The organism is Mesorhizobium sp. B2-5-13, assembly GCF_006440535.1.
GTDB lineage: Bacteria > Pseudomonadota > Alphaproteobacteria > Rhizobiales > Rhizobiaceae > Mesorhizobium > Mesorhizobium salmacidum.
In genome coordinates, this window is the sequence record NZ_VFUI01000018.1 from 1 (window position 1) to 56227 (window position 56227).

The 56227-nt window shown below is 61.8% G+C and carries 54 protein-coding genes, 1 tRNA gene and 2 pseudogenes (1 of these 57 cut by a window edge); 30 read left to right on the forward strand and 27 right to left on the reverse strand.

Annotation, left to right across the window (positions count from 1 at the left end; translation table 11 throughout):
- Positions 1 to 58 precede the first annotated feature (58 nt).
- Positions 59 to 541 carry a hypothetical protein gene (locus FJ434_RS23360; protein WP_140510998.1) on the forward strand — a complete coding sequence of 161 codons (483 nt, stop codon included), beginning with the start codon at positions 59 to 61 and terminating at the stop codon, positions 539 to 541.
- Positions 542 to 869: 328 nt separating this feature from the next.
- Here the strand turns inward: FJ434_RS23360 and FJ434_RS23365 are convergent, their stop codons facing one another.
- Positions 870 to 1118, reverse strand: coding sequence for a conjugal transfer protein TraD (locus tag FJ434_RS23365; protein ID WP_140510996.1), 249 nt, complete (start codon positions 1116 to 1118; stop codon positions 870 to 872).
- 1 nt (position 1119) lies between these two features.
- On the reverse strand, positions 1120 to 1446 hold the full coding sequence (locus tag FJ434_RS23370; protein WP_140511000.1) for a conjugal transfer protein TraD: 327 nt from the start codon (positions 1444 to 1446) through the stop codon (positions 1120 to 1122).
- Positions 1447 to 1618: 172 nt separating this feature from the next.
- Here FJ434_RS23370 and traA point away from each other — a divergent pair, with 172 nt between their 5' ends.
- Together traA and FJ434_RS23380 are read left to right on the forward strand one after the other, a co-directional pair.
- On the forward strand, positions 1619 to 4657 hold the full coding sequence (gene traA, locus FJ434_RS23375) for a Ti-type conjugative transfer relaxase TraA (protein ID WP_140751397.1): 3039 nt from the start codon (positions 1619 to 1621) through the stop codon (positions 4655 to 4657).
- A 127-nt stretch (positions 4658 to 4784) separates the two neighbouring features.
- Complete coding sequence (locus tag FJ434_RS23380) at positions 4785 to 5000, forward strand: AlpA family phage regulatory protein (protein ID WP_140751395.1); 216 nt, start codon at positions 4785 to 4787, stop codon at positions 4998 to 5000.
- Positions 5001 to 5359: 359 nt separating this feature from the next.
- Here the strand turns inward: FJ434_RS23380 and FJ434_RS23385 are convergent, their stop codons facing one another.
- A complete protein-coding gene (locus tag FJ434_RS23385; protein ID WP_140751393.1) occupies positions 5360 to 6019 on the reverse strand; it encodes a TetR/AcrR family transcriptional regulator in 660 nt (219 codons plus the stop codon).
- Between the two features lie 241 nt (positions 6020 to 6260).
- Between FJ434_RS23385 and FJ434_RS23390 the strand changes: the two genes are divergently transcribed.
- The 7 genes from FJ434_RS23390 to FJ434_RS23420 all read left to right on the forward strand — a co-directional run bounded on the left by FJ434_RS23390 (position 6261) and on the right by FJ434_RS23420 (position 15079).
- Positions 6261 to 7370 carry a sugar ABC transporter substrate-binding protein gene (locus tag FJ434_RS23390; protein ID WP_140751391.1) on the forward strand — a complete coding sequence of 370 codons (1110 nt, stop codon included), beginning with the start codon at positions 6261 to 6263 and terminating at the stop codon, positions 7368 to 7370.
- Between the two features lie 73 nt (positions 7371 to 7443).
- Positions 7444 to 8409 carry an ABC transporter permease gene (locus tag FJ434_RS23395; protein WP_140751389.1) on the forward strand — a complete coding sequence of 322 codons (966 nt, stop codon included), beginning with the start codon at positions 7444 to 7446 and terminating at the stop codon, positions 8407 to 8409.
- A gap of 7 nt (positions 8410 to 8416) precedes the next feature.
- Positions 8417 to 9922 (forward strand): sugar ABC transporter ATP-binding protein, encoded by a 1506-nt coding sequence (locus FJ434_RS23400; protein ID WP_140751387.1) that lies wholly within the window; start codon positions 8417 to 8419, stop codon positions 9920 to 9922.
- A gap of 8 nt (positions 9923 to 9930) precedes the next feature.
- Complete coding sequence (locus FJ434_RS23405) at positions 9931 to 10872, forward strand: ABC transporter permease (RefSeq protein ID WP_140751385.1); 942 nt, start codon at positions 9931 to 9933, stop codon at positions 10870 to 10872.
- Between the two features lie 8 nt (positions 10873 to 10880).
- Positions 10881 to 11912 carry an alcohol dehydrogenase catalytic domain-containing protein gene (locus FJ434_RS23410; protein WP_140751383.1) on the forward strand — a complete coding sequence of 344 codons (1032 nt, stop codon included), beginning with the start codon at positions 10881 to 10883 and terminating at the stop codon, positions 11910 to 11912.
- Between the two features lie 66 nt (positions 11913 to 11978).
- Positions 11979 to 13475, forward strand: a complete 1497-nt coding sequence (locus FJ434_RS23415; RefSeq protein WP_140751381.1) for an aldehyde dehydrogenase family protein — start codon at positions 11979 to 11981, stop codon at positions 13473 to 13475.
- Positions 13475 to 15079 (forward strand): GMC family oxidoreductase N-terminal domain-containing protein, encoded by a 1605-nt coding sequence (locus tag FJ434_RS23420; protein WP_140751379.1) that lies wholly within the window; start codon positions 13475 to 13477, stop codon positions 15077 to 15079. Before FJ434_RS23415 ends, FJ434_RS23420 begins: the two co-directional genes overlap by 1 nt.
- Positions 15080 to 15123: 44 nt before the next feature.
- Here the strand turns inward: FJ434_RS23420 and FJ434_RS23425 are convergent, their stop codons facing one another.
- Positions 15124 to 15945 carry an aldo/keto reductase gene (locus tag FJ434_RS23425; RefSeq protein WP_140751377.1) on the reverse strand — a complete coding sequence of 274 codons (822 nt, stop codon included), beginning with the start codon at positions 15943 to 15945 and terminating at the stop codon, positions 15124 to 15126.
- 114 nt (positions 15946 to 16059) lie between these two features.
- On the opposite strand from FJ434_RS23425, the gene FJ434_RS23430 reads away from it, so the two are divergent.
- Together FJ434_RS23430 and FJ434_RS23435 are read left to right on the forward strand one after the other, a co-directional pair.
- The gene (locus tag FJ434_RS23430; protein ID WP_140751375.1) at positions 16060 to 17631 is read left to right on the forward strand and encodes an acyl CoA:acetate/3-ketoacid CoA transferase; all 1572 of its coding nucleotides are present in this window, start codon (positions 16060 to 16062) and stop codon (positions 17629 to 17631) included.
- Positions 17628 to 18398: an enoyl-CoA hydratase/isomerase family protein gene (locus FJ434_RS23435; protein ID WP_140751373.1), complete on the forward strand. Its 771-nt coding sequence runs from the start codon at positions 17628 to 17630 to the stop codon at positions 18396 to 18398. Before FJ434_RS23430 ends, FJ434_RS23435 begins: the two co-directional genes overlap by 4 nt.
- Before the next feature lie 109 nt (positions 18399 to 18507).
- On the opposite strand, the gene FJ434_RS23440 is transcribed toward FJ434_RS23435, so the two are convergent.
- From FJ434_RS23440 to FJ434_RS23455, 4 genes are read right to left on the reverse strand one after another with little or no spacing between them, the layout of a single operon-like run.
- Positions 18508 to 19368, reverse strand: a complete 861-nt coding sequence (locus FJ434_RS23440) for a sugar phosphate isomerase/epimerase family protein (protein WP_140751371.1) — start codon at positions 19366 to 19368, stop codon at positions 18508 to 18510.
- 8 nt (positions 19369 to 19376) lie between these two features.
- A complete protein-coding gene (locus FJ434_RS23445) occupies positions 19377 to 20525 on the reverse strand; it encodes a dihydrodipicolinate synthase family protein (RefSeq protein WP_140751369.1) in 1149 nt (382 codons plus the stop codon).
- A 27-nt stretch (positions 20526 to 20552) separates the two neighbouring features.
- A complete protein-coding gene (locus tag FJ434_RS23450) occupies positions 20553 to 21335 on the reverse strand; it encodes a 3-ketoacyl-ACP reductase (RefSeq protein ID WP_140751367.1) in 783 nt (260 codons plus the stop codon).
- Positions 21332 to 22477, reverse strand: a complete 1146-nt coding sequence (locus FJ434_RS23455) for an acyl-CoA dehydrogenase family protein (RefSeq protein ID WP_140751407.1) — start codon at positions 22475 to 22477, stop codon at positions 21332 to 21334. Before FJ434_RS23455 ends, FJ434_RS23450 begins: the two co-directional genes overlap by 4 nt.
- A gap of 161 nt (positions 22478 to 22638) precedes the next feature.
- Here FJ434_RS23455 and FJ434_RS23460 point away from each other — a divergent pair, with 161 nt between their 5' ends.
- Positions 22639 to 23655 (forward strand): aldo/keto reductase, encoded by a 1017-nt coding sequence (locus tag FJ434_RS23460; protein ID WP_140751365.1) that lies wholly within the window; start codon positions 22639 to 22641, stop codon positions 23653 to 23655.
- A complete protein-coding gene (locus FJ434_RS23465) occupies positions 23652 to 24149 on the forward strand; it encodes a MaoC family dehydratase (protein WP_140751363.1) in 498 nt (165 codons plus the stop codon). The genes FJ434_RS23460 and FJ434_RS23465 overlap by 4 nt, the downstream gene beginning before the upstream one ends.
- 507 nt (positions 24150 to 24656) lie before the next feature.
- On the opposite strand, the gene FJ434_RS23470 is transcribed toward FJ434_RS23465, so the two are convergent.
- Positions 24657 to 25358, reverse strand: coding sequence for a GNAT family protein (locus FJ434_RS23470; protein WP_140751361.1), 702 nt, complete (start codon positions 25356 to 25358; stop codon positions 24657 to 24659).
- 92 nt (positions 25359 to 25450) lie between these two features.
- A complete protein-coding gene (locus tag FJ434_RS23475; protein WP_140751359.1) occupies positions 25451 to 26293 on the reverse strand; it encodes a helix-turn-helix transcriptional regulator in 843 nt (280 codons plus the stop codon).
- 37 nt (positions 26294 to 26330) lie between these two features.
- Between FJ434_RS23475 and FJ434_RS23480 the strand changes: the two genes are divergently transcribed.
- On the forward strand, positions 26331 to 26786 hold the full coding sequence (locus tag FJ434_RS23480) for a cupin domain-containing protein (protein ID WP_140751357.1): 456 nt from the start codon (positions 26331 to 26333) through the stop codon (positions 26784 to 26786).
- 143 nt (positions 26787 to 26929) lie between these two features.
- A pseudogene (locus FJ434_RS23485) lies at positions 26930 to 27954 on the forward strand (aliphatic amidase).
- A 50-nt stretch (positions 27955 to 28004) separates the two neighbouring features.
- Here FJ434_RS23485 and FJ434_RS23490 read toward each other — a convergent pair.
- Entirely contained in the window at positions 28005 to 28940 is a 936-nt protein-coding gene (locus FJ434_RS23490) for a LysR substrate-binding domain-containing protein (protein ID WP_140751355.1), read from the reverse strand.
- Positions 28941 to 29037: 97 nt separating this feature from the next.
- Between FJ434_RS23490 and FJ434_RS23495 the strand changes: the two are divergent.
- From FJ434_RS23495 to FJ434_RS23530, 6 genes and pseudogenes are all read left to right on the forward strand, one after another.
- Positions 29038 to 29828: pseudogene (locus FJ434_RS23495) on the forward strand (SDR family oxidoreductase).
- A gap of 13 nt (positions 29829 to 29841) precedes the next feature.
- Positions 29842 to 30144: a putative quinol monooxygenase gene (locus tag FJ434_RS23500; protein ID WP_140751351.1), complete on the forward strand. Its 303-nt coding sequence runs from the start codon at positions 29842 to 29844 to the stop codon at positions 30142 to 30144.
- Positions 30145 to 30471: 327 nt separating this feature from the next.
- Positions 30472 to 31443: an L-dopachrome tautomerase-related protein gene (locus tag FJ434_RS23505; protein ID WP_140751349.1), complete on the forward strand. Its 972-nt coding sequence runs from the start codon at positions 30472 to 30474 to the stop codon at positions 31441 to 31443.
- Between the two features lie 1167 nt (positions 31444 to 32610).
- Positions 32611 to 33213, forward strand: a complete 603-nt coding sequence (locus tag FJ434_RS23520) for a hypothetical protein (protein ID WP_246678366.1) — start codon at positions 32611 to 32613, stop codon at positions 33211 to 33213.
- A gap of 215 nt (positions 33214 to 33428) precedes the next feature.
- The gene (locus FJ434_RS23525; RefSeq protein WP_140751347.1) at positions 33429 to 33671 is read left to right on the forward strand and encodes a hypothetical protein; all 243 of its coding nucleotides are present in this window, start codon (positions 33429 to 33431) and stop codon (positions 33669 to 33671) included.
- Positions 33671 to 35350, forward strand: coding sequence for a recombinase family protein (locus tag FJ434_RS23530; protein WP_348640983.1), 1680 nt, complete (start codon positions 33671 to 33673; stop codon positions 35348 to 35350). The genes FJ434_RS23525 and FJ434_RS23530 overlap by 1 nt, the downstream gene beginning before the upstream one ends.
- On the opposite strand, the gene FJ434_RS23535 is transcribed toward FJ434_RS23530, so the two are convergent.
- Positions 35307 to 35383, reverse strand: a tRNA-Met gene (locus tag FJ434_RS23535). The genes FJ434_RS23530 and FJ434_RS23535 overlap by 44 nt on opposite strands.
- A 239-nt stretch (positions 35384 to 35622) precedes the next feature.
- On the opposite strand from FJ434_RS23535, the gene FJ434_RS23540 reads away from it, so the two are divergent.
- Entirely contained in the window at positions 35623 to 36588 is a 966-nt protein-coding gene (locus FJ434_RS23540) for a Gfo/Idh/MocA family oxidoreductase (RefSeq protein WP_140751345.1), read from the forward strand.
- A gap of 42 nt (positions 36589 to 36630) precedes the next feature.
- On the opposite strand, the gene mnmA is transcribed toward FJ434_RS23540, so the two are convergent.
- Complete coding sequence (gene mnmA, locus FJ434_RS23545) at positions 36631 to 37821, reverse strand: tRNA 2-thiouridine(34) synthase MnmA (RefSeq protein ID WP_140504790.1); 1191 nt, start codon at positions 37819 to 37821, stop codon at positions 36631 to 36633.
- A 286-nt stretch (positions 37822 to 38107) separates the two neighbouring features.
- On the opposite strand from mnmA, the gene FJ434_RS23550 reads away from it, so the two are divergent.
- Positions 38108 to 38383 carry a DUF1153 domain-containing protein gene (locus FJ434_RS23550; protein WP_006203587.1) on the forward strand — a complete coding sequence of 92 codons (276 nt, stop codon included), beginning with the start codon at positions 38108 to 38110 and terminating at the stop codon, positions 38381 to 38383.
- A gap of 62 nt (positions 38384 to 38445) precedes the next feature.
- On the opposite strand, the gene FJ434_RS23555 is transcribed toward FJ434_RS23550, so the two are convergent.
- Positions 38446 to 39102: an NADP-dependent oxidoreductase gene (locus tag FJ434_RS23555; protein WP_246678365.1), complete on the reverse strand. Its 657-nt coding sequence runs from the start codon at positions 39100 to 39102 to the stop codon at positions 38446 to 38448.
- A gap of 47 nt (positions 39103 to 39149) precedes the next feature.
- Here FJ434_RS23555 and FJ434_RS30355 point away from each other — a divergent pair, with 47 nt between their 5' ends.
- The gene (locus FJ434_RS30355; protein ID WP_246679072.1) at positions 39150 to 39242 is read left to right on the forward strand and encodes a winged helix-turn-helix transcriptional regulator; all 93 of its coding nucleotides are present in this window, start codon (positions 39150 to 39152) and stop codon (positions 39240 to 39242) included.
- A gap of 201 nt (positions 39243 to 39443) precedes the next feature.
- Here FJ434_RS30355 and FJ434_RS23565 read toward each other — a convergent pair whose 3' ends face one another.
- On the reverse strand, positions 39444 to 39821 hold the full coding sequence (locus FJ434_RS23565; protein WP_140751343.1) for a flagellar export protein FliJ: 378 nt from the start codon (positions 39819 to 39821) through the stop codon (positions 39444 to 39446).
- Positions 39822 to 40272: 451 nt separating this feature from the next.
- On the opposite strand from FJ434_RS23565, the gene ctrA reads away from it, so the two are divergent.
- Positions 40273 to 40968: a cell cycle two-component system response regulator CtrA gene (gene ctrA, locus FJ434_RS23570; protein WP_006203583.1), complete on the forward strand. Its 696-nt coding sequence runs from the start codon at positions 40273 to 40275 to the stop codon at positions 40966 to 40968.
- 160 nt (positions 40969 to 41128) lie between these two features.
- Here ctrA and FJ434_RS23575 read toward each other — a convergent pair whose 3' ends face one another.
- Positions 41129 to 41497, reverse strand: coding sequence for a response regulator (locus FJ434_RS23575; RefSeq protein ID WP_140504796.1), 369 nt, complete (start codon positions 41495 to 41497; stop codon positions 41129 to 41131).
- Between the two features lie 244 nt (positions 41498 to 41741).
- Complete coding sequence (locus FJ434_RS23580; protein WP_027146387.1) at positions 41742 to 42371, reverse strand: histidine phosphotransferase family protein; 630 nt, start codon at positions 42369 to 42371, stop codon at positions 41742 to 41744.
- A 385-nt stretch (positions 42372 to 42756) separates the two neighbouring features.
- Between FJ434_RS23580 and FJ434_RS23585 the strand changes: the two genes are divergently transcribed.
- Both FJ434_RS23585 and FJ434_RS23590 read left to right on the forward strand, forming a co-directional pair.
- A complete protein-coding gene (locus FJ434_RS23585) occupies positions 42757 to 43293 on the forward strand; it encodes an EipA family protein (protein WP_245262388.1) in 537 nt (178 codons plus the stop codon).
- 153 nt (positions 43294 to 43446) lie between these two features.
- Positions 43447 to 44601 carry a hypothetical protein gene (locus FJ434_RS23590; protein ID WP_140712570.1) on the forward strand — a complete coding sequence of 385 codons (1155 nt, stop codon included), beginning with the start codon at positions 43447 to 43449 and terminating at the stop codon, positions 44599 to 44601.
- Positions 44602 to 44642: 41 nt separating this feature from the next.
- Here FJ434_RS23590 and FJ434_RS23595 read toward each other — a convergent pair whose 3' ends face one another.
- From FJ434_RS23595 to FJ434_RS23615, 5 genes are all read right to left on the reverse strand, one after another.
- On the reverse strand, positions 44643 to 45437 hold the full coding sequence (locus FJ434_RS23595; protein ID WP_140712568.1) for an RNA methyltransferase: 795 nt from the start codon (positions 45435 to 45437) through the stop codon (positions 44643 to 44645).
- 119 nt (positions 45438 to 45556) lie between these two features.
- A complete protein-coding gene (locus FJ434_RS23600; protein WP_027146391.1) occupies positions 45557 to 45901 on the reverse strand; it encodes a metalloregulator ArsR/SmtB family transcription factor in 345 nt (114 codons plus the stop codon).
- A 164-nt stretch (positions 45902 to 46065) separates the two neighbouring features.
- Positions 46066 to 46833 carry a HugZ family protein gene (locus FJ434_RS23605; protein ID WP_140751341.1) on the reverse strand — a complete coding sequence of 256 codons (768 nt, stop codon included), beginning with the start codon at positions 46831 to 46833 and terminating at the stop codon, positions 46066 to 46068.
- 105 nt (positions 46834 to 46938) lie between these two features.
- On the reverse strand, positions 46939 to 47700 hold the full coding sequence (locus tag FJ434_RS23610; protein WP_140751339.1) for a 3-hydroxyacyl-CoA dehydrogenase: 762 nt from the start codon (positions 47698 to 47700) through the stop codon (positions 46939 to 46941).
- Between the two features lie 145 nt (positions 47701 to 47845).
- Positions 47846 to 48370 (reverse strand): N-acetyltransferase, encoded by a 525-nt coding sequence (locus FJ434_RS23615; protein WP_140504806.1) that lies wholly within the window; start codon positions 48368 to 48370, stop codon positions 47846 to 47848.
- A gap of 267 nt (positions 48371 to 48637) precedes the next feature.
- Here FJ434_RS23615 and FJ434_RS23620 point away from each other — a divergent pair, with 267 nt between their 5' ends.
- Positions 48638 to 49630, forward strand: coding sequence for a glutathione S-transferase family protein (locus FJ434_RS23620; RefSeq protein WP_140751337.1), 993 nt, complete (start codon positions 48638 to 48640; stop codon positions 49628 to 49630).
- 1 nt (position 49631) lies between these two features.
- Here FJ434_RS23620 and FJ434_RS23625 read toward each other — a convergent pair whose 3' ends face one another.
- Positions 49632 to 50129: an NUDIX domain-containing protein gene (locus FJ434_RS23625; protein WP_140712560.1), complete on the reverse strand. Its 498-nt coding sequence runs from the start codon at positions 50127 to 50129 to the stop codon at positions 49632 to 49634.
- 53 nt (positions 50130 to 50182) lie between these two features.
- Between FJ434_RS23625 and FJ434_RS23630 the strand changes: the two genes are divergently transcribed.
- Positions 50183 to 51112, forward strand: coding sequence for a metallophosphoesterase (locus FJ434_RS23630; RefSeq protein WP_140504812.1), 930 nt, complete (start codon positions 50183 to 50185; stop codon positions 51110 to 51112).
- On the opposite strand, the gene FJ434_RS23635 is transcribed toward FJ434_RS23630, so the two are convergent.
- The 4 genes from FJ434_RS23635 to leuA all read right to left on the reverse strand — a co-directional run.
- On the reverse strand, positions 51096 to 51710 hold the full coding sequence (locus FJ434_RS23635; RefSeq protein ID WP_140712556.1) for a hypothetical protein: 615 nt from the start codon (positions 51708 to 51710) through the stop codon (positions 51096 to 51098). The genes FJ434_RS23630 and FJ434_RS23635 overlap by 17 nt on opposite strands.
- Positions 51711 to 51819: 109 nt before the next feature.
- Positions 51820 to 52620: an alpha/beta fold hydrolase gene (locus FJ434_RS23640; RefSeq protein WP_140751335.1), complete on the reverse strand. Its 801-nt coding sequence runs from the start codon at positions 52618 to 52620 to the stop codon at positions 51820 to 51822.
- A gap of 205 nt (positions 52621 to 52825) precedes the next feature.
- Positions 52826 to 54592, reverse strand: a complete 1767-nt coding sequence (locus tag FJ434_RS23645; RefSeq protein ID WP_140751333.1) for a tetratricopeptide repeat protein — start codon at positions 54590 to 54592, stop codon at positions 52826 to 52828.
- A gap of 248 nt (positions 54593 to 54840) precedes the next feature.
- Positions 54841 to 56227 carry the 3' portion of a 2-isopropylmalate synthase gene (gene leuA, locus FJ434_RS23650; protein WP_140712550.1) on the reverse strand. 353 nt of this gene lie beyond the right edge of the window, so 1387 of the gene's 1740 nt are visible here — the last part of the coding sequence; its start codon lies off the right edge, out of view — the gene reads right to left on this strand; its stop codon occupies positions 54841 to 54843.

A 56227-nucleotide genomic window follows, 5' to 3' on the forward strand; every position in this document is an offset into this window, starting at 1 on the left:
GGCGGGTTGGGGGCGTGTAGCGCGAGTGCTATGAACAAGCCAAACTTCGGAGGCAACTATGAATCTGCAGGGACCGGCACGATTCAATGTGACGTACACCCCGGGCAAGGCATCGATTATATGTGAGCGAGGCACGCCGCGGTTTTCCGGCAATAGCTCTGGCAACAAACCAAAACTCTACGTGTTCTCTCGCGACAACGTTCCGATTTACGTCGGCGCCACTGTCAGGTCGATGGGTGACAGGCTTCGCAACGGTTGGAAGGCAACCGGAGAAAGCGGGTTCTATGGCTATCGCTTTCGGCACGAAGGTTCAAAGGTCGACCTCGACGTGTGGGCCGACATAGATCCGGTTAGGCAACGTGATCCCGAGATGCGGAGCGGAAGCGACATAGAAACGATAGAAGCTGAAGTCGTTTATCTCTTCCGCCACCGAACCGGCCAATGGCCAGTATATCAAACCGAAATTCATTTTTATCAGTCAAACGCCGACCACCACCGTGAAGCAGAAAAAGTTATCGCGCATTACGAGGTATTCAAATGATGCGACATCTGCTTCGGTTCCTGTCGGTGGCGCTGCTGCCCACCTTCTCTCGCGCCCAGACCGTTGACGAATCGCAAAATGTCTGCGGGCTAGCCGGTCAGCAGTTTTCGCCGGGCCCAATCGTAGTGGCCGGCAGCGGCCAAATGGTGTGCAGCACTGATTTCTCGTGTGGGTCGACACCAAACTGTCGCCAGCTGGATGCCTTCGCGATAGTCAACTACGGCGTGACGGACGCGCTGGATCGACCAATAGGTACGACTCGCCGCCAATTGACAGTTAGCGCAGCGCGGCGGGTCACGATCTCCCGCGTTTTTACACCGCCCGCTGTTCACAACCCCACTCCTGAGTTCGCTGGCTTTTGCTTGTCATCGAACGCCTGCTTTCCCCTCGCGGCCCATAGGTCCCGCGCAGGCTCGCCTTCAAGGCTCTGCAGCTTGGCGGCTATCCAGAGCAGCGCGCCGTAGATGATGGCGCGATCGTCATTGGTCAGCTCTACGATGCCGGCCTTGACGACGAGACCGCCGAGTTCAATCAGATGTCGGGTTCGCTTGCGGCGCTCGATCTGCCACGTGCGCATGTCACGTCGAGCCAGTGCCGCTTGCCGGCGATTGCAGGCTGCCCGGTTGCGCCGGAGCGCTGCTGGGGTTGCGCTGAGATGCCGGAGCAATTCGCCGGGACCGGCTAGCGAAAAACATCACCCCACGCTTGGCCCATGCCTCACGCTTTGCGACGTCGTTCGTCTCAGCGATTGCAACCAGCGCGCCGGCCAGTTCGTCGCTGCTGAGTTGATCGGCGCCGGTGGCGATCACCAGCTCGCCAAGCTGCTGCACCTTTCGCGTTTTGAGCTCTCGCGCCTTGCCTTCCAGCGCCTTCAGTTCCGCGTCGAAGTCTCGTGGTTTACGCATAGCTGTCTCCATCAAATGTCGATAAGGCAATGATAGGGAAGCAGGTGCCGGAAGGCTTCAGAGTAGCCGAGACAGCCCGGGACGGGCTGGTCCATCCCGAGAATTTTTCGAGGGAGGGCGCGCTTATACGTCGTGCCGACGTGCGCTTTGACGTGCAAATGATCTGGTCGCGATGGCGATCTATCATCTTCACGTCAAGGTCATTGGCCGCAAAGCGGGCTCAAGTGCGGTAGCCTCCGCCGCCTACCGCTCGGCCTCGCGGTTACGTGACGAACGCATCGAACGTAGCCACGACTTCTCGGCCAAGCGCGGTGTCGTTCATTCCGAAGTGATGCTGCCGGAGCATGCACCGGAGGCCTGGAGCGACCGCGAACGGCTGTGGAACGATGTCGAGGCGTTCGAGGTGCGCAAGGATGCGCAACTGGCCCGCGAGGTGGAGTTTGCCCTCCCGCGCGAACTGAGCCAGGCGCAAGGCATCGAGTTGGCGCGCGACTTCGTGCAAGCCGAGTTTGTCAGCCGAGGCATGGTCGCCGATCTCAATGTGCATTGGGACAGGGCAGAAGACGGCAGTTCCAAACCGCATGCCCATGTCATGCTCACCATGCGGTCCGTAGACGAGAACGGTTTCGGGTCAAAGGTTCGAGACTGGAATGCTACCCAGCTGGTCGAGCGCTGGCGCGAGCGATGGGCGGAGCTTGCCAATGAGCGCCTTGCCGAACTCGACATAGATGCCCGCATCGATCATCGCAGCCTGGAAGCTCAGGGCATTGCCCTGGAACCACAAACCCAGATTGGCGCACCGGTCCAACGCATTGAGGGCAGCGGCCTTGACGCTGGCGACACTGAAGCAGATCGCGCCGAACTGCACCGCGAGATCGCGCGCAATAATGGTGCGCGCATCATAGCCGACCCATCCGTGGCGCTGGATGCCATCACCCATCAGCAATCGACCTTCACCCGAAAGGACATTGCGAAGTTTGCGCATCGCCACAGCGATGGCGTGGAGCAGTTCAACACGGTCGTGGCAGCCATCAGCAACGCACCCGATCTGGTCGAGCTCGGCAAAGACGGACGCGCCGAAGATCGCTTCACCACCCGGCAGATGATCGAGGCCGAACAGCGCCTTCACCGCGCGGCGGAGCGTCTCGATTTGGACGAGCGACACGCGGTAAGGAACGCACAGCGTGAGACAGCGCTGGCGCGGGCTGCGCAACGCGGGCTTATCCTTTCGGGCGAGCAGTCCGATGCGCTTGCGCACATCACCGATAGTGGCGGTCTTGGTATCGTTGTCGGTTTCGCCGGCACGGGCAAGAGCGCCATGCTGGGCGTTGCGTGCCAGGCATGGGCAGCGGCTGGCTACGAGGTCCGAGGCGCGGCCCTTTCCGGTATTGCGGCCGAGAACCTCGAAAGCGGGTCGGGGATTTCGTCTCGCACCATCGCCAGTATGGAACATGGCTGGGGACAGGGCCGCGATCTGCTCACCGCGCGCGATGTCCTGGTGATCGATGAGGCCGGCATGGTCGGCACGCGCCAGTTGGAGCGCGTGCTATCCCATGCCGCGGACGTTGGCGCAAAAGTCGTGTTGGTTGGTGACCCGCAGCAGTTGCAGGCAATCGAAGCGGGCGCTGCATTCCGCTCCATTCACGAGCGACACGGCGGCGTCGAAATCGGTCAGGTGCGCCGGCAGCGTGAGGACTGGCAGCGCGATGCCACGCGCGATCTGGCAACCGGCAGGATTGGCGCCGCGATCAGCGCATATGAAGCCAAAGGAATGGTGCATGAGGCTGCGACGCGCGACGAGGCGCGCTGCAATCTGGTCGAGCACTGGGATCGCGACAGGCAGGCGCAGCCAGAGGCAAGCCGGATCATCCTCACCCACACCAATGACGAAGTACGCGCGCTCAACCAGGCAGCGCGTGAGCGCATGCGCGCTGCCGGCGATCTCGACGACGAGGTTCAGGTGAATGTCGAACGAGGTGCGAGGAACTTCGCCAGCGGCGACCGGGTCATGTTCCTGCGCAACGAGCGCGGACTTGGCGTCAAGAACGGCACGCTTGGCATCGTGGAGGAGGTCAGCACACAGAGCATGACCGTGCGCACCGATGACAGGTCGGTTCGCTTCGACCTGAAAGACTACGCGCACATCGACCACGGCTATGCCGCGACCACCCATAAGGCTCAGGGCATGACGGTCGACCGCGTCCATGTGCTGGCGACGCCGGGCATGGATGCCCATGGCAGTTATGTTGCCCTGTCGCGGCATCGCGAAGGGATGGAACTGCATTACGGCAACGATGACTTCGCAACCCGCGAACGGCTCGTCTGGACGCTGTCACGCGACCGCGCCAAGGACATGGCGTCGGACTACGACCAGATCGACCCGGCGCAACACTATGCAGAGCGGCGCGGCATCACCTTCCGCGAACGTGTGGTCGAGATCGTGCGCCGGATCGTTCCGGACAAGCTGCGCGAGAGGATCGGCGGACTGATGGACGGATTGCGCTCGCCCGGCGACGCCGAACCGGGCCAGGACCGTGGGCGTAGGCCGGGAAGGGACAATGTTGGGGTGCGGATCGGAGATGCCGGCCCCACTCCTGGAAGAGAAGCTCTCGATGAAAGGCCGCAGCGCGATGCGCCGGCGGACGCGGAAGCGGCGTTGCGCCGCGCTCGTACGAAGGCGCTTGTGCGTCACGCGCGTGCTCTGGACGCCATCCTGCGAACTGGAAATGCGGACGGGCAGGGCAGTCCCGACCAGATCCGTGAATTGAGGGATGCGCGTATCGCTTTCGAGAAGGTGCGGCCCTTTGGCTGGCGCGATGCCGAAGCGGCTTATGTGAAAAATCCCGGGCTGGTTCGTGACGCGGGTGCCGGCCGCGTCAACCGCATCGTGCTTGCTCTTCAGCTTGAAACGGAAATCCGCACCGGCCTCGACACCGATCCGAGCCGCCGCGCCGACCGTTTCGTGGAACGTTGGCAAAAGCTCGACCGGACGGGCCAGGCGCAATACCGGGTCGGCGACATGTCCGGTTACAAGTCAACCCGCTCGGCCATGTCCGACATGGCCAAAAGCCTCGAACGCGATCCGCAACTGGAATCCCTCCTGGCCAACCGCAAGCGCGAACTTGGCATTCACACCGATTCCGGCCGCCGCCTCGGTGCGGAACTTGCATTCAGCCATGGCATCGGCAGAGGACGCGGCATCGGGATTTAAACCCTCCGATTTGCCGCCGTTTCCACGACGCAGGCGGGTGAAGCGACAGACCTGATTGCGTCCAGCATCGGTTCGTCCTGTCTGTCCCAGCAGATATCAGAAACAACCACTGAGAAGCAGGCGCGCTATGTCCGAGCCGGATCGCATCATTCGCCTAAAAACCGTCCTTGCCCGGACTGGCCTGTCCCGGTCGACCATCTATCGCAAGATCGCCGCAGGCACGTTCCCCGCGCAGATCAGGATCAGTGTCAACGGAGCGGGGTGGCGGGAATCCGATGTCAATCGGTGGATTGCCGACCCTGTTTCGTGGCGCGCCAGAGCGGACGGAACAATAGCGAGCTAGGGGCAATCGATCGGCAGGCACACCCCTTACCATCGGCAAAGGTTCACCTTTGTCAAATCCAATGACCGATCAGCGGCCGATAGCGGACTAGTGGCTTCTGGTGTGAGTTCTAACTGAGCAGACATTCAATCAGTGCAAGTAGCATTGTGACGAAGAAATTATGCGGGGAGCGACATTTCCTATGTTCGCGGCGGCTTGAGGCGGCAGACGTTGGCGCTCGCACCGCAGCCCAATCACTCGGTGGCTTCTATCACGGGGCGCTGCGCTTTAGCCGCCGCACGCACTGGGCCCGGTTAGCTCCATGCCGCCTCCTCCATAGTCGAGCCTACAGGGCGGAACAACTGGACGCCGTCAGCGTGTTACGCGCTCACAAGTCGCATAATGGTATCGATATTGAACTCTAAGCGCTGATCGAGGGCGCCCTTGTCCATCAGGTCACGCTCGAAAATAATTGCGCCCGTGAAGCGGTTCGTTAGATAATAGTATCCGATCGCAGCGATCGTAATATTCAGCTGAACGGGATCGATCCCCGCACGAAAATCGCCGCTGCTCACTCCCCTCTCAAGTATGCTTGAGACCATTGCAACGAATCTACGGCTCGCCGTCTTGATTAACTCAGACTTCTTCACGTGCTTGGCCCGGTGAAGATTCTCACTGTTGACCAACGTGATAAATTCGGGATTTTTCAAGTAATATTGCCATGTGAATCGAACAAGGCGCTCAAGAGCGTCCCTGGGCTCCAAATCGTCGAGATGGAGCTTCTGTTCGGCCGTGCGAATGTCGAGGTAGGCATTTTCAATGACGGTCTGGAAGAGGTTATCCTTGCTACCGAAATAGTGATAAATCATACGCTTGTTGGCCTTGGCCTTCGCAGCGATGACATCAACGCGCGCACCGCCAAGACCATTCTTGGCGAAATCACTCTTTGCCGCCTCCAGGATGCGAAGCTTGGTCCCTTCGGCATCCCGCGGTCGCCTCTTCTTAGCGCCATTTTTTGATTTCTCGGACGTGGCGTCCACTTCGGCCGCTCCTTTGGTTACCGATTCCGCGTTCAGATGACGGTGCTGATGTCGCTGAAAGTCAGTTCAATTGGCTGAGAAGTCAACTGGCCACGGATCGCGTGGCCGCTTGACTCGTGCACCCCAAAGAAGTAACTAGATGGTGCATTAAGCGACCGGGAGAGCCAACTGAACGGCGACGCTTCTCGACGTTGCTCAATAAATGCCCGCGCCTGCGGGTCGTTGCCAAATGGGAGGTAGCATGTCGACTTTCATCAAGGACTTCATCGAGCGCGAGACCATCAACCGGCGCAATTTCCTACTCGCCACGGCTGCCGGCATGGGAGCCATGGCCGTGCCATTCGGCTTGGGCGGCGCTGCTCAAGCGGCTCTCACTGATCCGGCGATTGCCTGGTCCTACCGAGACCGGGCCTCGGCTTACTGGAACTCGATCGTGTCGGGTGGAGAGGCTTTCGTGGAGTCCCTCGGCAAGCCGAAGGATTCCCTCGTCTCGCTGATCAACGAGGGGTCCTCCGAAAAGTCGCTGGCCGACATCAAGGCGTTTCTTGCGAAAACCAACGGCAAATGCGCAATCGCCTGCGACGCTAACGACAGTCCGAACGCACGTCCCGTGGTCGAGGCTGTGCGGGATGCCGGCGCCTACATTTCCACCATCTGGAACAAGACCGACGACCTGCATCCTTGGGACGTCGGCGATAATTACGTCTCGCATATGACTTGGTCAGACGAGAAGCCGGCCGAGCAGACGGCGCGTATCCTGTTCGAGGCCATGGGGGGCAAGGGCGGCGTCGTGCATCTGGGCGGCATTGCTGCCAACAATCCGGCCATCGAACGCCTCAATGGCTTGAAGAACGCGTTGAAAGATTTTCCCAACATCGAGCTTCTCGATGCCCAGCCCGCCGATTGGGACACGACCAAGGGTACGGAGCTGATGGCGTCTTTCCTGACCCGTTTCGGCGACAAGATCACCGGCGTTCACTGCGCAAATGACAATATCGCCTATGGCGTGATCGAGGCCCTGCGCGCCGAAGGCATCGAGGGTATGCCGATAGTGGCCTATGACGGAAATCCGGAGGCGGTGAAGCTCGTCATGGACGGCAAGCTCCTGGCGACCGTCTTCACCAATCCGCACTGGGGAGGCGGTATCACGGCGGCGCTCGCCTACTACGCAGCGACCGGCGCCTTCAAACCCTCCGAGGAGCCGAAGGAGCACCGCGAATTCTACGGTCCGACAATCCTTATCTCCAAAAAGGATGCCGCGGACTTCAAGGCCAAATATCTCGATACCGTTCCGTCCTACAACTGGAAGGACTTCTGGGGTCCGAGCAACGGGCAGATCAAGTACAAGTAAGCGGAAGCTCGATCGAGCGGCCCTGAAACGGGCCGCTCCCCTCTACACGGCACGCTTGGACGGGAGGCCGAAGTTGCCACGCATCCTCACGCGCGAGAACGCGATCCGCTGGGCGCCCTTCTTGGTGCTTCTCGCGCTCGTGATTCTGTTCACGGCGATCAACCCGTCATTCCTGTCGCAGCGCAACTTCGCGCGCATCGCGATTGCAGCCGCGCCCGCCCTTATGGTGGCGATCGGCGTAACCTTCATCATCATCATGGGGTCCATCGACCTCTCGATGGAGGGCGTCGTTTCCCTGACGGCGGTCCTGTTCTGCTTCCTGATGCTGGCGCTCGGCGGAACGCTGGCCTCGGGCGGATGGATCGCAATACCGGTCATTCTGGCCGTCGGCGCCACGATCGGCCTGGTGAACGGCCTCATTCATGTCAGGCTGAAGATACCATCCTTCATGGCGAGCCTCGCGCTCGGTTTCGTTGGCACGGGCGCCGCGATCCTGCTGACTGGCGGCAACATCGTCAAATTCGATGATCCGACGTTTCGCGCCCTGCTGACCTGGCGCATTCTAGGGTTTCCGCTCATGGTCTATGTTGCGGGCCTGTGCCTTGCCCTTGCCTGGTTCATCCAGGCACATACCCGCCTTGGGCGCTATTTCTACGCTGTCGGCGGCGGCGAGGACCTTGCCCATGCCTCGGGGGTCCGGGTGCAGCAAGTGCGGATGGCGGGGTTTTCGCTTGCCGGCTTCTTCTACGCCATAGCCGCGATCCTGCAGGTGGCAAAGCTCGGCCAAGCCGAGTCGGTCACCGGATCCAACTTCATGTTCGTGTCTATCACCTCGGTCGTGGTTGGCGGCGTGGCGCTGTGGGGCGGCGTCGGCGGCGTATGGAACACGCTCGTCGGCGTCCTCATTGTCGCCGTGATCAACAACGGCATGGTCGTCATCGGCCTGCCTGACTTCCTGCAGGCCGCCGTTCTCGGACTGCTCGTCATCATCGCGGTCATCCTGTCGACAGACCGGCGCTCGGTCGCGTTCGTCAAGTGAGGGCGCCATGTATGAATTGAGAGCCGTTGAAAAGAAGTTTCCGGGCGTCAGGGCGCTGAAATCCGTCGACTTCTCCATCAGCCGCGGCGAGATCGTCGGGCTGGTGGGCGAGAATGGTGCCGGCAAATCCACGCTCATGAAGGTGATTTACGGCGCCTACCAGCCCGATGGCGGGGAAATCCTCATCGATGGCAAGCCTGTGCGGTTCAGCGGCCCTCGCGACGCGATGGAAAGGGGCATCGGCATGGTGTTCCAGGAGCAATCGCTGATCACCAACCTGTCGGTGATGGAGAACATCTTCCTGGGCTATGAGGACCAGTTTTCGCGCTTGGGCGTAGTCAACTGGAAGGCCATGGCCAAAGCCGCCAGGAAGCAACTCGCCAAGGTCAAGCTGGATATAGACCCGCGCACGATCACCTCAAGTCTTTCCTTCGCGCAGCGCCAGCTTGTGGAACTGGCCAAGGTGCTGACCCTGGAGGAGCGGGTGCAAGGCCATCTGGTCGTTCTGCTCGACGAGCCGACCTCGGTGCTGGCGGAGGAAGAGGTAAAGCTATTGTTCAAGCTCGTGCGGGAGCTGACGACGCGCGCTTCATTCATCTTCGTGTCGCATCGCATGGACGAGGTGATGGAGCTCTCCGACCGCATCTACGTGATGAAGGATGGCCAGGTGGTCGATGTCGTCTCGCGCGGCGCGGTGACACCGGAGACGATCCAGCACAAGATGGTCGGCCGCCACGTCGACAACGAATATTACCGTGAGCAGCGGCAAAAGCCCTATGACGCAACGAAGCCTCTGGTCGAGCTGTCGGATGTCAGCCTGCCCGGACGGGTCCGCGACATCTCGCTGACGCTGCACGCCGGCGAGGTGCTATGCCTGGTGGGTACCGAGGGTTCCGGCCGCGAAGCGATCCTTCGAACCATCTACGGCATGCGCGCGCCCATCAAGGGCACTTTGAAGGTCAAAGGCGAGATCATCCCCAGGCTTACGGCTCGCGGCGCGGTGGAACGGGGGGTCGGCTATGTACCGCGCGAGCGCAAGGTCGAAGGGATCGTGGCCGGCATGAATGTCTACGAGAATATGACGCTCTCGCAAATGCCGCGCTACGCTCGGATGGGCTGGCTCGACGTGGCCGACGAGCGTGCCCTTGCCAGGACATGGATCAGCAAGCTCTCCATCAAGGCGAGTTCAGAATACGCCGATTGCGGCAATCTCTCCGGAGGCAACCAGCAGAAGGTCGTGCTCGCCAAATGGCGGTCGGGCGGATCCGATATCATGCTTCTCGACCATCCGACCCGAGGCCTGGACATCGGCGCCAAGGAGGATGTGTACGATATGATCAGGGAGATGTGCGACGACGGGGTCGGCGTCGTCCTCGTTGCCGACACGCTCGAGGAGGCGATCGGCCTTTCCCATACCATCGTCGTCATAAAGGACGGTGAGATCCAGAAGCGCTTCGACTGCGTTCCCGGCGCCAAGCCGACGCTCTACGACCTTCTGCACTACATGATCTGAGAGGCCACATGGACATCCAACGCCTCAAGCCGCACTTCCCCTGGATCACCCTTCTGGTCCTGGTCACGATCGTCGGCATCGCCGATCCGAACTTCCTCAAGCCGGCCAATCTGCTGAGCCTTGCAGGCGACATCGTGCCGCTGTTCATCATGGCGCTGGGACTGACCTTCGCGATCTACATCGGCGGCATCGACCTGTCGGCACAGTCGATGGCGAACATGATCACCGTGGTTGCCTCGGTCTATCTGGCGTCGCTGGGCATATGGGTTGCCGCGCTGTGCATCCTTGCAGGCTTCGCGCTGGGCACCCTCTCCGGCTACCTAACCACCCGCATGTACGTTCCGTCCTTCATCTCGACGCTGGCCGTCGGCGGCGTGTGCTTCTCGGTGGCGCAATGGTTGTCTGGCAATCGAGCCCTGAACATGGACGCAACACAGCGTAACGAAACCTTCGGCTGGATGATCGGTCGAACCGGCATCGTGCCGCACGAGCTCTTCATCGCGCTCGGCCTGCTGGCAATCTGCCTGATCATAGAACGGCGCACCATCCTCGGCAGGGCGCTGAAGGCCGTGGGCGCCGGTGAACGGGCGGCAGCAGCGTCTGGCCTTAACGTCGCCCGCTACAAGATCCTGGCCTTTGCCATTTCCGGAGCGCTGGCCGCAGTGGCCGGTCTGCTTTTCTCTGTCAAGCTGTCGGGCGGCGCACCGACGATTGCCAACGGCTTCCTTCTGCCGGCCATCGTCGCGGTGCTTGTCGGCGGGACACCGCTGACGGGCGGGGTCGGCGGTGTGCTCAACACCGCGATCGGCACGCTGATCGTCGCGGTCATCCGCGCCTCGATGCTCTACTTCGGCATCGCCGCGACGCAGCAGCAAATGGTCTTTGGTCTAGTGCTGATCGTCGCGATCGCTTTGACCATCGACCGCTCCAAACTTCGCACCGTGAAGTGAGACACGCCATGGCAACAATGCGCGCCGCGGTTCTGACCGCTCCGCACCGTTTCGAGTTGCAGGAGGTCGCGGTCCCGGAGGTGGGTCCTGACGACGCCTTGATCCGCGTCTCGCGGACCGGCATATGCGGCACCGACATCCATATCTTCAACGGTCACTATGCCGCCGACCGGCTGCCGCTGGTGCCTGGCCACGAGTTTGCCGGGACCGTCGCGGCGACGGGCGAGCGTGTGAAGCATATCAAGCCAGGGACGACCTGCGTCGCGGATGTCAATATCGGCTGTGGCGAGTGCTATTGGTGCCGCCGCAACGAGATCCTCAACTGCCCCTCGATGACGCAGGTGGGCATCGGGCGCGACGGCGCGTTCGCCGAATATGTCTGCGTGCCGGCGCGGCTCGTCATAGAGACGCCGGACGATGTGCCGGTTCAGGTGCTTGTCCTGACGGAGCCAGTGTCATGCGTGGTGCGCGCCGCGCGCAAGGCGCGCGCGAGTTTCGGCCAGGCAGTCGTGATCCTCGGAGCCGGGCCGATCGGCAATCTGCATGTCCAGATGATGCGCTTGTGCGGCGCCGCACCAATCATCGTCGCCGACCTGTCGGAAGACCGTTGCCGTCTTGCCCTTGAAGCCGGCGCGGATGCAGCCGTCGCCGATCCTGCCCTGCTTAAGGCAGAGGTCTTGAAAAGGACGGGTGGACGCGGGGCGGACCTGGTGATCGAGAGCGTTGGTTCCGCACGGCTCTATGCCCTTGCATTCGAGCTCATCCGCAAAGGCGGCCATGTGGCTTTCTTCGGCCTTACCGGGCCGCACGACACGGTGCCGGTCGATATCCTGCGCACCGTCCTCGAAGAAAACAGTCTGAAGGGCTCGGTCGCGGGCATGGGAGAAGACATGCACGACGCGCTGACACTTTTGTCGCACGGCCGCTTTCGGACCGAGGCGTTCACACGCGCGACTTTCCCACTCGATGACATCCAGCGCGCCTTCGAGACTCTGGCCGAGCGGCCCCAGGATCTCAAGACGCAAATCGTATTGAACTAGACGTCGGCGCGTTCCGCCTGAAACGGATCGCGGAGGGCCGGCGCACAACCAGAGCGGAGGCATTCCATGCTCGATTTCACTGACGGCGCAGCCCTTCCGGATGCGCCGCGCGAATTTGGTTTCTGGTCGGACGGATGCTGGCGCAAAGGCAGCGCCATGTTCGAGCGCCGGTCGCCGGGCCACGGCGTGCCGGTGACCCTTACGCCCAGATGCACGGTGGACGACCTCAATGCCGCAGTCGCCGCGGCGCGCCGCGCATTCGAGGACCGCCGGTGGGCCGGACTGCCAGGGGCCGACCGGGCCGGCGTGCTGCTGAGGGCGGCTGATGTGCTGCGTCGCCGCCGCGATGAAATCGCCTATTGGGAAGTTCTCGAGAATGGCAAGCCGATCTCCCAAGCGCGCGGCGAGATCGATCACTGCATTGCGTGCTTCGAGGTCGGCGCGGGCGCCGCAAGGCTATTGCATGGCGACAGCTTCAACAGTCTCGGCGATGGCCTTTTCGGTATGGTGCTGCGCGAGCCAGTTGGCGTGGTCGGGCTCATCACACCATGGAACTTCCCGTTCCTGATCCTTTGCGAACGCATTCCGTTCATCCTCGCCAGCGGCTGCACCGTGGTCGTCAAACCTTCCGAGGTCACGTCCGCGACGACGCTTTTGCTTGGCGAGATCCTTTCCGAAGCCGGCGCGCCGGACGGCGTCTATAACGTCGTCACCGGATCGGGCCGGACGATTGGTCAGGCTTTGAGCGAGCATCCCGATGTCGACATGCTGTCTTTTACCGGATCGACATCCGTCGGGCGCTCATGCGTCCATGCGGCTGCCGATTCGAACTTCAAGAAGCTCGGCTTGGAGTTGGGTGGCAAGAATCCGATCATCGTCTTTGCGGACAGCGACCTCGAGGATGCGGCGGACGGCGCGGCTTTCGGCATAAGCTTCAACACGGGCCAGTGCTGCGTGTCGTCGAGCCGCGTCATTGTGGAGCGCTCGGTCGCTCGCGAGTTTGAGGAAATCCTTGCCGCCAAGATGGCCAGGATAGTCGTCGGCGATCCGTTGCAGATGAAGACGCAGGTCGGAGCCATCACCACCGATGCGCAGAATTCAACCATCCTGAGCTATATCGACAAGGGCAAGGCCGAAGGGGCGACGCTTGTCGCTGGCGGGCAGGCCCTGAATCTTGGCGGCGGCCAGTATATCGCGCCGACGCTCTTTTCCGGAGTCACACCCGGGATGTCGATTGCCCGTGACGAAATCTTCGGGCCCGTCCTGTCGTCCTTCCATTTCGATACGGTCGAGGAGGCCATCAGCCTTGCGAACGATACTGTATATGGCCTGGCTGCCAGCGTGTGGACAAAGAACATAGACAAGGCGCTGGTAGTGACGCGGCGTGTGCGCGCCGGCCGGTTTTGGGTGAACACGATCATGGCCGGAGGGCCGGAGATGCCGCTCGGCGGGTTCAAGCAGTCCGGATGGGGAAGAGAGGCCGGAATGTACGGCGTTGAGGAATACACACAGGTGAAGTCCGTCCACATCGAAATCGGCAAGCGTTCGCACTGGGTCAAATAATGACAAAAGGATTCGACTATGTGGTCGTCGGCGCCGGCTCGTCGGGTTGCGTGCTTGCCGCGCGGCTGTCCGAGAATCCGGCTGTCAGGGTCTGCATCATCGAGGCTGGTGGCAAGGACAGCCATCCCTACATCCATATGCCGGTCGGGTTCGCCAAGATGACGACGGGGCCGCTCACCTGGGGCCTGGTGACGGCACCGCAAAAGCACGCCGACAACCGCGAAATTCTTTATGCCCAGGCGAAGGTTCTCGGTGGCGGTTCGTCCATCAATGCGGAGGTCTATACGCGCGGGCACGAGACCGATTACGACCGCTGGGCAAACGAAGAAGGCGCGGATGGTTGGGCGTTCAAGGACGTCCGGAAGTATTTCCTGCGTTCCGAGGGCAACAGCATCCTCTCCGGCAAGCTCCACGGCACCGACGGACCGCTTGGGGTGTCGAACATACCAGATCCGAACGTCGTTTCGCGCGCATTCGTCCAGAGCTGCCAGGAATACGGGCTACCCTACAATCCGGACTTCAACGGCGCGAAGCAGGAAGGCGCCGGCATGTACCAGATCACAACGCGCAACAACCGCCGCTGCTCGGCTGCCGTGGGCTACCTCAAGCCTGCCCTGGCACGCCCGAACCTGACGCTGATCACAGGGGCGCTGGTCCATCGCGTCGTCTTCAAGGGCCGCCGGGCCGTTGGCGTCGAATGCTCGGTCGGCGGCTCGCTGAAGGTCATAAACGCCGACAGCGAAGTGCTGGTCACCTCGGGAGCGATAGGCACGCCGAAGCTGATGATGCTGTCCGGCATCGGCCCTGCCGAGCACCTGCGCCATCACGGTATCGAGACGATCCAGGATCTCCCGGGTGTCGGGCAAAACCTTCAGGATCATTTCGGCATCGACATCGTGGCCGAGCTGAAAGGCCATGATTCACTCGACAAGTACAACAAGACGCACTGGATGCTGTGGGCCGGCATCCAGTACACGCTGTTCAGGACCGGGCCGATAACGTCAAACGTGGTCGAGGGCGGCGCCTTCTGGCATTCCTCGGGGAGCCATATGGGTACGGTTCCTGAGCTGCAGTTCCATTTCCTGGCGGGAGCCGGCGCGGAGGCTGGCGTGCCATCGGTTCCGAAAGGATCGTCCGGCATCACATTGAACAGCTATACGCTGCGCCCGAAATCGCGCGGGAGCGTGACGCTCCGCTCGCCGGATCCACGCGACAATCCAATCGTCGACCCCAATTTCCTCGCGGAGCCCGACGATCTGAGCGTGTCGGTCGAAGGCATCAAGATCAGCCGGGAGATATTCAATCAGCCGTCGCTTCGCAAATTCATCAGGGAGCTCCGCTTCCCGGATTCCGCCGTGCGCTCGCAATCGGATTACGAAGCCTATGCACGTCGCTATGGCCGCACCTCCTACCACCCGACTTGCACCTGCAAGATGGGCAAGGATGCGATGTCCGTGGTCGACCCCCAACTGCGAGTGCACGGGTTGGATGGCATCCGCATCTGCGATAGCTCGGCAATGCCGTCCTTGGTCGGCTCGAACACCAATGCAGCGACAATCATGATCGGCGAGCATGCCTCGGACCTGATCCGAGGCAACCGCTAGCGTTTGCCGGTCACCTCGGATCTGCTTGCTCTCCCTGTTCGCGCTCAGGCGTCGAAATCCGGTGCATAAGGGATCAACCGCTTCCCAACAACGCGGTAACCGACGGCATTCATGGCGTCGATGCGGCCCATGTCGATACTCGACAAGGTGAAGTCCATCACGTCGAAATTCGCGCGGATGTTGTCTGGCTTGGTGGACATCGTGTTGATCGGCAAACCCTTCTGCAGGATCCAGCGCAGCACGACCTGGGCGGCCGACTTGCCATATGTGGCGCCGATATCGGCGAAAAGCGGATGCTTGAAAACCTCGCCGCGCGCGACCGAACAGTAGGACGATAGAGGGATGCCCGTTTCACTCGCGGCCGCCAGCAGCTTGCTCTGGTCAAGAAGCGGATGGAATTCCACCTGATTTGTTACGAGCGGCACGCCGGTGATCTGCCTCGCCTGCCGCATCATCGCCGCTGTGTAGTTCGACACTCCGATGGTGCTGGCGAAACCCCGTTCCTGCGCCTCCCGAAGCAGTTCAAGTGAGAGCTTGATGTCGCCTCCTGGCGTCGGCCAATGAAGAAGCAGGATGTCGACACGATCCAACTTCAGATCCTGCAAGGACTGTTCGACGGATGACATGAACCGCTCTTGCGAGAAGTTCTCCACGGCGACCTTTGTCGTGATGCAGAGCTCGTCCCGAGGTATACCGCCCTCGGCCAAGGCCAAGCCTGTATCGGCTTCATTGCCATAAGCCTGGGCCGTGTCGAACGCGCGGTAACCTGCATCGATCGCAGCCTCGATCGCGGCGCGGAGCGGATCCCCTTTAAGGGGGAAAGTCCCAAACATCCGCTGGTTCGTATTCTGGAACATGATGTTCATCGAAATCCTCCCACTGGTTGCCGTCGGCGCAGAGCTTGCCTTGAAAGCCGCAGGCGGCTATATCAAGTTTATAACTATCTAGTTACTTATTGCCAAGCCTTATGGAGAGGAAGCGTGAGCAAGGTCAGGTCCGCAGCGGAGGCTGTTGCCGCGATAGGAGACGGAGCGGTGGTAGCGGTCAATTCGTCATCCGGTCTCCTTTGCCCGGACGCCGTGCTTGAGGCTCTCGGCAAACGTTTCGCGGCCGAAGGCGCGCCGCGTAATATCACCACCATCCATCCGATTGCCGCCGGCGACATGTTCGGCACCAAGGGGGTCGACCACATCGCCTTGCCGGGCTTGATCAGCCGCATCATCGGCGGCTCATACCCATCGGGGCCTACCAATGCCGAGCCGCCGCTGATCTGGCAGCGCATTCTCGCTGGCGACGTGGCGGCCTGGAACTTCCCCTCGGGCGTCGTGTTCGACATGCTGCGCGAGGGCGCGGCACACCGACCGGGTGTGTTGACCAAGGTAGGCATGGACACCTTTGTCGATCCGGCGCTCGAAGGCGGGGCCATGAACGAAGCGGCACGGAAGTCGCCGATCGTGCAGCGCGTGGAGTTCAACGGCGAGACATGGCTCCACTTCCCACCCCTCAAGCCGGCCGTGGCAATCATCCGGGCGACGACGGCGGACGAGAAGGGAAACCTTACCTTCGAGCAGGAAGGGGCAACCCTCGGCGCGATGGAGATGGCTCTTGCGGCGCGCAATTGCGGCGGCATCGTCATCGCCCAGGTCAAGCGCGTCGCGGCTCAAGGCACGCTGCGGCCGCATGAGGTGCGGGTCCCCGGAATCCTGGTGGACTTCATTGTCGAAGCTCCGGATCAACTGCAGACCACGGGCACCGCATACGATCCAGCCATATCGGGCGAACTGTTCCGGCCCCTGCGCACATTCCGTACGCCTGAATACAATGTCTCCAAGGTCATCGCACGCCGGGTCGCGCAGGAGCTTCGAGCGGGCTGGGCCGTCAACATCGGCTTTGGCATCTCCGCCAACGTGCCTCGCATCCTGATCGAGGAGGGCCTGCACGGCGCCGTTACCTGGGTGATAGAACAAGGTCCGGTGGGCGGCGTGCCGCTGCTCGATTTCAAATTCGGCTGCGCCTCCAACGCAGAGGCCTTCGTCGCTTCCCCGCACCTTTTCACATACTTCCAGGCCGGCAGCTTTGACTGTTCCCTGCTGTCGTTCCTCGAGATCGGATCCGACGGGTCCGTGAATGTCTCGCGGCTTTCGTCGACACCGCACCGCACCGCCGGCGCCGGCGGCTTCGTCGACATCACCTCGCGGGCGCGTAAGATCGTGTTCTCGGGCAATTTCAATGCAGGCGCGAAAATGCGGCTGGAAAACGGAAATCTGGTCATCGACAAGGAAGGCAAGGTCGTCAAGATCGTGCCGAAGGTGGATCAGGTCAGCTTCTCGGGGGCGCGCGCCCGCAGCCAGGGCCAGGACGTCACCTATGTGACGGAAAGATGCGTCATCCGGCTGGCGGCCGACGGCTTGGTCGTCACCGAAATAGCGCCCGGGCTCGACCTCGAACGTGACGTCCTGCAGCAGGCAGCCGCACCGCTCTCGGTCTCCCCACAACTGAAGGTGATGGACGAGGCACTGTTCCTTGACCAGCCGATAGGGCTGCGGTTGTGAGCGACTCTCGTCTCGACCTGAGCATCGACGGACCCGTCGCACGGTTGACTATCCGCAGGCCTGAAAAGCTGAACGCGCTTGACGCGGCGATGGTCGATGCGCTCGTCCCGCTGTGCAGGTCTGTGGAGCGTTCCGGAGCCAAGGTTCTGATCCTGATCGGTGAAGGCGACAAGTCATTCTGCGCGGGCGGCGATGTCGCTGCCTGGAGCGCCCTCAGTCCAGCGGAGTTCGCACGCCACTGGATCCGCGACGGCCACGCCGGCTTCGACGCTCTCGCCAGGCTTTCGCAGCCGGTCATTGCCGTCCTGAACGGACACTGCCTCGGCGGAGGTCTGGAGCTGGCGGCCTGCGCCGACTACCGGATTGCGGAAAGCCACGCCCGTATCGGCCTGCCCGAGACTAGCCTCGGAATCATACCCGGCTGGTCGGGAACCCAGCGCGCAGCCCGTCGTTTCGGCCCGCAGCTTATTCGGCGCATGTCGATCTTCGGTGAAGTCTATTGCGCCGACGACGCGTTGAGGCTGTCGCTTGTCGACAAGGTCGTCGACAAGGGGCGCGGTCTGGCAGCGGCCGAGGAGCTTGCCACCGTCGTTGCAAGCAGGTCCGCTACCGCGGTTGAACTGGCGAAGATGCTCATCAATGCCGTCGAGGGCGAGGAGCGCGAGCGCGTGCTGGACGCCCTTGCCGGACGTATCGCCGCCGGCAGCGAGGATCTTCGGCAGGGCCTGGCCGCCTTCCGACAGAAGAGCCGGCGGCCGAAAGACTAATCTCGGGTCCGATCTGAGCGCGGCAGAAGGCTGTTTCCCAGGCGGCGGCTGACCAAGCAACAGCCCCCCTTGCCCAGGGCGGGGCTGCGAGCGCTGTCCAGCCGCTGTTTCAACAAACGGAGCGGAAGCGCTCCACGCATGCGTCCAGGACCTCCCCGGGATCACGCTTCCACCAGTCTTGCGCCGAGAACACCTCGACCTCGCAGGGCCCGTCATAGCCAGCCGCTTCCACCGCCGCGCGGATCGCCTTCAGATCGGCCACGCCGTCCCCCATCATGCCGCGGTCGAGCAGCACGTCACGCGTTTGCGCCAACCAGTCGCAAAGGTGATAGCCGAAAATGCGCCTCGGCCCGGCACGCAGCAATTCGTTGGCTAGCGTGCGATCCCACCAGACATGGTAGATGTCGACCGCAATGCCCACATTGGGCGCATCGACGGCGGCGCAAAGATCGACCGCGTCGCGCATCGTCACCAGGCAGGATCGGTCGCCGCCGTAAACCGGATGCAACGGCTCCAGAGCCAGGCGAACGTTTCCGGCCGCCGCGTAGGGTGCCGCTTCGGCGACCCGATCCGCAACCAGCTTGAGGCTTTCGCCGATGCCTTTCGTCCCCGGCTCTACCCCACCGGCGACGATGGTCAGGACAGGCGCGCCGAGGCCGGCAGCCATGTCGATTGCGGCACGGAAATCGTCCATGACAGCCTCGCGGCCGGGCAGCGCCAACGGGCCGGTGAGATAAGGCGCGCGGCACAAGCCGACGACACTCAGGCCGGCCGCGCGTACCCGCTCGCCGATCTCGACGGCGCGGCTGCCGATTTCGCGGCGCCAGAAGACTATGCCGCGCAAGCCGCGCTCAGCGCATGCATCGAGCACACGCTCGATCGACCAGCCCGCGCCGTGACCGTCGAGATTGTGGCCGAGCGTCGCCGTATTGAGTGCCAGCGCGGAATGGTTCCTCGAGAAGTCACGCATGGTTCTGGTCAGAGACCATAAAAGGCAAGCAACTTGCGCATGCGCGCGGCGGCCAGTTCGGGGTCGGCCAAAAGGCCACATCCATCGGCTAGCTTGAACACTTCCACGAAATAGGGCAGCGGCCGCATCGACTGACCGCCTCCGAGCATGATGAAATGGTCCTGGAAGCCGTTCAGCCAGGCAAGGAAAACGACCCCAGTCTTGTAGTATTGCGTGGGCGCGCGGAAAATCAGCCGCGCGAGCGGTACGGTCGGATCCAGCGTGGCGTGGAACGCTGGGATATCGCCGAGACTGAGCCGGTCGATGGCGTAGGCGGCGGCCGGTGCCAGAGGGTCGAAGATACCGAGAAGGGCATGCGAGAAGCCTTGCTCGTCTCCCGCGATGAGCTCCGGGTAGTTGAAATCGTCGCCGGTATACATCTTCACGCCGGCAGGCAGACGGCGGCGCAGGATGAGCTCCTTCTCCTTGTCGAGAAGGGAAATCTTGATGCCGTCGATCTTGGCCGTGTTGTTCCCAATGATTGCCAACACCGTCTCGAGCGCATCCTCGAAGCCGTCGGCCCCCCAATAACCCTTGAGGGCCGGATCGAACATCTCTCCCAGCCAATGCAGGATCACCGGGCGCTCGCAGCGCGCAAGTACGTCGCCGTAGACCGAAACATAGTCGTCCGGCGAACGCGCCACGGCCGCCAGCGCCCGGCTGGCCATGACGATCGATCTGCCGCCGACCTTCTGGATCGCCTCGATCTGCTCGAAATAGGCTCGGCAGACATCGTCGAGCGTGCGTGCATCGGCAGGTCCGAGCTGATCGGTGCCGGCGCCGTTGAAGACGAGCGCGTCAGGCAGCTCGCTCTTGGTCCTGCGGATCAACTCCAAGGCAGAAGGCCAGTCGAGACCCATGCCACGCTGCGCAGTGTCCATTGCTTCGGCGATGCCGAGGCCGAGCCCGTGAAGGTGACGCCTGAATGCCATCGTTGCCTTCCAGTCGATCGCGGGGTGCCCGCCGGGATCGCTGGCGCTGAAAGGATCCGCCACGACATGGGCCGCCGACAGCACGGTACGTGGCGCACCGGGCGGCAATCGCGCGGCCGGAACCGTTTTGCCCTGAAGCCGGTAGTCGGAAAGTCTGCCCGTGCTATCCGGCAGCTGGATGATCATGGCGTTCTCCCTGGCGTTGCGCCGCCCTCAGAACCGCGGCACCAGCATGCCCGCATCGACGGCAATGACATGGCCAGTCGTATATGGCAGCTCGCCTGTGGCGAGCGTCGCCATGACGCGACCGACATCTTCCGGCTTGCCGAGGCGGCGGATCAACGTCAGCCCCTCCTCGTCGATGCGGCGCCGGTAGGTTTCGCTGACGGCCCTGGTCATCGCCGTCTCGATCAGACCAGGCCTGATGTCGTACACGGCGATGTTCTCGCGGCCAAGGCGGACCGCGAAGACCTGGCTGACCATGGCAGATCCCGCCTTCGATACACAATATTCGGCCCGGGTCTCCGCCACCGCCGAGGCATTGGAAGAGGAGACGTTGATCAGGCTGTAGAAGCGGCCGTCATCGCGCCTGCGGGCGACCAGCCGCCTGGCCCAGCGCTGCGACAGGAAGAACTGCGCCTTCGTGTTGATTGCCTGACAGCGGTCATAGCTCTCTTCCGTCACGTCGAGCGGGTCGCCACGCGAGATGACCGACACGCCGGCATTGTTGATCAGCGTTGACAGCGGCCCGATGGCGGCCTCGACGGCGTCAAGCATGCTTTCGTGGGCCCTCAGATCGGCGACATCGCCCGCGATGCGCGCGACCGGAACGCCGAGCGCGGCGACCGCGGCTTCGGCCGATCTCAATTCCTCATCGTCGACGGGACCGTTGAGCGCCACGCCGAATCCGCGCCGGGCAAGCTCCAATGCCGCCGCCAGCCCGATGCCACGGCTCGATCCCGTGACAAACGCCGCATGACGCGATCCGATCGTCACGCCCGGGCTCCATGCTTGAGGAGCTCGCGGGCGATGATCATGCGCTGGATCTGGTTGGTGCCTTCATAGATCTGCGTAATCTTGGCGTCCCGATAGAGCCGCTCGACCTCGAAGCCGCGTATATAGCCGGAGCCGCCGAAAACCTGCACGGCATCTGCCGTGCGCGCCACCGCTATGTCTCCGGCAAAGCATTTGGCGATCGAACAGGCCTTGGTGGCGTTTTCTCCAAGGTCGATTTTTTCTGCGGCGCTGCGCACGAGCAGACGGGCCGCCTCGATGTCCTTTGCCATATCGGCAAGCAGCCACTGAACGCCCTGAAAGTCTGCGATCGCCCTGCCGAACTGGCGTCGCTGCCGGGCATAGTCGACCGCTGCCTCGAGCCCCGCCTGCGCAATGCCGACAGCCAGTGAGGCAATGCCGACACGCCCCTTATCCAACACGCTCATCATCATGTGGAAACCGCGGCCCTCTTCACCCAGCAGAGCTTCAGGACCCAAGACGACGTCATCGAAATTGAGCGCGCCAACCTGGCTGGCCCGCTGACCCATCTTATGTTCCTTCGGCCCGCGCTCTATTCCCTTGGAGTGCAGGTCGACGATGAAAATCGACATGCCGCGATGGCCCGCATCCTTGTCGGTGCGCGCCAGGACAAAACCGACATCGGCGACCGGTGCATTGTGGATCCAGATCTTGCTGCCGTTCAGCCGCCATCCTTCGCCGTCGTGCGTTGCCGTGGTGCGTATCCCGGAAACATCGGTGCCTGCTTCGGACTCGGTGATGCAGTAGGCGGCCTTCTTTTCGGCGCGCATTGCCGGCCCCAGCCACTGCTGCCGCTGCGCCTCGGTGCCATGCTGAACAAGTAAGGTGCTGATCAGCTCGACGAGGCCGCATTGATCCGCGACGGATGCATAGCCGCGCGACAGCTCTTCCATCACCAACGCATAGGTAAGCGTGTCGAAGCCGGGACCGCCCATGGCCTCAGGGACACCGATGCCGAAGAGACCGAGCTCCCCCATCTGGTCATATATCTCGCTGGGAAAGCGCTCATCCCGGTCGAGCGCCTCGGCAACCGGACGAATGACATCCTCGGCAAACTGGCGCGCCATCTCGCGCACCTGCAGCTGCGTTTCGCTCAGCGGCACGGCCGTGACCTCCATATGTAACTATCTAGTTACTACTATGCCGGAATCGTCGCCTGCGTCAAGCGGCGGACCTCGCATCGCGATGCGTTGCCGATACAAGGGATTGCGGCGCCGTGCGAACTTAAATACAAATAACCAGTTGGTTACTAAGGGAGGATATCATGAAGCCGTCTGACAAGCGTGTATTCGGCCGGTCCGGTCTCGAGGTTACGGCTTTCGCCTTCGGGACAGCGCCGATCGGCAATTTCCTTCAGCCGATAGACGAGCAGACCGCGAACACGATGATCCAGACCGCATGGGATGCAGGCGTTCGCTTCTACGATACTGCCCCCATGTACGGGCACGGCCTTTCAGAGCTGCGAGCCGGCCATTCGCTGCGATGGAAGAAACGTGACGAGTTCGTTCTTGCCAGCAAGGTGGGCCGCCTGTTGAAGGCCGGCAAGCGCTCGCATATCGATTTCGCACCGTGGTCGAACGCCGCGCCGAACACGATGGAATTCGACTACTCCTATGATGGCACCATGCGTTCGTTCGAGGATTCGCTGCAGCGCCTGGCGCTCGAACATATCGACATGCTTTTCATCCACGATATCGACCGGTTCACCCGAGGCGACGAGCAGCCAGAGGTCTTTCGGCAGGCGATGGATGGCTGCTGGCGAGCGTTGGAGAAACTGCGTTCGGAAGGTGCGGTGAAGGCGATCGGGGTCGGTGTGAACGAATGGGAGGTCTGCTACGAGGCGCTTAGACAGCGCGATTTCGACTGCTTCCTGTTGGCTGGACGCTATACGCTGCTCGAGCAGGATGCGCTGGACGATTTCCTGCCGCTCTGCGTCGAACGCGGTGCCGCGGTGCTTGTCGGAGGTGGCTTCAATTCCGGCATTCTGGCCACAGGTGCCGTTCCGGGCGCCAAGTACAACTATACACCGGCACCAGAAGCGGTCATGACGAAAGTTGCGAAGATCGAGGAGGTCTGCCGCGCATACGGCGTGCCATTGCCGGCAGCCGCCCTGCAGTTCGTGGTGGCGCACCCGGCCATCCCCTCCTTCTGCGCCGGTACCCGCACCGTCCAACAACTCGAGCAGAATCTGTCCTGGTTCAGCTATCCTATCCCTGGCGATTTCTGGAAAGACCTGAAGAAAAAGGGACTGTTGCGAGAGGACGCGCCGGTGCCGGCATGAGCGTGGACGCTCAGGGGAAATCGCTCACTGGCTTCGAACTGAGCTACGAAGACGTGGAGGTCGGCGACCATTTCGAAACGCCTTCGAAAGACGTAACAGCGGCGGTCATCGAGGCATTTGCGGAAATGACCGGTGACAGGTTCGAAATCCACATGAGCGACGAGGCGGCCCTGCGGCACGGCTTCCCTGTCCGTGTCGCGCACGGCCTGCTTGTGCTGTCTCTTGTCGACGGGCTGAAGAACAATGCGGTCGCCCGGTTTCGGGCGGTAGCCTCGCTCGGCTGGAAGTGGCGATTTTCAGGCCCGGTGTTCGCCGGCGACACGATCAAAGCGGAGGTAACGGTCGCGGACAAGCGGACCACTCGCAGTCCGGCCCGCGCAATCCTTCGCCTGCGTTTCGTCGTTCGCAATCAGTGGGGACTGATCATACAGGAAGGCGAGAACCAGCTGATGATTTATCGGCGAGACACGGCTTTAGGCAATGGCGAAGCTTAACTCTAATATGAAGGCGTAATGCTGCCGTTAACTCGATCTCCATCAGACTAGTACCGAAATAGGGCCGAGCGCTGACCGTCGGTTTCTAGTTTCCGCATGTTAGAAGCGGGCCTTCAGAGCAAGCAAACACCAGTTTAGCAGCGACGAGGTCGGCCAAACCCGAGCCAACAGCTTTGAGAACTGTGATCTGCTGCTGGTTTCGGCGCCCTTTTGGGAAACTTCGGGTGACGGGCGCGCGAACCAGCGACGTCGCCCCCCGTAGACGGAAAGCCGAAGGTTATCCACGCGAGCTCGATTGTATCGCTGGCCGCAGGCATGATCGGCGCGAGATCATTGATGCGGATGTCACTCGCCTGGGGAAGATCGAGTTCGGTCAGAGGAACCGGAATCCTGAGCGCCAGCGCCGAATCTAACTGCCAGCGGATAGCTGGTTCCTTCAGCGCCCCAACGGCATTTGGGACGCAGACACAAGTTTCCTCCTCGTCTCTGATCCCAGCCTGCAATTTGCTATGACGCGAGAGGCCAGCACGTATTTTCGGCGCGTCCAGGACCTGGAACCGCGAGAAGCCGCCTTTGAGCGCCTGTTTCGTCGAAACTGTCGGGCGCCAACCAGTGCAGATAGGCTTGGCGGATGTCGGGCCAGTCCTCGCTGGTCATGGCAAACCAGGCAGTGTCGCGGTTCTTGCCCTTGGTGACCATGTGGTTGCGGAAAATGCCTTCGAACTGGAAGCCGAAGCGTATAGCGGCCTTTTTCGACGGTATGTTGTCGTTGTTGCATTTCCATTCGAAGCGGCGATAGCCAAGCTCGTCGAAGACATATTGGGCGAACAAAAACAGCGCTTCGGTACAGACCGTCGAGCGGGCGATTGCCGGCCCCCAAAGGATGTTGCCGATCTCGATCACGCCATGGACGGGATCGATCCGCATCAATGCCTGCCGCCCCTCGGCACGGCCCGTTCTCTGGTCGATAACGGCGAAGAACATCGGGTCATCCGGCGCGCAGACTTTTTGCAGCCAATCGTAGAAGGCCACTTCCGACTGGGGGGGTTCAAACAGGTAGCGGAAGCGATCGTCGGCGCCGGGCTCCTGAGATGATCGGTAGAGATCGGGGCCGTGAATCGATGCGTTCAGCGGTTCTAGCCTGCAATAGGTCCCGACCAGAGATTTGCGGGGGGGCTTGGATACGCCACGCCATTCGGAAAGATTCATGACCCTGACCTTTTTTCTTGCAGCCATCCAATGCGGATGCCTGCTTTCGGAAAGGATATAAGCAACGGCCATTGCGTCGGTCCCGACATATCTTATCGCCAATCGGACAAATTCGAAGCGAACGAGGCGGTTTGATGATTGAGCGTCCTTGCCTGTCCGGGCGTCATTCCGAAGAATTCGCGGAAAGCGACGCCAAAAGCCGGGACGCTCTCGAAGCCGGCGATCTTGGCCGCCCGGGCCGGTGTGGCCCCCAGCGTCAGCGCGCTCAGCGCTTCCGTCAGTCGCGCCTGCTGCCGCCATTGCCGGAAGGAAAGACCGGTCTCGGCGCGAAACAGCCGGGCAAGGGTTCGGCTGGAAGCGTTGCCGACCTCAGCCCATTCCTCCAGCCCTCGCGGGTCGTGCGGCTGTTCCCGAAGAGCGGCCACGACGCGGCGCAGTCGCATATCTCTCGGCAATTGTAATGAAAGCGGCATCGGTCTGGATCTGATGATTTCATCGATGATGAGTTCTGCCAGATAGTGGCCCCGCCCCCGTGTTTCCCATTCCAGCGGCTCGGCGCAGACAGCCACGATGAGCTCGCGCAGAAGCGGTGACACCACGATGACGCTCGTTCGCTCCCTGATCCGCTCCATAGCATCTTCTCGGACAAACAATTGGCGCATCGCGACAGGCCCATCCATCCGCACCGCATACTCGATGTTGCTGGGCAGAAGCAGGGCCGAGGTCGGCGGCACCAGGTAGCTCGTCGCATGGGTCTCGACGCGCATGACGCCGGAAATCGCGTAGAGCAGTTGCGCCCGAGGATGGGTGTGGAAGTCGGCGAGCAGGCCGGAGGGATAATCGCGGGAAAAGCCGACGATCGGTCGCTCGGCCGTTTCGAATGGCAATATCTCAGCTTGTCTGGTTGGCGATAGAAATTGGCCAGATGTCTTCATTCGGAAAGCGTAGCCTTTCCCTGGCCTCGTTCAAGAGGTGCGAACAAATAGAGAGGTAGGCTCCAATGAGCACAGGGCTTTCAAGGAAATCGGGTATGTCAAGCAGGACCAACTCGTTCAGGGGCCGATTACGCCAGGCCAGAACCGTCGCAAGGCGCTCGAGGCGGGCAACCTTTGGGTCGGCCAGTGCCATGTGACGGCACTCGATGCGCCCAGCCAGTTGCACCATCACCAGGAATTCGACAGCGTCATGTACATGCTGTCCGGCCGCATCCGCGTCGATTTCGGTGAAATCGGCGAGCGATCCTTCGAGATCGGCGAGGGTGACTACGCCTATTTCCCGCGGCGGGCGATCCATCGCTGCCAGATTCTGGAGGGCGGCGATGACGTACACTACGTCTTCGTCCGGGTCGGTGAAGGCGAAACCGTCGTCAACGTCGATGGTCCCGGCGCCTTGGCACCCGAGAAGAACGGCGCCAAGACCGCTGCTTGAGGATGGCCCGCTGGCGGTGCCGATGTCGTGTCTCGGCTGATAGGACAAAGCAGCCCGGCATGCCGCGGCAGCCGGTTCCGGCTGCGAGGCAGTGCCGGCTGGCATTTGGAACCCTGAACAACATCTCATCGAGGATCAGTATCATGCAACATGGTGACATAGTGTCCGGCCCGAATTCGGTCGGCGTGGCCGTCGTCAACTACAAAATGCCCCGCCTTCATACGCGGGCGGACGTGCTGGCCAACGCGCGGCGGATCGCCGACATGGCCGTCGGAATGAAACAGGGCTTGCCAGGAATGGACCTCGTGGTTTTCCCCGAATATTCGACCCATGGGAACATGTACGATGAGAGGGAAATGTACGAAACGGCCTCCGTCATCCCTGGCGAAGAGACCGCGATTTTCGCTGACGCATGCCGCAAGGCGAAATGCTGGGGTGTCTTCTCCCTCACCGGCGAACGCCACGAGGAACACCCCACAAGGCCCCCTACAATACGCTGGTTCTCATTAACGACGCCGGTGAGATCGTGCAGAAATACCGCAAGATCATCCCTTGGACGCCGATCGAGGGCTGGTATCCCGGCAATTCGACTTATGTGTCGGAAGGGCCGAAGGGGTTGAAGATTAGCCTGATCGTCTGCGACGACGGCAACTATCCCGAACTCTGGCGCGACTGCGCGATGAAGGGCGCCGAACTCATTGTTCGCTGCCAGGGCTACATGTATCCCTCGAAGGAACAGCAGATCCTGATGCCGAAGGCGATGGCCTGGGCAAACAATTGCTATGTCGCCGTGGCCAACGCCACCGGGTTCGACGGCGTCTACAGTTATTTCGGCCATTCGGCGATCATCGGCTTCGATGGCCGGTCGCTTGGCGAGTGCGGCACGGAGGAAATGGGAATCCAGTTCGCCCAGCTGTCCATTCCGCTGATCCGCGAGGCAAGGCGTGCCGGCCAGGCGCAGAACCATCTCTACAAGCTTCTGCATCGCGGCTACACGGGCATGTCGAAATCGGGCAACGACCCGCGCGGCGCCGCTGATCTGCCGTTCGAATTCTACCGCAAGTGGGCGACCGATCCCGAAAGAACCCGCGAGATGGTCAACGCTCTCACTCGCGAGGCTCCAGGTGTCGAGGACTGCCCGATCGAAGGTATTCCCTCCCGCCTCTAATTTGCGGGCAATGACGGTTGCATGGCGCGACGATGGATTGGCGCGCCAAACTATCTCGCGCCAACGTCAGGAGCACCCCTCAGCAGCGTCGTATCGCTTAACGTCTCGACCATGTAGTCGATAAAAGCCCGAACCCGATGCGGCAGTGGCCCGCCACCCACATAGACGGCGTGGATCAATTCATGATCGCCCGGATTGCAGCCTTCCAGCAACGGGACGAGCCGGCCGGCGGCAATGTCATCGGCGACGTGAAACCGTCCCAAACGGGCAATGCCGGCTCCGGCCAATGCCAATTGTTTCATTGTCTCGCCATTGTTCACAACGAGGCTTCCGGTGACGGGTTGGGCAATGTCTTGACCCTCCCAACGGAAAGGCCAAGCGGGCCCTGCTCGCCGAAAATTGAAGGTAAGGCAGTCGTGGTGCCTGAGATCGCCGGGCGTCTCGGGAATTCCTTTGCGCTCGAGATAAGCCGGAGCGGCACAAACGATTCGTCGGCTCTGCCCCAGCTTTCGGGCAATGAGTCCGCTGTCGGTGAGGTCGCCCATCCGAATTGCGACGTCGGTCTTTTCCGCCACCAGATCGACGATACCATCGGTGAAGCTCAGATCGACGATCACGTCGGGATTGCGCGCCACGAATCCCGGCATGGCGGGCGCAACGAACATCTTGCCAAAGGGGATCGAGGCGTTCACGCGAAGACGCCCGCGCACCGCACCGCCGCTGGCTTCCTGATCAGCATCGTTCAGATCCTGCAGTATCCGAAGTGCCGCATGATGATATGCCTCGCCTTCTTCCGTAAGCGTCAGCGCGCGCGTCGTGCGGACGAGAAGGCGTGTGCCAAGCCGGCCTTCGAGCCGCGCGATTAATTTGCTCACCGCCGATGGGGTTATGTCGAGGCTGCGTGCTGCTTTGGAAAATCCGCCTTCCTGCACGACACGCGCAAACACCTCCATTTCGCCTGAGCGCTCCATCAAGATGCGCATCATTGATGATCCTCATTCACAGGAGCATGTCCATTTCAGGCAATAGTTTCGGTGAGACATAGATCATAGATTGCCTTCATCGACAATCTGGAGACCCATCATGGATCTGCAACTCACCGAAAAACAGCCCTTGTCACAGGGGCTACTGCCGGCATCGGTCTCGAAATCGCCCGCGCACTCGCTGTCGAGGGCGCACGCGTCATCATAACCGGACGCGACCGTTCCAAACTCGACAGCGCGATTGCAATGATCAAGGCATCCGGCGGCAATTCCGCAAACGGAATTCTCGCCGACGCCGCCACGACCGACGGAGCAGCGGTGATCGCCAAGTCTGCACCCGGGGTCGATATCCTGGTCAACAACCTCGGCATTTATGAGAGCAAGAATTTTGCAGACATCACAGATGCCGACTGGAGTCACCTGTTCGATGTGAACGTCATGAGCGGCGTGCGGCTGTCACGCGCTTACCTTCCCGTAATGCTGGCCCAGAACTGGGGCCGGATCATCTTCATCTCAAGCGAATCCGGCCTCGCCGTCCCGCCCGACATGATCCATTACGCGACCACCAAGACCGCTCAGCTTTCCGTCTCGCGTGGCTTGGCGCTGCTCACGCGGGGCACCAACGTCACGGTCAATTCGGTGATGCCGGGCCCAACGCGCTCGGAGGGTATTGAAGCCTTCCTGCGCGGCCAGGCTGCCGACCCGTCTGCGCCGATCAAGCAGATCGAAGCGGAATTCTTCGCCACCGCGCGCGCTACTTCGATCCTGCAGCGCATGGTGGAGGCAGAAGAGATCGCAAATCTCGTCGCCTATCTCGCCAGCCCGCGTTCCTCCGCCACGAACGGCGCTGCCCTTCGTGCCGAAGGGGGCCTCATCAATACAATAGCCTAAGCAAGACTTTTTCATGCCAAACTCTCCGCTGACCATCATCGCAATCACCACCGCCAAGCCCGGCAGAGAGGCGGCTCTCGGCGCCGCCCAGGAAAAGCTGGTCACCGAGACCTTGCTGGAGGACGGATGCCTTCGCTACGAATTGCACCAGTCGCTCGATGACGGCCGCATCCGCATCTTCGTGGAGAGCTGGGAAAGCGACGCCCAGTGGCGCGCCCATATGGAAGGCGCGGCAATGCAACGGTTCCAGGCGAGTGGCGTCGCCGAATATTTCGCCGATTTCGCCCTGCATCGCTTGGTCAAAGTCGCGGGCTGAAGCGCGCCGGTTATCCAGCATGTCCGCGAAATGCGCGCGATCGGCGCGCCGCACGGGACCAAATTCCCCCCCCGCCATCAGGCTTGGCATCGACAACGAAAGAGGCATGACCATGATACGCAGGAAGGTGACAGGACTATTGCTGGCCCTGACTTTGGCCCCGACGCCCGGGTTTGCTGCATCGGATAAACCCGGCGAACCGCAACTGTGGCGCAGCTACAAGGGCGTATCTTGGGATAAAGCGACCGATAGAAAGCCGGATGTCTCCTCGCATCAGGCGCCGATCGCGGGGCTGCATTTCGCGAAAGCGGCACGGCTTTCGTCTCCGTGCCGCGCTGGATCAATCCGGCGGTTCCGGCGACGCTCAATCGCTTGTCTACCGATATCACGGAAGGCCCGGCTTCGCTGACGCCATTCCCTTCGTTGAAATGGAATGTCGCCACCGACAAGCCGGAAAGAGCCCTTCGCAACGTTCTCGGATTCCATGTCGACAACACCAACAACTGGCTATGGGCGCTGGACATGGGCTTTGTTGCCGGCGAGGCAGAAGCGCCGGAAGGCGGGCAGAAGATCGTGATTTTCGATCTGACGACCGGAGAGCCCGTGCGCACCGTGGTTCTCGACGGCGTCGCCGACCGCAAGGGAAGCTTTCTCAATGATATCGCCGTCGATGAGAAGGCGCGTAACGCCTATATCTCGGATAGTGGCTTTCGTAGCGCACCCGACAACAAGACCGGCATTATCGTCTACAATTTCAAGGACAACAGCGTCCGGCGCCTGCTGGATCGGGATCCCTCAGTCCAGATCAAGAAGGATATTCGGGTGGTCTCTCATGGGGAGACCGTCTGGGAGGGGCAGCCCGTTCTCATCGGTATCAACGGCATTGCCCTGTCAAAGGATGGCGAGTCCCTCTATTGGACCGTGACGACGGGCGATGCCCTTCATGCGATCAGCACCGAAAAACTCAACGACGCTTCGATGGCCGCGAACGACGTGGCGGCGTCGGTCAGGACTATCGCTCATCTCGACTTCGGCACCGATGGCATTCTGGTGGCGGATGACGGTGCGGTTCTGATCACAAACGTAGCGCACAATGGCATCACCCGCGTGGATCCCGCGACCGGGATGATCCGCCTGATGGAAACCAGCGAAGGCGTGTTCTGGCCCGACACTGTAACCAGGGGAGATGGAAACAACGTCTATTTTACCTCGAGCAACGCAAACAACCATTTCGCCAACGCGGTGAAGCAGGATGACGAGCGGTTTAACATCTGGCGCTTTTCCCTTTCGGCTGATTGAGGCTGCTCTGGCGAATGTTGTGAAAGGGGCGCGTCGCAAATTTCAGCGTTTAACGGCTTGTTCCACGGCGTGGAACACGTCTTCACGTACAATCAATACGACCAGATGCTGGTGTCGGACGTCGTCGATGCCGTCTACATTTCGTTGCCGAACTCAATGCATGCCGACTATGCGATCTGCCGGATAGGCAGCCTATTTCTCCGACTGCATCTTGAACGGACAATCCCCCGAGGCGGGTGGTGAAGAGGGGCTTGCCGACGTGCGTGCTCTGCTTGCCATCGAGCGCGCCGCCGGCACCGGCCATCCTCGATGATACGCATTTTGCCCACGACGACGAGGCGGCTGGTTCTGTGATGAGAAATCGCATCGCCGTTACCTAAACTCACCCCGGTAGGATTTTCCCTCCTGCTGAATACTGGAAATGCGAGCGGGCGTGTGTGGCTCGGCCTAGGCAGTCGTTCAGTCGCTGCGGAAGCAGCGGGAGCTTTGGGATCGGTGTCCACCCACTTGAGGCGCAAACCCGACCTCTGACTATTCCAACCGGAATGTCGGCTTCTAGGCGAAGGTAATGTTTGCCTCTACGGCCGAGATTGGGCGCAAAGCCGCCGCTCGCACGGCGCCGTTTGCAAGCGCGCTCGCTATGCGCCGGCCTAGTCTAAATGACCGCTCGTCGATTCGCGGATGAAAGCTCCCGGCTCCATTCCGAGCGCGTCGGCGAAGCGACCGGGAGCCATGACACTGGCCGAAATGTCAAGCTCACTAAAAAAACGCTCTTCGATTTGTCGTCGGTCAGGGTCGCCGCAATCTGACGCCCGGATGATTGCCGTTCGTAAATTCCACACCCTCCACCTCAAGAACGGCACGGATTTTGTCCTGGGTTTCAGCAGACACCGCCGCGGCGTGCTCGCTGTCGCTCTCACAGCGCTTTACAGTAGGAATAGAAACGCCAGCCCGCCTGGCAAGCTCCGATTGTGATAGGCTGATCAAAGCTCGGGCCGCTCGCATTTGTGCTGCTGTTACCAATTTATGTTGATCCCTTTAGATCATTGCGCTATGATCCAAAGGTATCAGTGGATACCCTTGGCCTGTTGTCGGGGGTGCGGCTAGACGCAGTGTTGACGCACTATGCCTAGCCTGACCACGCCAAAGCTGTCTGGAGCTCGGATCATGGCTGATTCCGACAATACCACGACTTTGTCTTTCGTCATCGGTCGGCAAGGCGATACGCCGAACGGTCCCGAACGGCAAGCAATAGACCCGGCTTCAGCGCTCTGGAGCGAGTGGCAACAAGCTCAATATGCCTCGTTGCTATTGTGTCGGGTGCAGCAGCGATTGGAGGCGCGAATGATGGCCAATACCGGAATTCCGGTATTGACCTCGGGCGAACCCGCGTCTTGGCAGATGTCGGTGGCCGCGTCGGAGACGAGCGCCGCATATGCGGTGGCTCGCGAGGCAGAGGTATTTGCCATGACCGAGGCACTCAAATTTCAGGATGCTATCCCCAGCGTTGCTGCTCTGTCGCTCACTGGGATCATCGCGAAGCTGGACATGATTGTTGGCGCTGACCGGGACATCGGCGATCCGACGGATTTCCCATGGCCGCACATTGCGTCCGTATTGCGCGACCTCAAGGCACTTGCGGGCGATCTGCCAGCCTATCGACCGGACCGCACCATTACCCGAGCTGACGTGGCGCGACATTGGACCGAAGCCATCAAGCTCGTGACGGCGCTTTCGGAGGATTTCCAGCGGAATGCGTCTGTATTGTGAACTTCCAGTAGCCGTCGTTGGCGCGGGCCCCCAGCTAAGGGGCACCTCTCTCGTGGGGAATGGTGCGGATAGGAGCTCGGCGACGCCCCGCTACCAGCTTCGTGACATACGCAGCGGGGAAACCACATCGCCATCCAGCATCGTTAAGTTGACCCCTGTCCGATTTCTACGCTGCGGCGTGCCAGTTGCACGATTGATGGGACCCGTCTCTTTGCTTGTCGCTGGTGATCGCGATGCTAGCTTTCGTGAAGCCCGCACCAGACACAGGCTATGGTTCTTCCCACCTCGAAACCGCCGCTGCGGTAGCGCCGGAAGAGCTTCGCAAAGCCATGCTTGAGTTCGTCGAAGCGCTTGCCGTCGCTGATGCCAGGCGCGATCATTTCGTCGCTATCGACTCTTCGATTAACCGAAGTTCCGCGATTGATTCACGTCACGCCCGAAAGGCTCCCAAGATATGATGCGAGCCGCTATCTACGCTCGTTTCTCGACGGAGCTCCAAAACGAAAAGTCCACCGAAGACCAAATTGCGCTATGCCGCGCTTATGCCGTTCGCAACGGTCTAAACGTCGTTGCCGTCTATGAGGACAAGGCGCGCTCAGGAGCGTCGCTATTCGGTCGCGACGGGCTCCTGACCTTGATGGAGGCGGCAGGCCAAAAAGCTTTTGATACGGTAGTCGTGGAAGCGCTTGACCGCCTGTCACGCGACATGGCGGATCTCGCGGGTCTTCACAAACGGCTCTCCTTTCTGGGCATCGAAATCCAGGCTGTTCATGATGGTATCGCCGATGCGGTCCTCATTGGTATTCGTGGATTAGTCGGCCAGATGCAGAGGGAGGACGGCGCCAAGAAGGTTCGGAGGGGTATGGCGGGCGTCGTCCATGACGGTCGTCATGCCGGTGGCAGGGCCTATGGCTATCGACCTGTCTTAGGTCGGCCTGGTGAACTTGAGGTCGTCGAAGGGGAGGCAGAAGTTGTCCGGCGCATTTTTGACGCCTATTCGGCCGGTCGAACCCCACGAGACCTAGCTGGTGAGCTTAACAGGGAAGGGATAGCGCCGCCGCGGGGAACACGCTGGAATGGTTCCACGATCAACGGAAATGCCCAGCGCGGGGTGGGCCTGCTCTTTAACGAGCTCTACGTCGGTCGGATCGTTTGGAACAAGGTCCGGATGGTGAAGAACCCCGACACTGGCAAGCGCGTCTCCAGGCCAAATCCGAAGGACCAGTGGCAGACGAAAGAAGTTCCGCATTTGCGCATTATCGATGAAGAAGTTTGGCAGAAGGCACAGGCACTCAAAGTCGCGAGGGTGAATGCATGCTCTCATATCAAGCGCCGCTCGGCACACCTGTTATCCGGTCTGCTTCGTTGCGGCATCTGCGGGGCGGGCATGTCGGTTCACGATCGTGATAAGACGGGCAAAACGCGTATCAGGTGCTCCGCAGTGCGTGAAAGCGGGAGCTGTTCCAACCGGCGCATCATTTACCTACCCGAGATCGAGAAGGCCGTCCTCGATGGCATGCGCCAGCAGTTGAAAGCGCCGGACCTGATCGAGGCATACATCCGCAAATACAACCAAGAGCGCCGAGAATTGGCAGCACAGGCGAACTCGTTGCGTACAGCGCTGGAGGGCAAGCGAGATCGGGCAGAAGGCGAACGTCAGCGGACGATCGACCTAGTGATTAGGAGCGTGATTGCTGAAGAGGATGCCAAGCAGCGGATCGCAGAACTCAAGGCACAGCTTTCTCTGATCGAGGCACAACTCTGCAGTCTCGATGAGCCACCGTCCACCGTGGCTCTCCACCCAGCCACCCTGCAGCAGTATGCCAAAACCGTCGATTGCCTTTCAAAGGCGTTGGCCGACCACGCCACTGCTGCAGATGACCGTGGCCCACTCATCCAAAACTTCCGGGAGCTTGTTCACAGCGTAACTGTGCACCCAAAACCTGCACGCAAAGGCTTCGAGATCGAGGTCAAGGGCAAGCTCGCCGCCCTGATTGGCGGAGCCGCGTTCCCCACCGCGCGGTACACTGGAAAGCCCGCGCCATTAGGCGGCCGCCACGGTGCGGCCGTCGGAGACGATAGTGGGTGTGAAGTGGTAGCGGGAGAGGGACTTGAACCCCCGACCCCAGGATTATGATTCCCGTGCTCTAACCAACTGAGCTACCCCGCCAGGGCGGCGACAAGCCCGAAATCCGCCTTAAATCGAAAGGCATTTCGAGGCGTTCGCCAAGGTCGCGCGGATATAAGGTTGGGAGGGCGAGCCTGTCAAGCTTCGATGCATTCGATATCGGCGCATATTCTCCATGGAGAAAAGCTTTGCCGCGCGAACACCTGCTTGCAGCCGCCGGGGTTGAGTTCGACGGGGCACGTCGCTATGTCTCGGCCACGAGTTTTTAGAGTTTGAAACAGATGAAGCCGCGCATTGCAGTCCTCGGTTGCGGATACTGGGGCTCCAACCACATCCGCACCCTCAAGGCGCTCGGCGCGTTGCACGCGGTTTCCGACACCAATCGTGCCCGCGCCGAAGGTTTCGCCAGCGAACAGGACTGCCTGGCGATCGCGCCGGACCAGCTGTTCGTCCGCGATGACATCGACGCCATCATCATGGCCTTGCCGCCGCAGTTCCATGCCGATCTTGCCGTGCGCGCCGTCGAGAACGGCAAGGACGTGCTGGTGGAAAAGCCGATCGCGCTGACGGTGCCGGATGCCGAGCGCGCGGTGCGGGCGGCCAAGGACAATGGCCGCGTCTACATGGTTGGCCATGTCCTGCGCTTCCATCCCGCCTTCGAGACGCTCAAAGCCCTGATCGACAAGGGCGAGCTCGGCGAGGTCCGCTACATCCATTCGCACCGGCTGGGGCTCGGCAAGTTCCATACCGAGAACGATGCGCTATGGGACCTCGCGCCGCACGATCTGTCGATGATCCTGGCCATCACCGGCACCGAGCCGATCGAGGTGCGCGGCGAGGGGGCGGCACTCCTCGACAATCTCAGCGATTTCGCGCATCTGCATATGCGCTTTCCCAACGGCCTGCGCAGCCATCTTTTCACGTCGCGGCTCAACCCCTATCGCGAGAGGCGGCTGACCGTGGTCGGCACCAAGGCGATGGCGGTGTTCGACGATGTCGAGCCATGGGAGCGCAAGCTCGCCGTCTACCGCCACGCGGTGTGGCAGGACAGCGGCCAGTGGGCGTTCACCACCAACGAGCCATCCTATGTCGCGGTTGCCCAGGGCATGCCGCTGACTCGCGAACTTGAACATTTCATCCAGTGCATCGGGACGCGCGCCGAACCACGCACCAGCGGCGAGGAGGCGATCAGGGTGCTGCGCATCCTGACGGCCGGCACCGTCACCCACACCAAATCCACATCCTGAGGGAGGGCCGCGTCGTACCTCTGGTGCGACGGGCAGGGAGAGCTACTCGGCGGGAATTTGCGCCGGCTTTTCGGCGAGCCGGCTCAGCATCGCTTCGGCTTCGGCGCCGCGCTCTGAGCGCACGATGAAGCCGCCGCCGAAGACGCGGGCCTCGTTGCCGTCGTCGGAATAGAGCACGCAGGCCTGTCCGGGCGCGATGCCCGATTCGCCATCGGCCAGCTCGACCGAGGTCACGCCTGCCTCGTGGCGCAGCATGGCCGGCCGTGGCGGCCTGGTCGAGCGCACCTTGGCGAACAGCTCTATGCCGCCGGCGGGCACATCGGCGAGCGCGGCGTCTCCCAACCAGTTCATGTTGCGCAGATAGATCTTGTGCGTCTCCAGCGCTTCGCGCGGGCCGACCACGACACGGGCGCGCTCGGCGTCCAGATGGACGACATAGAGCGGCTCGCCGGACGCGATGCCGATGCCACGGCGCTGGCCGATCGTGTAGCGCAGAATGCCCTCGTGGCGGCCGAGCACCCGGCCGTCGATATGGACGATGTCGCCCGGGTTGGCGGCAGCCGGCTTCAGCTTGGCTATGATGTCGGAATATTTGCCCTGCGGCACGAAGCAGATGTCCTGGCTGTCCTGTTTGGCGGCGACCGTCAGCCCCATCTCCTCGGCGATGGCGCGAACCTGCGGCTTCGACAGGCCGCCGAGCGGAAAGCGCAAATAGTCGATCTGCGCCTGCGTGGTGGCGAACAGGAAATAGCTCTGGTCGCGGTCGGCGTCGACCGGCCGGTAGAGGGCGCGGTGGGCGCCATTGGCCCCGGAGCGGATGTAGTGGCCGGTGGCCAGCGCGTCGGCGCCGAGATCCTTGGCCGTGGCCAGAAGATCGGCGAATTTGACCGTCTGGTTGCAGGAAACGCAAGGAATGGGTGTTTCGCCGGCGACATAGCTCTCGGCGAAGGGGTCGATGACCGCCTTGCGGAACCGCTCCTCATAGTCGAGCACATAATGCGGAATACCCAGCGTCTCAGAGACGCGGCGGGCATCGTCGATGTCCTGGCCGGCGCAGCATGATCCGGCCCGATGCGTTGCCGCGCCATGATCATAGAGCTGCAAGGTAACGCCGACGACATCATAGCCCTCGCGCTTCAACAGGCCGGCGACCACGGATGAATCGACGCCGCCCGACATGGCGACGACAATGCGGGTCTCTTCGGGACGTCTGGGAAGGTCGAGACTGTTCATGGTGCTTTCATTCTGCGGCAGCTCAAATGCCAATGTCGAGAATATAGGTCAAGCTTTCATGCGGCGCCAGCTTGCAGGACGACCGCGGCGTATGGCGAACGCTGTGAGTGGGTACATTCCTTCCGGCTAAAACAGGGTTTCCAGCCGGATATTTCAAATGCCCGCTAAAAGACTAACGCGGCGTTCACGATCCTTACCTAGTCATTAGGGTCTGCTTAGGCAATTTTTAAAGCTGTGGCGGTAACGTGGCGGGGATTGGGTCTTTGAGTTTTTTGTAGAGAGTACGATGACCGATCTGGTTAGACCTAGAGTCAAATACGTTATCGGGCCTGACGGCAGCCCTCTTACGATTGCCGATCTGCCGCCGACGAACACGCGTCGCTGGGTTATCCGGCGCAAGGCGGAAGTGGTTGCAGCGGTGCGCGGCGGACTTTTGAGCCTTGAAGAGGCATGCCAGCGCTACAAGCTGACCACGGAGGAATTCCTGTCCTGGCAAGCGTCGATCGACGAATACGGCCTTGCCGGGCTGCGCACCACGCGCATCCAGCAATACCGGCACTAGGCCGGCCTCAGCACGATAGAAGGGCGCGGCATGCCGCGCCCTTTTGCTTTCGGCGTCGCCGCTCAGACCGTCAGCGCTACCTTGCCGCTCGGCTTGGTGGCGAGAAAGGCGTGGGCGGCTCCCGCCTGGCCGAGCAGAAAAGTCCTGGCCACGTGGACCGCAAGCTTTTGCGCGTCGATCAACCCGGCGAGCTCAAGCAGGCCCTCGCGGTCGGGCACGACCGACATGCGCTCGACCCTGATATCGCGCGAACTGGCGTCGGGGCGGGTGGCGTCACTGACGTCGAGCAATGATACCAGCACGCCGCCGGGCTTCAGCACCTTCAGCGAGCGATCGGCATGGTCGCCGCCCACCGGCTCCAGCACCACGTCGATGTCCCTGATCTGGCTGGTGAAATCACCCTTGGTGTAGTCGATCACCTCATCGGCGCCGAGCTTGTGTACGAAGTCGAGCTTGCCCGGGCTGGCCGTGGCGACGACGTAAGCACCACGCGCCTTGGCGATCTGCACGGCCAGATGGCCAACGCCGCCAGCCCCGGCGTGCACCAGCACGCGCTGGCCTGATTTCAGTCGGCCATGGCGGAGCCAGGCGGTGAGACCGGCCAGCGGCAATGCGCCGGCCTGGATGTGGTCCGCCCGCGTCGGCTTCAGCGCGATCTCATCGGCCGGCACGGCCGCCAGTTCGGCGTAGGCCGCGGCCTGCTTGGGGAAGCGCGGCATGCCGAACACTTCGTCGCCGACCTTGAAGCTGGTGACGCCGGCGCCCAGTGCCTCGACCGTCCCCGTATCCGGTCATTCCGCCGCGCGTCGAATATGAACTGACCGAGCTCGGCCTCAACCTGGCGGGACTGCTTACCTAGATCAGATCATGGGCGGAGCAGCATGCGCCCGATATCAAGGATGCCCGCGCAAGGGCGATCGCCGGAAACGAGGTGGACTGGGCTGCCTAGGTCTTGCGTGCCACCTGCGCTTTCGTGGCGGCCGCCGGCGCCGGAATTCAGGCTGTCGCCCGACAGGGTGTGCGCTTGTGCGCGCGCCAAATAGCGCCGATGTCGGCTGGTTCAGCCGATCATGGCGCTGCGGCCACCGGTTTCGGCTTCGCGAATCTTGGTATCGCGCGATTCCAGCATCTCAGCCTTGGAAAGCTCCGCTTCAGCTTCGCCGAGTAATGATTCGGCGGCGCTTCTCTGCTGGGCGAGGTCGCCTTGCGAGTTCCTGAGATTGTCGCGGCGCAGGCGCGCGGCCTTGGCGAAGGTCGGATAGGCGAAATGATTGATATCTGTGATGCCGGCTTTCTTTTCCTCGGCGGTGATCTGAAGCTCCAGTTCGACGGCCATGCGCTCGAACTCGGCGATCATCGTGTCGAGTTGCAGCATCTGGCGACGCTTCTCATTCACCTGAAACTGTTTCAGCCGAACGAGGTTTTCACGTGACTTCATGATTCGGTACTCCCGGAAACGCACACCCGCACATATCGTCCAAACCACTTGAAAAGGCCCAAGCGCTGCCCGTATCCACCGGCTTTCCCCGCACTATAGGAAACAAAACCCTAAAGTTTTTTGCCGACGGTAACCATTCGTTTACGGGCATTGTTAATCATACGTGTCAGGGCTTAAGGCCGGGTAAAAATTCCGGCCGCCGAAGCGAAGCCGCGTCGATGAGTCCCTGGAGTCACTTAGTCCAGGTTATTAATGTGTCGCATTAGGAATTTTGGTCTGTGATTCGTTATTAGATTCAAGAGGGTGTAGAAAGGGGTTAAAAAATCTGATACCGTATTGGACGGGAAATTAGGTTTTGTTAACCATTCGATGGCAGCCTCTATACCAGGCAACCACTGCTCCGGGGCAGGACGGGTCGTGAAATGGTCCGGCGGCAGAAAAGGGGAATGAAATGCGTGTTCTGCTGATAGAAGATGACAGTGCAACCGCACAAAGCATCGAGTTGATGCTGAAATCGGAAAGTTTCAACGTCTATACGACAGACCTCGGCGAAGAGGGTGTCGATCTGGGCAAGCTCTACGACTACGACATCATCCTTCTCGACCTCAACCTGCCAGACATGTCTGGCTACGAGGTCTTGAGAACGCTTCGCCTCTCCAAGGTAAAGACGCCCATCCTGATCCTCTCCGGCATGGCCGGCATCGAGGACAAGGTACGCGGCCTCGGTTTCGGCGCTGACGACTACATGACCAAGCCGTTCCACAAAGACGAGCTGGTGGCGCGCATTCACGCCATCGTGCGCCGCTCCAAGGGTCACGCCCAGTCGGTCATCACCACGGGCGATCTGGTCGTCAACCTCGACGCCAAGACCGTCGAGGTCGGTGGCCAGCGCGTGCACCTCACCGGCAAGGAATACCAGATGCTGGAGCTGCTCTCGCTGCGCAAGGGCACCACCCTCACCAAGGAAATGTTCCTCAACCACCTCTATGGCGGCATGGACGAGCCGGAACTGAAGATCATCGACGTCTTCATCTGCAAGCTGCGCAAGAAGCTCGACGCCGCGTCCGGTGGCCAGAACTACATCGAGACCGTCTGGGGCCGCGGCTATGTGCTGCGTGAACCGGAAGACATCCGCGTCAGCGCCTGAGCGCGACCGGCAGAGCTTTTCTTAAAAAACCTGGCCATGTGAACTGACCCCCGAAAGTTGGACGCAACCTTCGGGGGTTTTGCACTGTGGACTGATAATTATTTGTTTTTGCACTGCGAGGCGGCGGACCGCCACGCGGTTTGCCTGGCGTAGCTTCCGTTCAGGCCGCGATCTTCAAAGCACGAAAGCGTTCGAGCAGTTGCGGGCGATTAAAGGGCTTCAACAGATAGCCCTGGGCGCCGGCGCGCTTGGCCCGCATGATCGACGCGATATCGAGCTCAACCAGTGAGATCAGGATCTGCGGCTTGATCGGGCTTTCCATCGCGCGTAGGCGCCGGATGAGGTCGATCGCCTGCACGTCCGGCAGGGCGCCATCGATGACTATGATGTCGGGCATGTCGGCGGCGCACATCTCCAGTGCGTCAAGCCCGCTGGCTGCCTCGATGACCATCATGTCGGAACCGCCCAGGATGCGTTTTGCAACCTTCCTGATGACGCTTGAATCGTCGACGAACATGCAGCGTTTCATTTCCGGGTCCTCTTTGCCCTTGGACAATCCGGTCGTGCGGGGCATCTGCGGCGTAGCCTAGACCGATCTGGTAAAGAAGCTGAAAAGCCGTTAGGTAAAATTTTTGCAAAGATGCCGTTAGGCTAATTTTTCCTTGCGGATGCTTCGACGTTGCCGGCGTGTCAAAGATCATCGCGCCCGATTGCCGTGTCAATAAAATATTTCAGATTGAAATACTTTGTTCGGTCGCGCTGCCGCGCCGATTTCAGACCACCGAAAGGACTATTTCTTCAGCCGTTGCATGGATCGAAATCGTCATGTTGGCCTCGCGGGCCAGCAGCAGCGTGTAATAGGGCTGCACCGAATGAGCGTCGATCGGCTCCTCCGGCTTGTGACCGGAATGCAGTTCGAGGAATTTCGGCGGCACACGCAGCATCGGCCCGCTTGCCGAAAGCGAAAAACGCGGCTCGGTTTCGAGATTTTCGAGCGTCACCACCAGCTTGCCGCCGCGCGGGATGGCGGCATTGGCGACCAGGAGCAGGTTGAGCAGCAGCTTGACCTTGTTCTTGGGCAGCAGCGCGCGGATTCCGTTCCAGACCAATTCGGGCTTTTCGTTCTTGAGGAAGGCAATGGCGACGGCCTCGGCATCTCCGGTATCGATCATCATGCCCGCCGAACCGGCGGCGCCGAAGGCGATCCGGGCGAACTGCAAGCGAGCCGAGGCGTTCTTTGCACTCTGGCGGATGAGCCGCATGGCGTCTTCGTCGGCGCCGCCCTCGTCGAGCAGTTCAAGCCCGTTATTGATCGCGCCGACCGGCGAGATGATGTCGTGGCAGACGCGGCTGCACAAAAGCGCCGCCAGATCGGGAGCGGAAAGGGTGAACAGTTCGGCCATCGGCGAAATCCCTGCAAAATCTTCCAGTTCGTGGCCGAGCGATCGATCTTCGCGCCTGCCCACACGAATCACGCTTCAACCCAAGGCTTTCTGAATACACAGCGCCCGCGCATGCAGCAACAAATCCAAATTGTCGTCATGGCATATGGCGCATTCACGCAGGCTGCGTGTCCCCTTGAGCGGCCAAACAGCCTTCGAACCGCCATCTTCATGTGGGAGTTTAATGGTTGAAAAAGGATTACGGCATAGTTTGCCCCTAACAGTCATCCTTAACGGCCGCCTAAAGAGCCGTACGGATGCGAGGCGTCGGCGAAAGTGCTTCATGACGGAGATTGGAAGCATGTTTTCCCGATTGTATGACCGGAGTTTTCTCCGTGCCCTCTCAATGGCGTTCACGCTCATGGGCGTTCTCGTCTTCACGACATCGCCCTTGCGGGCCCAGGAGTACACCGCTCAGGAGATTGTCGATTCCGGCCACAAGTTCTTCGGCGCGACGTCGGGCGGGTTGGCCACGGTCGTGGAGAAGATTTTCGCCTCCTACGGTTTGCCTAACGGCTATCTGCTCGGCGAGGAGGGATCCGGTGCGCTGATCGGCGGCCTGACCTATGGCGAAGGCACGCTCTACACCAAGAATGCCGGCGATCACAAAGTGTTCTGGCAAGGCCCGTCGCTGGGCTGGGATTTCGGCGGCGAGGGGTCACGCGTGATGATGCTGGTCTACAATCTCGACGATGTCGGCAATCTCTACAATCGCTATGGCGGCGTCGCCGGTTCGGCCTATGTGGTGGCGGGTGTCGGCTTCAACGTGCTGAAGAACAACAATGTGCTGCTGGTGCCGATCCGTACCGGCGTCGGCGCCCGGCTCGGCGTCAACCTCGGCTACTTGAAACTGACCGAGCGGGCGACTTGGAACCCGTTCTGATCTGTCCGATGATGAAGACGTGGACCGTTCGACCGGATTCCCGAGCCACGACCCGAATGAGCCGCGGCAAGCCCTTGCCGCGGTGCCGGATTTCCGCCATGCCAAGATGGCACAGTCCAGCCTTCCAAGTTGTCGTCGATAACGGGTAGTCCTTTGGTTCAGTCGGTCCTGTTCTTTGCCCTTGGCTTTCTCTGTGCCGGCTTTCTGGCGCTGATGGTGGCTCCGGCCGTCTGGCGGCGTGCCGTCGCCCTGACCCGCAGGCGCATCGAAGCCTCCATCCCGCTGACGCGAGCTGAAATCCAAGCCGACAAGGACCGGATCCGGGCCGAGTACGCCATGTCGACGCGCCGACTTGAAATCAACGTCAAGACGTTGCGCGAGAAAGTGGCCGAACAACTCGTCGAGATCAATCGCGGCCACGAGGCGCTAAAGGGGCTGGCGGTCGAGCGCACGGAGAAGAACCATGCGCTCGCCGAACTCGGCGCCAAGAGCGAAGCGTTGCGGCAGCGCGAAGAAGAACTGCATCAGCTTTCGGAGCGGCTCAAGGAAACCGAACGAAAACTGGAAAGGCGGGCGCTCGATCTCGAGAAGCTGGAGCACATGTATGACGATGCCAGTTTTGCCTCCAGCAGCCGCCAGATCGAGCTCGTGGCCCGCGAATCCGAATTGCAGAAGCTCGCCAGCGACATCTCGCTGCTGCGCGGCCAGCGCAAGGAAGCGGACCGGCGCAGCCAGGAGATCGCGGCCGAAAGCAAGGCCGCACGCGATGCCCTGAAGGCCGAGAAGAGAAGGGCCGCCGAACTCGACAAGAAGGTCGAGCGGCTGCTCGCAACGCTCGCCGACCGTGAGGACAAGCTTGATCGGCGCGAAAAGGAGTTGGCGCGGTTGCGGGAAAAAGCGAAAGCCGAGGACGGCGCATCGGCCTTGCGGCTGGTCGGCAAGCCCGATGAAGCGGGTCGGCACGACGAGGCCGGCAAGCGCGACGACGTGGACCGGGCGATTGCCAGGCTCGACGGCGACCGCGAGCGGCTGGAGGCCAGGCTTATGGCGCTGGCGCGTGAGAACAAGCGCCTGAAGGCGGACCTCGGCGCCGCGGCATCGTTGGGCTTGACGAATGGCAATGGCGCCGCGCTGCGTGAGCAGATGAACGAACTGGCTGCGGAGGTCGTCCATCTGACTGCCAAGCTCGAGGGCCCTGATTCGCAGATCGCCAAGGCGCTGGCGGCACCGCAGGAAAACCGCTCCGCCGGCCATGACCGCAGCCTCGCCGACCGCGTACGCGCCTTGCAGAAAGCAGAAGCCGACTGACGCGGTGCGGGCTAGCCACCTTCGTCGCACTCAAATCATCGTCAGTGCGAGAAATGATGCAGGGCAATGGCCGAGGCGGCAGCGACGTTCAAGCTGTCGAAGCCTTTCGACATGGTGATCCGTACCGTTTGCAAGCGGGAAAGCAGGCTTTCGGGCAGGCCTTCACCCTCGGTGCCGAGGTAGAGCGCCAGCCGCTCGCCGCGCGGTGCATCGCGAATGTCGATCCGGCCGCGCGGTGACAGTGCGAACTGGTCATAGCCCCGCCGATCGAGACCCGCCGTGAATTCCGCCGTGTCTGTGAAGGACGCGAAAGGGATCTTGAGCGCGGCGCCGACCGAAACCCGGATCGCCTTGCGGTACAGCGGGTCGCAGCATGTCGTGTCCATCAGCACAGCGTCGGCGCCGAAAGCGGCGGCATTGCGGAAGATTGAACCCATATTGTCATGGTTGGCGATGCCGACAAGCACGACGACCAGAGCTTGGGCGGGCAAGGCATCCAGCAATGAGGCGGCCGGGTGCGGTGCTTCCTTGCGGCCGATGGCCAGGATGCCGCGATGCATATGGAATCCGGCAATCGCGTCCATCACCGCACCGGCGACGACGTAGACCGGCAGGTCCGCTTGTGCCTTGCGCAGCATGTCCTCCAGGCCGCCAAGCCTGTTTTCCAGGATCAGGATGGATTCGGCGCTGAAGCGGCGCGACGACAAAAGCAGGTCGAGCACCACCTTGCCTTCGGCGACGAAACGGCCTTGCCGGCCCGCCAGATCGCGCTCGCGGATATCGAGATAGGCAGCGACACGCGGGTCGCGTGGATCGTCGATGCGTATTGGGTCCATGTCCCGCTCAACAATCATGTCCCGCTCAACAATAAAGAGCGTGGCTCGTGTGCCGGGAAAGACACACGAGCCACGCTCCGGAGATCGTCAGCGAGGTAAGCGGCCGCGGCAGCGTGCGGTCAAGTCCCGGCGCGGCGCAACCTCTGCGCCATCTGGGACAGATCTTCCTTGCCGCTGCCGAAAATGCCATCCAGCATGGTGAGCAGTTCGCGCACCGCATCGGATTTGCAGGAATAGTAGATCATCTGACGATCGCGCCGGGTGTCCACGATGTCGAGCGCCCGCAACTTGGCCAGGTGCTGCGAGAGAGCGGATTGGCTGAGCATCACCTTTTCGGCGATGGCGCCGACCGACATTTCACCGTCGATCAGATAGCTCATGATCAACAGCCGTTTTTCGTTGCCCATCAGCATCAGAAATTCGGCAGCCGATTCGGCGTTGGCGATTAGCTTTGTCGAGACCATTGATGCCCCATGCTGTTTGCTCATCGAGGCGCCATGGGGGCAATGGTGCCTGAATCCATAAATTCACTTGTGAAGGTGCCGACGAGTCAGCACCACATCTAAGCCTAGAACATTTCTTTCAAATCTCAAGCGTTGCTTTTGATCAAATGCAATTTAGTCGCGTCTTATACCTCCGATGCGGCCCTGCCGGCCCTGGCCATGGCAACCAGAACGAGACGCAGTTCCGACACCGTTATCAAAGGTTGTGGAAAAAATACCCGGCAAGTATTGTCCCCCGACACCAGATCGATGCCTTCGGCGTCCAAACCGGCAATGGTCCAGCCGCCGCCGGGTGCCTTGGCGAAATGACAGGCATAGACGGCGATAGCGTCGAGATGGTCCGCATTCATGTGCTCGACGGCCGATTGTTCGCTTCCGGCGAGTTCCTCGATGATGGGCCCAATGGTGAGAAGGTCGAGCCGTTCGAGCTGATAGGCCTTGCCGAAGCCGCCGTTGAGGCTGGCGTGTTGCGGCTCAAGGCGAAAGATCGAAAAGTCGCCGAGCCCGACATAGAGGCTCGCCTTGGGATTGCGGTTGAGATAGCGGCGCTCGGCACGGGCATGCGCCTGCGAGCCGCGCTCCAGCCGCGATGCCTGGCAGGCCAGCGTCAGCCGCGGATGCGCCAGCGGATCGCCTTTGCCGGGCTCGCCGAGCAGCAGGGAACAGCGCGGATCGGCAAGCAGCGCTGACGTGTGCGCCGCGAGCATCGACACCAGGACAAGCGGTGCGCCGTCGATGTCGGTGGCGATGCCGACCCGGCTCGCCAGTGGCGATCCGGTCCTTGGTTCCAGCACCGCCAGGGCGCCGAAGCGGGCGCTGCGCAGAAGCGTTTTCGCCAACCGGATCGCCTCGGCGTCGGTCTCGCGGATCACATCCTTCTTCCGGTCGCCCAAGGTTCTCGTCCTGCTAAGTTGATTTTCCTATTCCACTTATCGGCCGACGTGCCGAACATGGCAAGGTGAGGCACCCGCCGCATTTCGCGCCGTTGGGCGCACGCTCTATTTCGGCGCCATGCGGATGGCGCCGTCGAGACGGATGGTCTCGCCGTTCAGCATCTGGTTTTCGACAATGTGCAGCGCAAGCGCGGCATATTCGGATGGTTCGCCAAGGCGGGACGGGAAGGGCACGGCGGCGCCCAGCGAATCCTGCACGTCCTGCGGCATGCCGGCCATCATCGGCGTCTTGAAGATGCCGGGCGCGATGGTGCAGACCCGGATGCCGGAACGGGCGAGATCACGCGCCACCGGCAGCGTCATGCCGACCACGCCGCCCTTGGAGGCGGAATAGGCCGCCTGGCCGATCTGCCCGTCATAGGCGGCGACCGAGGCAGTGTTGACGATGACGCCGCGCTCGCCGCCCTGCAGCGGCTCGAGTTTCGCGGCGCGGTCGGCAACCAGGCGGATCATATTGAAGGTGCCGATCAGATTGACCTCGATAACCTTGCGGTACTGGTCGAGCGGATGGGGTCCATCCTTGCCGATCGTCTTCACCCCGATGGCGATGCCGGCGCAATTGACCAGAATGCGCGGCTCGCCCAGCCTGGCGGCGACATCGGCGAGGGCGGCGGCGCCATTCTCGGCACTTGCAACATCGCACTGGACGGCGATGCCGCCGACCTCGGCAGCAACCTTGGCCGCGCGCTCGATGCCGACATCGAGGATGGCGACGCGGGCCCCTTTGGCGGCAAGCGCGCGAGCGGTCGCCTCGCCGAGGCCGGAGCCGCCTCCGGTCACGATCGCGATCTGGCCGTTGGGGGTCATGGCGTCATCCTTCCTGTGAGTATGGGCTTTTCTATGAAAACAGGGACGGATCAGGCCCGGATCGACCGACAAGGTCAAGATGGAGCAGTTCGCCGTCTTGCAGAAACGGCGAACTGCGGAACCCGTTCACCTTCCTGAAGCTGCCCTAGGCGTGCTCGGCGACCCTGGCCTGGCTGGCGTGACCGACCTCGCCCATGAGCCTGGCAACCGCGCCCGGCGTGATCTCGTGCGACAAAAGGCGGTCGAGGTCGACAGGCCTCGGCATCGAGATCTGGCCGCGTGGAATGCGCTTGAAGCCGAGCGGCCCGTAATAGGGCTCGTCGCCGACCAGCATCACGGCGGGCGCACCGGCCTTGGCGGCCGCTTCCAGCGCGATTTTCACCAGCCGGCGGCCGATGCCGAGATTCTTGAAGGCGGGCCGCACCGCGAGCGGCCCGAGCATCAGCGCCCGGCCGGCACCGGCCGCAATGCGCGTCATACGCACCGAGGCGACGACGAGGTCGCCGTCGACCGCGACAAAGGACAGCGCGCGCTCGTGGCCGCCGGCCTCGCGGATCTTGTAGGCGGCCAGCACGAAACGGCCGGGGCCGAAGGCCTCGTCGTTGATGGCTTCGATTTCAGGATCGTGCGCCGGAGTTTCCGGCAGGTACTTCACGTCGGCAAGGCTCATGGTCGTTGCGTTCCGGTAGAGGAGGAAAGGTTGCTGCAAACGGCAGCGTTCGCCAGTCAGCGCTTCATCAAGCGCGGGCGTCCTTTCGTCGTCGGTCAAACCGGATCAAGGCAAAGTCGAACATGCGGAGTGTCCGCTAGCATCAATTTTCGCCCGCCGCAATCGACGGCTTCGCTGGCCCTACCGATTGACGGTCTGTTCAGCCCTGGATGATTTCCGCCTTGCCGCATCGCGCCTTACATGACGGGAAACGCGAAAGGACAATTCATGGGATTGCTCGTCGATGGCAAATGGCAGGACCGCTGGTACGACACGAAAAACAGTGGCGGCAAGTTCGTGCGGGCGCAGTCGCAGTGGCGCGACTGGATCACGCGCGACGGCATACCGGTCGAAGGCCGCAGCCGCGGCTTCAGGGCGGAGCCCGGCCGCTATCACCTCTATGTCTCACTCGCCTGTCCCTGGGCGCACCGGACGCTGATCTTTCGCGCGCTGAAGAAGCTGAACGCCATTATTTCGGTATCGGTGGTGCACCATTTCATGGGTGCTGATGGTTGGACGTTCCTGGCCGAGGACGGCGCGACAGGGGACACGCTCTACGGCCTCGACTTCCTGCACCAGATCTACACCAGGGCCGATCCGGCCTATTCGGGCCGGGTGACGGTGCCGGTGCTATGGGACAAAAAGGAACAGACTATCGTCTCCAACGAATCCTCCGAGATCATTCGGATGCTCAATTCGGCCTTCGACGAATGGGGTGATGCCAGCCTCGATTTTTACCCGGAAGCCTTGCGTGGCGAGATCGACGCAATCAACGCGCTGGTTTATCCCGCCATCAACAATGGCGTCTATCGCGCCGGTTTCGCCACCACGCAAACGGCCTATGAGGAGGCGTTCGGCGAGCTGTTTTCGACGCTCGATGCGCTGGAAGATCGCCTTTCCAGGCAACGTTATCTGGTTGGTGACCGCATTACCGAGGCCGACTGGCGGCTGTTCACCACTCTGGTGCGCTTCGACCCGGTCTATGTCGGCCATTTCAAGTGCAACCTGCGCCGCATCGCCGACTATCCGAACCTGTCGAACTATCTGCGCGACCTCTATCAGGTGCCTCGTGTCGCCGAGACGGTGAACCTGCACCACATCAAGGCGCATTATTACGGCAGCCACGCGATCATCAATCCGACCCGGATCATACCGGTCGGGCCGGCGCTCGACTATGGTGCGCGGCATGATCGGGGGCGGTTCAGGAAGGCTGCAGCCTGACCTACCAGTAAGCCGATGCCGGCTCGCCCCTAAAAACCTCAGCGATCCGCCGCAGCGTTGCCGGCGTCGTGCTTTCCGGCAAGCGATCGAGCGGGAAAAAGCCGGCCTCGGCGATTTCATGGTCGGGCAGTTTCGGCGCGGTTTGGCTGAAATGCTCGACCAGGTAGAAGCCGACATGGTCGCGGGGGCTGGCGCGGCGGTTGAAATGCATCGATCTGAAAACCGGTGGCGCGGCCAGCGCGATGTTGCCTTCCTCGGCGAGTTCGCGGGCCAGCGCCTCGGTCATCGTCTCGCCGATCTCGACGCCGCCGCCGGGAAGCTGCCAGCCCGGCACATAGGTGTGGCGAATGAGGAAGACGGAATTGTTGGAGGCATCGTGGATCAGGCCGCGCACACCGAGCGTCATCGGCCGTCGCAGCACGAAATAGAGATGGAACAGCCGGGCTCTCAAACCCGCCCAGCCGGTCTGGCGGAACGGAGCCTCCTCATCGGTCGCCATCAGTAGCGAAACCGTGGGTGGAAAGCCGCGTGCACGTCGCCTATGAAGGAGGAATGTTCAGGCTCGCGCATATTTCCGATGTCCATCTGGGGCCGCTCCCCGATGTATCCTATCGCGATCTCGCGTCCAAGCGCGTGCTCGGCTACGTCAACTGGCAGCGCAATCGCCGCCGCCACATGCACGATGCCGTCATCGACGCCATCGTCACCGACATCAAGGCGCAAAACCCGGACCATCTCGCCGTCACCGGCGACCTCGTCAACCTGGCGCTCGACGGCGAGATCGAGATGGCCAAACACTGGCTCGAGACGCTGGGGCCGCCGCATGATGTTTCGGTCGTGCCGGGAAACCATGATGCCTATGTGCCCGGTGCCTTCGACAAGATCTGCCGGTCATGGGCGGCGTGGATGAGCGGCGACGGTGTCAACACGCCGGTCGACCGCAATGCCTTCCCCTATCTGCGCGTGCGCGGCAACGTCGCGCTGATCGGCGTCTCGACGGCGCGCGCCACGGCGCCTTTCATGGCCAATGGTTTCTTCATGGAGGAGCAGGCGGCTCGGCTCGGCAAGATCCTCGAGAGCACGGCAAAGCAGGGGCTGTTCCGCGCCATCATGATCCATCACCCCCCGGTGCGGGGCGCCGTCTCCCAGCACAAGCGGCTGTTCGGCATAGCCCGCTTTCACAAGATCATCCGCCGTCACGGCGCGGAGCTTGTTCTGCACGGCCATTCACATCTGCCGTCGCTGTTCCAGATCGGGCTCCGCGGTGCGAAGGTCCCGTTCGTCGGCGTCGCCGCCGCCGGCCAGGCGCCAGGCGGCAAACATCCCGCCGCGCAGTACAATCTGTTCGAGATCGACGGCGAAAAGGGAAACTGGCGTATCCACCTGACGCGGCGCGGCTTGACCGGGCCGTCCCTACCGCCTGCCGATCTGCAGACCCTGGAGCTCGGTGTCGAGGCCGACGCGGCTATGGCCGCCAGTTGAGAACCATGGCCGCGAGGCGGTCCCAGAACAGCGCAGCCGACACCGCGAGACCAACCAGTCCGCCGGCGGCGATCAGCCCAAGGCCGGACAGGAAGGCCGACCAGCCCTTGCCTTGCGTCGACGCTCGCAGCGGCGGCTCGGCTTCCGCGACCTTGGCGCGTCTCATGCCGGCGACCGCCGGCTCGACGCCACCCTCCATCATCCTCTGGCGTTCGACGATGCGCTCGGCGACATAACGCGTCACGGAATCGGCGACAGGTTTCATCTCGGTCGATTCGGCAAGCACGACCCGGCCAACGCGTGTGTCCTTGAGGAAGCGGTAGGTGCGGCGGTCGCGCCCCATCGCGACATGGCTGACGGCGTCGATCCACAGGCGCGGCTGTAGCCCGGAGGAGACGACAAAGTCGAAATTGTCCATGTCGGCCGGAACGTCGGCAAAGACGGGTGCGAGGTCCGCGGCCAGGAGGTCGAGGCGCATGCGGTGCGCCTCGCGCATGTCGACGACGACATCGTCGCGGTCAGCGAAGGCGTTCTTCACGTCACGGATGGCGTCGGACAGTTTGCTTGATGGATCGATCTTCTCGCCTGCGTCCTTCATCGGCGTCGGCCTCGCGGGTTTGGTTAACATGCAGTTAACACAGCCGCCGGCAAAATGCACTGGCGAGATCAAGGCGGGGGAGGCGTCCGGGCGGGGTCGCGCGGACGTGTCAACCGGTCGCGGCGAGTTTCGGGCGCAAGGGCCTGGCGCGGCGGTTCATGTTGCGCTGGATGATCGTGGCGACCAGATCGGGCGCCTCCTCGATCAGCATATGGCCAGCTCCCAGCACGTGGTGCACGTGAAATTGCGCGGGCAGATTATCCGTGTGGGTAAAGGGCAGCACAGAGTCGTCGCTGCCCCATACCACCATCACCGGCATGGCCAGCGTTTCCAACCGGTCGCGCGGGATGACGCCCTGCCGGTCGTTGCTGGTCATGGCGGCAGCAATCTCGATGAATTTCTCCACTTGGCCGGGTCGCTCGCGCATGTCCCCAAGGGCGTCCACGGTGTGATCGATGGGCCGCGTCAGTGGTCCCGACATCGCGACGAGGCACGCCCGGATGTCGGGTGGGCGCCTTGCGGCGGCAAAGCGGCGCAACAGCGGACCGTTGATCTCCGCGCCGAAGCCGCCAGGCGCCAGAAGCGTCAGCGACGCCACCTTCTGGGGCTCGGCCAGCGCCATCAACGCCGCCACCGCGCCGCCCATCGAGTGGCCCACCAGATGAACGCGCTTCAGAGATCGCGCGGTGAGATCGGCCAGGACGGCCCTTGCCGCCACCTTGGCCGGGCCGGCGCCGGGGAAATCGAGCGACTGCCCGTGCCCCGGCAAGTCATAAGCGAGTGTGCGAGCGGCAGGCAACAGCGACGGGACCACTTCGTGCCAAATATCGTGGCAGCCGCCGAAACCATGCAGTAGAACGATGGTCTTCGAACCGGCACCTTGTTCGGTGGCATGAAGCGATGAAATCATGAAGCTGGGGACTTGCTGCAGGGCTATGAGAAACGCGAGACCACGGTCAATTGTGGCTGGATTGCGCCTCGTCCTGCGCGATGGCCAGTAAAATTTTCGCGATTTGTACGGTTGATGACAGAACTCGCCAGCTGACCGATATTCGGTGATCGGTGCGTACGAAATCGACAATGTCAGCGGGACAAGCCGTGGATATCGCTTGGCGTTAGCCAGCGCTGCCGAGTCCGGCGGCGCGTAACGCGCCGACCAAGCGCTCGGTCAGATCGGCCGGATATTTTCGGTCAACGAAGGTCGCGCGCGGATTGGCGGCGAATTTTGGAAATTTGGCGTTCAGCTCGTCGAGCAGCTTGCGCGCCAGATTGTCCTGACCGGCGATCTTGGCGCCGATCAGCCGGGCGGCAAGATAGTGCGATTTCGTTGCGGTTGTTCTCAAAGAGGAACTGGCGATCGCCGCCTTGTTCGTGTCGCCCAGCATGAGTTCGCCGGCGAAAAGTCCAAAATCCCACCATGTCGGATGACCGCTGGAGGCGTCCACGGCCTGGGCCAGGATCGGCGTCCCCTCGGCATACCGGCCGGCGAAAATCAGTCCGTAGCCGTAGGCGGCAGCCATGGCTATATCATAGTGGTTAAGATCGTAGGCCTTGCGCATCCAGCGCAGCGCCTCGTCGGCATTGCCAAGTCGCGAATAGATGTAGCCATAGGCGCGATGCGCGTTGGGGCTGGTCGGTCCCATCTGCACGGCGCGGTGGGCGAATGTAAGCGCCTTGTCGATCGTCGCATCCGGCGGGTAGGCGTAGTGGTCGTTCACGGCCTCGAGCTGCAACGAAGCGAGCTCGGAATAAACCAGCGACGATTTGGCGCCGTTTTCGGCGAGGTTTTCGAGGCAGCGATAGGCGGCCTCGTGGGTCCTGGCGTTCTGGTCGAGATAGTATTTGCCGTTGAACAACAGGCACTGCGTCAGGCCGGCTTGTATGCCGCTCTGTTCGAGATAGCTGTAGATCGTGCCGGAATCGGGAAGAGCGGACGTCAAGATGCCGGCTATACGGCTCTCGACGGCGGTCGGTGCGCTGTCGGCGGCGGTCAGGTTGCGCGACAAAAGCACCCGTCCGGTCGCCACGCTCTGCAGTTCGATCGTGATGTCACCCGTATCCGGTCCAGGCAGAATGTCGAAGATGAAGCTCGTGGCATTGGTGACCGGATCGGTCGTGTCGACCGTGTCGCGACCGATGAAGTCGATCGTATCGAAGCCGCTCAGGCCGGCGCGCAGTGTTGCGGCGACACGGCTGGCATCCGTGCCGCTGGCCTTGACGGCGATGTAGACGAGCGGCAAGTCCTCGCTGGACGACGCGACGCTGCCGGTCAGGCTCGCGGTCTCGAGCGTGGCCGCAAGGTCGCCGCCTGCCAGCAGCGCACCGCTGCCCTGACGCAGGATCAAAACGCCAAGCATGGCGATGACAACGGCGATCGCCATCCAGAAAAATCTAAGGTGACGTGCCACCGCCGGCGCCGACGCGACCATCGGTGCCGGCAAGGCAGCGGCCGGAATGGCACTTTCGGCAGTGTCGCGTTGCGCCGATGGAGCCGCCGCTCCGTTCTGGATGGCGGATTGGGACGTCTCCGGCAAGCGGATTGCATTGAGCTCATAGGCCGGGACATAGCCGCCGCGCGGAATGGCTATGCGGACAGGCTCGGCAACACCTTCATTGGCAAAATACTGCTGCAGCAAGTCGCGCAGCCGGCCGGCCTGAACCCGCACCACCGCGTCGGTCGAAGGATCGAAATCGCCATCCTTGCCAAAGACATCCATGGCGATGGAAAAGCCCTTGAGCCTATCGGCTTCGCCTGCCTGTTCGCGCTCGACAAGATAGCGCAGCAGCTTGCGTGCCCGTTCGGATCTTCCGAACGTTTCGCTGGCAAGCAGTCGCTCCAATGTTTCGCGCACTGCGGGGGCGGCAGGCGTGGCATGCTGCAAGTGTCGATCCTCTCGAAGTCGGCACAGGTTAAGGCACGGATCATATAATGCCCGCACCGCCATACAAGTATACACGCATTATGCGATCGCGTACCTCACCGGATATTTTTCCGGTGGTTAACGTCCGGGCCGGTGTCGGTCACGGGATGGTCGTGGGAGGCCAGTCGAGGCCAAAGCCTTGTGCGGGCTTGAAAAAATGGCGGCGCGAGGGGAGCTGCTCCTGCCTCCCGCGCCGCCGACCGCCGATGCTATCGCGCCTTGCGGCCGACGATACGGTTGGCCGCCGACGTCACCGCTTCCAGCGAAGCGGCGACGATGTTGGTGTTGATGCCGGCGCCGAACAGCTTGCCGCCGGGATATTCCATCTCGACATAGGAGATTGCCGACGCATTCGAGCCGCGCTGCATCGAATGCTCGGAATAATCGAGCACCGACATCTCGACGCCGACATGGCGCGACAGCGCATCGACGAAGCCGTCGATCGGGCCGGTGCCGGTGCCCGATATCGTCATTTCCTTGCCATTGTCGAGGATGACCGCCTCGACCACGCGCCGGCCCTTCACCTCGGTATCCGGATAGGTGTGGTGGTCGAGGAATTTCAGCCGGGCGCCCGGCTGGTCGACATAGGTTTCGAGGAAGCGGTCATGAATACGCTTTGCCGGCACTTCCTTGCCTTCGGCGTCGGTGATCGCCTGGATCGCCTGGCTGAACTCGATCTGCAGGTTGCGCGGCAAATTAAGGCCGTAATCGGCCTGCAGCACATAGGCGATGCCGCCCTTGCCCGACTGCGAGTTGATGCGGATGATGGCCTCATAGCTGCGGCCGACATCGGCCGGATCGATCGGCAGGTACGGCACTTCCCAGTGCGGCGTGTTGGCCTTCTTCAGCGCCTTCATGCCCTTGTTGATGGCGTCCTGGTGCGAGCCGGAAAAGGCGGTGTAGACGAGCTCGCCGACATAGGGATGGCGCTCGGGAATCTTCAGCTGGTTCGAATATTCGTAGACGTCCTTCATCCGGTTGATGTCGGAGCAGTCGATGCCGGGATCGACGCCTTGCGTGTACATGTTGAGCGCCAGCGTGACGATGTCGACATTGCCGGTGCGCTCGCCATTGCCGAACAGCGTGCCTTCGACGCGATCGGCGCCGGCCATCAGGCCGAGTTCGGTCGTGGCGATGCCGGTGCCGCGGTCATTGTGCGGATGCAGCGAGATGATCAGGTTTTCGCGGTTGTCGAGATTGCGACACATCCACTCGATGCGGTCGGCATAGATATTGGGCGTCGACATCTCGACCGTCGACGGCAGGTTGATGATCAGCTTGTTGTCAGGCGTCGGCCTGACGATCTCGGTGACGGCGTTGCAAATCTCCAGCGCGACCTCGAGCTCGGTGCCGGTGAAGCTCTCCGGCGAATATTCGAAGCGATAGCCGCCGCCGGCCTTGGCCGCCATCTCGGTGATCATCTTGGCGGCGTCGGTGGCGATGCGCTTGATACCGCCGACATCTTTCTCGAAGACGACACGGCGCTGCAACTCGCTGGTCGAGTTGTAGAAATGCACGATCGGGTTGGTGGCGCCCTTCAGCGCCTCGAAGGTGCGGCTGATCAGTTCGGGCCGGCACTGTACCAGCACCTGCAAC

Excerpts from the sequence above, each read along its gene's own strand:
- FJ434_RS23360 (WP_140510998.1), top strand. The coding sequence starts at position 59 with ATGAATCTGCAGGGACCGGCACGATTCAATGTGACGTACACCCCGGGC.
- FJ434_RS23365 (WP_140510996.1), bottom strand. The coding sequence starts at position 1,118 with ATGCGCACGTGGCAGATCGAGCGCCGCAAGCGAACCCGACATCTGATT.
- FJ434_RS23370 (WP_140511000.1), bottom strand. The coding sequence starts at position 1,446 with ATGCGTAAACCACGAGACTTCGACGCGGAACTGAAGGCGCTGGAAGGC.
- traA (WP_140751397.1), top strand. The coding sequence starts at position 1,619 with ATGGCGATCTATCATCTTCACGTCAAGGTCATTGGCCGCAAAGCGGGC.
- FJ434_RS23380 (WP_140751395.1), top strand. The coding sequence starts at position 4,785 with ATGTCCGAGCCGGATCGCATCATTCGCCTAAAAACCGTCCTTGCCCGG.
- FJ434_RS23390 (WP_140751391.1), top strand. The coding sequence starts at position 6,261 with ATGTCGACTTTCATCAAGGACTTCATCGAGCGCGAGACCATCAACCGG.
- FJ434_RS23400 (WP_140751387.1), top strand. The coding sequence starts at position 8,417 with ATGTATGAATTGAGAGCCGTTGAAAAGAAGTTTCCGGGCGTCAGGGCG.
- FJ434_RS23405 (WP_140751385.1), top strand. The coding sequence starts at position 9,931 with ATGGACATCCAACGCCTCAAGCCGCACTTCCCCTGGATCACCCTTCTG.
- FJ434_RS23410 (WP_140751383.1), top strand. The coding sequence starts at position 10,881 with ATGGCAACAATGCGCGCCGCGGTTCTGACCGCTCCGCACCGTTTCGAG.
- FJ434_RS23415 (WP_140751381.1), top strand. The coding sequence starts at position 11,979 with ATGCTCGATTTCACTGACGGCGCAGCCCTTCCGGATGCGCCGCGCGAA.
- FJ434_RS23420 (WP_140751379.1), top strand. The coding sequence starts at position 13,475 with ATGACAAAAGGATTCGACTATGTGGTCGTCGGCGCCGGCTCGTCGGGT.
- FJ434_RS23425 (WP_140751377.1), bottom strand. The coding sequence starts at position 15,945 with ATGAACATCATGTTCCAGAATACGAACCAGCGGATGTTTGGGACTTTC.
- FJ434_RS23440 (WP_140751371.1), bottom strand. The coding sequence starts at position 19,368 with ATGCGTGACTTCTCGAGGAACCATTCCGCGCTGGCACTCAATACGGCG.
- FJ434_RS23445 (WP_140751369.1), bottom strand. The coding sequence starts at position 20,525 with ATGATCATCCAGCTGCCGGATAGCACGGGCAGACTTTCCGACTACCGG.
- FJ434_RS23460 (WP_140751365.1), top strand. The coding sequence starts at position 22,639 with ATGAAGCCGTCTGACAAGCGTGTATTCGGCCGGTCCGGTCTCGAGGTT.
- FJ434_RS23465 (WP_140751363.1), top strand. The coding sequence starts at position 23,652 with ATGAGCGTGGACGCTCAGGGGAAATCGCTCACTGGCTTCGAACTGAGC.
- FJ434_RS23470 (WP_140751361.1), bottom strand. The coding sequence starts at position 25,358 with ATGAATCTTTCCGAATGGCGTGGCGTATCCAAGCCCCCCCGCAAATCT.
- FJ434_RS23475 (WP_140751359.1), bottom strand. The coding sequence starts at position 26,293 with ATGAAGACATCTGGCCAATTTCTATCGCCAACCAGACAAGCTGAGATA.
- FJ434_RS23490 (WP_140751355.1), bottom strand. The coding sequence starts at position 28,940 with ATGATGCGCATCTTGATGGAGCGCTCAGGCGAAATGGAGGTGTTTGCG.
- FJ434_RS23500 (WP_140751351.1), top strand. The coding sequence starts at position 29,842 with ATGCCAAACTCTCCGCTGACCATCATCGCAATCACCACCGCCAAGCCC.
- FJ434_RS23520 (WP_246678366.1), top strand. The coding sequence starts at position 32,611 with ATGGCTGATTCCGACAATACCACGACTTTGTCTTTCGTCATCGGTCGG.
- FJ434_RS23530 (WP_348640983.1), top strand. The coding sequence starts at position 33,671 with ATGCGAGCCGCTATCTACGCTCGTTTCTCGACGGAGCTCCAAAACGAA.
- FJ434_RS23540 (WP_140751345.1), top strand. The coding sequence starts at position 35,623 with ATGAAGCCGCGCATTGCAGTCCTCGGTTGCGGATACTGGGGCTCCAAC.
- mnmA (WP_140504790.1), bottom strand. The coding sequence starts at position 37,821 with ATGAACAGTCTCGACCTTCCCAGACGTCCCGAAGAGACCCGCATTGTC.
- FJ434_RS23550 (WP_006203587.1), top strand. The coding sequence starts at position 38,108 with ATGACCGATCTGGTTAGACCTAGAGTCAAATACGTTATCGGGCCTGAC.
- FJ434_RS23555 (WP_246678365.1), bottom strand. The coding sequence starts at position 39,102 with ATGCCGCGCTTCCCCAAGCAGGCCGCGGCCTACGCCGAACTGGCGGCC.
- FJ434_RS23565 (WP_140751343.1), bottom strand. The coding sequence starts at position 39,821 with ATGAAGTCACGTGAAAACCTCGTTCGGCTGAAACAGTTTCAGGTGAAT.
- ctrA (WP_006203583.1), top strand. The coding sequence starts at position 40,273 with ATGCGTGTTCTGCTGATAGAAGATGACAGTGCAACCGCACAAAGCATC.
- FJ434_RS23575 (WP_140504796.1), bottom strand. The coding sequence starts at position 41,497 with ATGAAACGCTGCATGTTCGTCGACGATTCAAGCGTCATCAGGAAGGTT.
- FJ434_RS23580 (WP_027146387.1), bottom strand. The coding sequence starts at position 42,371 with ATGGCCGAACTGTTCACCCTTTCCGCTCCCGATCTGGCGGCGCTTTTG.
- FJ434_RS23585 (WP_245262388.1), top strand. The coding sequence starts at position 42,757 with ATGGCGTTCACGCTCATGGGCGTTCTCGTCTTCACGACATCGCCCTTG.
- FJ434_RS23595 (WP_140712568.1), bottom strand. The coding sequence starts at position 45,437 with ATGGACCCAATACGCATCGACGATCCACGCGACCCGCGTGTCGCTGCC.
- FJ434_RS23600 (WP_027146391.1), bottom strand. The coding sequence starts at position 45,901 with ATGGTCTCGACAAAGCTAATCGCCAACGCCGAATCGGCTGCCGAATTT.
- FJ434_RS23610 (WP_140751339.1), bottom strand. The coding sequence starts at position 47,700 with ATGACCCCCAACGGCCAGATCGCGATCGTGACCGGAGGCGGCTCCGGC.
- FJ434_RS23615 (WP_140504806.1), bottom strand. The coding sequence starts at position 48,370 with ATGAGCCTTGCCGACGTGAAGTACCTGCCGGAAACTCCGGCGCACGAT.
- FJ434_RS23620 (WP_140751337.1), top strand. The coding sequence starts at position 48,638 with ATGGGATTGCTCGTCGATGGCAAATGGCAGGACCGCTGGTACGACACG.
- FJ434_RS23625 (WP_140712560.1), bottom strand. The coding sequence starts at position 50,129 with ATGGCGACCGATGAGGAGGCTCCGTTCCGCCAGACCGGCTGGGCGGGT.
- FJ434_RS23630 (WP_140504812.1), top strand. The coding sequence starts at position 50,183 with ATGTTCAGGCTCGCGCATATTTCCGATGTCCATCTGGGGCCGCTCCCC.
- FJ434_RS23635 (WP_140712556.1), bottom strand. The coding sequence starts at position 51,710 with ATGAAGGACGCAGGCGAGAAGATCGATCCATCAAGCAAACTGTCCGAC.
- FJ434_RS23640 (WP_140751335.1), bottom strand. The coding sequence starts at position 52,620 with ATGATTTCATCGCTTCATGCCACCGAACAAGGTGCCGGTTCGAAGACC.